Below are 57,671 nucleotides of genomic sequence, written 5' to 3'. Positions count from 1 at the left end.
GTACAACGCCCCCGGGCAGATCGTGCTCGCCGGCCCCCAGGAAGCCGTCGACAGGCTGCTGCGGGAAACCGCCGGCACCGCGGTCCGGGCCGTCCGGCTCAACGTGAGCGGCCCGTTCCACTCCCGCTACATGAAACCCGCCGCAGTCGAGTTCGAACGGTACGCGCGGGAATTCGACCTGGCGCCGCCGGAGATTCCGGTCATCGCGAACGTGACGGCCCGCCCGCACGTTCCCGGCGAGATCGCACACACCCTCGCCCGGCAGATCTGTGAGCCCGTCCAGTGGGAGCGCAGCATTCGTCTGCTGCTGGCAGCCGGTGCGGTTGATCTGGTCGAGCTGGGCCCTGGAACAACGCTTGCGGGAATGGTCGCCAGGATCCGCGGGAAACGGCTGCGCGCCGCCGCGTGAACCGGACCGCCCGAACGAGGAACTCCACCGTTCGGGAACTCCTACCGTTTGGGAGATCGATGTGTTGCAGGAACCGTCCCGGCTCCTCGCGGTGGTGGGTGTGGCCGGCCGCTTTCCCGGCGCGCCTGACGTCGACAGCTTCTGGCGGCTGCTCGTCGACCGCGGTGACGCGATCCGTCCGGTGCCGGCAGACCGTTGGGACCGCACCGCCCAGCTGGACCCGGAGAAGGTGATCCAGGACGTCGGCGGTTTCCTCGACGGCGTCGGCGACTTCGACGCGACGTTCTTCGGTATCTCGCCGCGGGAGGCCGTCGCGATCGACCCGCAGCACCGGCTGATGCTGGAGACGTCCTGGCGGGCGCTGGAGGACGCGGGGACCCGGGCCGCGAGCCTCGCCGGCACCCGCACCGGCGTGTACGTTGGCTCGTCCTGGCATGACTACGAGCTGCTGCGCAAGGACCGCGGCGCGGCCCCGACCCAGCACAGCGCGTTCGGGACGGCGATGGACATGGCCGCCACCCGAATCTCGTACTTCCTCGGGCTCACCGGGCCGTCGCTGGCGGTCGAGACGGGCTGCTCGTCGTCGCTGGTGGCGCTGCACCTGGCCGGCCAGGCACTGTTGGCCGGGGAGATCGACGCGGCGCTGGTCGGGGGCGTGAACCTGATCCTCTCCCCGGAGGGCTCGGTCGGCCTGACCCACTTCGGCGGCCTGTCGCCGACCGGGCGATGCCAGGCGTTCGCCGCCACCGCCGACGGTTTCGTCCGCGGCGAGGGCGTCGCGGCGGTATATGTGAAGACCCTCGCCCGGGCGCTCGCGGACGGCGATCGGATCCGCGGTGTCATCGCCCGCACCGCGGTGAACAACGACGGCGGCGGCGAGAGCCTGGTGACGCCGAACCCGGGCGGGCAGGAGGACCTGCTGCGCACCGTCTACGAGGACTCGGACATCCCCCTCGACCGGGTCGCCTACGTCGAGGCGCACGGCACCGGAACAGGCCGTGGCGACCCCGTCGAGGCGGGTGCCATCGGGCGGGTGCTCGGCGCGCGGCGCTCCCCGGGCGCCGGCCCGCTGCCGATCGGGTCGGTCAAGACCAACATCGGCCATCTCGAGCCGGCGGCCGGCATGGCCGGGCTGGTCAAGGCGCTGCTCGCGCTGGAGCACCGGGTCGTCCCGCCGAGCCTGTTCGCCGACGACCCGCACCCCGACATCCCCTTCGACGAGCTGAACCTGCGCCTCACCGGCGAGCCGGTCGGGCTTCCCGCGGACGCCCCCGTCTTTCTCGGCGTGAACTCGTTCGGCTGGGGCGGCACGAACGCCCACGTGGTGCTCACCGACCCGCCTGCCGCGTCCCGCATCCCGGCATCGCCTGCGGCGCAGCCGCTCGTGGAGCAGCCGCCCGCGTCCCAGCCGCCCGTGTTGCTGGCGCTGTCGGCGCAGACCGACGCGGCGCTCACCGCCCGGGCCCACGACGTCCGCGCCACGCTGGCACCCGCCCCGGCCGACGGCGGTGACGCGGTGCCGACGACGCCGACGCCGACGCCGACGCCGACGGAGCTCCCGGCGCTGGCGGGGACGCTGGCCTGGCGGCGCGACCAGTTCACGTCGCGGCTGGCGGTCCTCGCCACCACCGCGTCCGGCGCCGCCGCGGCCCTGGACCGGTTCACCGCCGGCGACACCTCCGACGGCCCGGACCTGATCGTCGGCAAGGCGCGGGCCGCGGGCCGGACCGCGTTCGTGTTCCCCGGGCAGGGCTCCCAGTGGGCGGCCATGGGCCGGGACCTGCTCGCCACCGACCCGACGTTCGCCGCGACCATCGACCGGTGCGCCGCGGCGCTGCGCCCCCACGTCGACTGGGACCTGCGGGAACTGCTCGCCGGAGCCGCCGGCGACGAATGGCTGGCCCGGGTCGACCAGGTCCAGCCGGCGCTGTGGGCGGTGTCGGTCGCCCTCGCCGAGGTCTGGCGCGCGGCCGGCGTCGAACCCGACGTCGTCATCGGTCACAGCCAGGGCGAGGTCGGCGCGGCCACCGTCGCCGGGATCCTCAGCTACGACGACGCCGCGCTGATCGTCGCCCGCCGCGCCGTGATCGTGCGGCGCGCCTCGGGCCGCGGCCACATGCTCGCCGTCGACCTGGACGTCGATGCGGCGCGGGCGGCTCTGGAGGGTTTCGAGGAGGTCGTCTCGCTCGCCGTCAACAACGGGCCGCGCTCGTGCGTCCTGTCCGGTGACGGCGAGTCCGTGCTCGCGCTGAAGGAGCTGCTGGAGGCCGACGGCACGTTCTGCCGCCTGGTCAACGTCGACTACGCCTCACACAGCCCGCAGATGGACGAGCTGCGCGAGGACCTGCTCGCCGCTCTCGCCCCGGTGCGCCCCCGCGCCGGCGACATCCCGCTGAAGTCGACGGTCCGGGGCACCCTGCTGACCGGCCGCGAGCTGGACGCCGTCTACTGGGCCGACAACCTGCGCCAGCCGGTGATGTTCGCCGACGCGCTGGCAGACCTGTTCGACGAGGGCGTCACCCACGTCGTCGAGATCAGCCCGCATCCGGTGCTCGCACCGGCCGTCGAGGAGCTGGCGGGCGCGCGGGAGGACCCGCCGCGGGTGGTGACGACGCTGCGCCGCGACGAGGGCACGGCCGCCGACCTCGCGCACGCGTTCGGCCGCGCCTACATCGCCGGCCTGGAGCCGTTCGGGCGCCTGCCGCGTGACGCGTGGGCAACCGTTCCCGGCTACCCGTGGCAGCGCCGCACGTACTGGGTCGAGGCCGGCCGCGGCGGGCCGCGCCGCGCCGGCGCGCTCGACGTTGCCCTCACCCCGTCCGTCACCGAGAGTGATGTCTGGACGGGTGTGCTGGAGCTGGCCCGCGACGACACCCCCTGGTTCGTCGACCACCGGGTGTTCGACGCGGTCGTCCTGCCCGGTGTGGGCATGTTGGCGCTCGCGCTGGCCACCGCCCGGGCCCGGACCGGCGCGGTGCCGGGCGCACTGACCGACGTCGAGTTCCGCAGCGATCTGACGTTCGGTGACGACCCGCTGCGCGTCAGCGTGCTGTGGCGGGACGACGTCAGCGGCGGCGGCAGCTTCGTCCTGTCGTCGCTGCCCGCGGGCGCCACCGACTGGACGACGCATGCCACCGCCCGGGTGCACCACGGCGCCGCCGCACCGGTCGGCGTTCCGTCCCACGGCGTCCCGTCCAACGGTGGTCCGGCGCTGGGTGATCCGGCGTCCCACGGCGACCCGCTGTTCCCCGGGCATCTGCTGGCCGGCGAAACCGGTGACCCGGAGGAGTTCTACGCGGCGTGCGCCGCCCGCGGCCTGAACTACGGCCCGTCGTTCCGCGGCCTGCGCCGGCTGTTCCAGGCCGGCCCCGCGACGGACGACGCGGACGGTACGGACGGCGCCGCCGGTGCCGAGGCGCTCGGTGAGGTCGTGCTGCCCGAACGGTGCCGGGCCGGCGCACGTCCCGACGAGCTGCATCCGGCGTTGTGGGACGCCGCGCTGCAGGTCGCCCTGGCCCTGACCGGAGGCGACGGAGCCGTGGTGCCGCGTTCGGTCGACCGGGTGCGGGTGGTGGGATCGCTCACCGAGCCACCGACCGCGGTGTGGTCGCACGCGGTGCGCCGCGACTCGACCACCCTGGACTTCCACGTCTTCGACGCCGACCGGCGCCTGCTGCTGACGATGGAAGGCCTGCGCATGGAGGCCCTCCCCGACGCCCCCGGCGAGGCGGGCGCGGGGGAGTGGCGTGACTACCGCCTTGAGTTCACCGAACAGCCCCCGGCCGCCGACGCGGCGGAGCTGACGGACACGGTCGGTGGGGGCGCGGGCAGTGCGGGTGGCGCGGGCAGTGCGGGTGGGAGGAGTGCGGGCGCGGCCGGAACCTGGGCGGTCGTCGCCGGCCCGGGCCTCGGTGACACGGCCCGGGAGCTGGCCGAGGCCCTCACCGCCCACGGCGTCACCCCGGCCCAGCACGACCTCGCGGACCCGGCGACGCCGTGGGGCGGTGCACCGACGCATGTCGTCGTGCTCGCCCCCGCGGCCGACGCCGGTCTCGCCGCGCAGCGCCGCGGGCTGCTCGAACTGGCCGCGCTCGTGTCCGTCGCCGTGGAGCAGCCGACCACCCCGCGGTTCGTGATCGTCACCACGGCCGCCCAGGCGCTCGACGGGTCCGCTGCCGCCGACGGGTCCGCTGCCGCCGACCCCGCCGCCCCTGACCCCGGCGCCGCGCTGTACTGGGGCTTCGGTCGGGTGCTCGGCCGCGAGCACCCGGAGCTGCGTCCCGTGCTGCTCGACGTCACGCATGGGGCACGCGGCCGGGTGGCCGACATCGTGACGGGGCTGTCGGCGCTGCTGTCGGCCCCGGACGAGGACACCGACCAGGTCGTGGTCCGCGACGGCCGTCGCCACGTCGGCCGGATCGTCGCCGCCACCGTCGCCGCAGCGGATGCCGGCGAGCCGGCGGCCGGGGTGACTCCTTGGCGGCGCGCCGAGCAGGCCGTGCGGCTGAGCCCGGATCGTCCCGGCAGCTGGGACGGGCTGACGCTGCGTCCGCTGGTCCGCCGCCCCCCGGGGCCCGGTGAGGTCGAGCTGGTCGTCACCGCGTCCGCGCTGAACTTCCTCGACGTGATGAAGACGATGGGCACCTACCCCGACCCGCGCGGCGCCGGGCTGCTCGGCACCGAATGCGCCGGCATCGTGACGGCCGTCGGCGACGGGGTCGCCGCTCCGGCGATCGGTGACCGGGTGGTCGCCTGCGCGATGCCGGCGCTGGCGTCGCACCTGACCGTGCGCGCCGACCACACCCGCCCGATCCCCGACTGGCTGTCCGACGTCGACGCCGCCGGGCTGCCGATGGTCACCGCGACGGCCTGGTACGGCCTGAACGACCTGGCCGGCCTCGCCCCGGGCGAGACGGTCCTGATCCACTCGGCGGCGGGCGGCCTCGGTCTGGCCGCCGTCGGGGTGGCCCGCCACCTGGGCGCCACCGTGATCGCGACGGCGGGCACCGCCGAGAAGCGCCGCCACCTGGCCGACCTCGGGATCGAGCATGTCTTCGACTCCCGTGACCTCGGCTGGGCCGAGCAGGCGCGGGCGGTGACCGGCGGGCGTGGTGTCGACGTGGTGCTCAACTCGCTGACCGGCGCCGCGATCGGGCTCGGCCTGGATCTGCTCGCCGAGGGCGGCCGGTTCGTCGAGGTCGGCAAGAAGGACATCTACGGTGGGCGCACCATCAGCCTCAGCGCCTTCCAGAAGGGCATCGGGCTGCACTCGGTCGACCTGAGCGCGCTGATGACCCGCCACCCGGTGCGCTTCGCGCGGCTGCTGAGCGACGTCTGGGACCGGGTCGAGGCCCGCGACCTGCCGCCGCTGCCAGTGATCACCCGTCCGTTCGCCGAGGTGGCGGAGGCGCTGCGGGACATGTCCCACGGCAACCACATCGGCAAGTACGTGGTGCGGATCGACCCGGCCGACCTGCCGCCCGCCGCGCCGGAGCCGATGCCGCAGGGCCGGTTCCGCGCCGACGCGACCTATCTGATCAGCGGTGGGCTCGGGGCGCTCGGCCTTTCCCTCGCCGAGTTCCTGGCCGACTCCGGTGCCCGCAGCCTGGTGCTGCTGGGCCGCCGCGCGCCGGACGCAGCCGCGACCGCCCGCCTCGACTCCCTGCGGGGCCGGGGCGTGCGGGTGGAGACCCGCCAGGTCGACGTCGCCGACGCCGCCGCGCTCACCGCGGCGCTCACCGAGCTGCGTGCCGCGCTCCCGCCGCTGCGCGGTGTCGTGCACGCCGCCGGCCTGCTCGACGACGCGACGATCCTGACCCTGCGGCCCGAGCAGGCCGAGCGGGTGCTGGCCCCGAAGGTCGACGGTGCCCGCAACCTCGACGCCGCGACCGACCCCGACCCGCTCGACTTCTTCGTGCTGTTCTCGTCGGCCGCGGCGCTGATCGGCAACGCCGGCCAGGCCGCCTACGCGGCCGGCAACGCCTACCTCGACGCGCTCGCCGTCGCCCGCCGCCGCCGCGGCCGGCCGGGGCTGAGCGTGCAGTGGGGTCCCTTCGCCGAGATCGGGCTGGCGGCGAGTGAGGACAACCGGGGTGCCCGCCTCGCCGACCGCGGGATGGGCAGCTTCACCGCCGAGGAGGCGTGGCAGGCACTCGCCGGCTACCTCGGCGCCGGTGGTCCGGATACCGCGGGCCAGGGTGCCGCGGGCCAGGACACCGCAGGCCAGGACATCGCGGGCCAGCAGACCGCGGGCCGGCGCATCGCAGGCCGGGGTGCCGACGGGCAGGTCGTCGCCTACCTGCGCCTCGACCTGCGGCAGTGGTTCGACTCCTACCCGGACACCGCCGCACTGGAGAGCTGGAGCGTGCTGCGCCGTGCCTCGCGCGACGGCACCCCGGTGGGTGAGCAGGGCAACGAGTTCCTCGCCCGGCTGCGCACCAGCGACGGCGACGACCGCCGTGAGCTGCTCGAGGGCAAGGTGCGCGAGCTGGCCAGCCGGGTGCTGCGCCTGGACCCGACCGCGATCGAGCGGGACCTGCCGTTCAAATCGCTCGGCCTCGACTCGCTGATGGGTCTGGAGTTCCGCAACCGCCTGGAGTCGGCGTTCGGCCTGAAGCTGTCGCCGACCCTGCTGTGGACGTACGGAACGATGCGCGCCCTGTCCGGCGCCCTGACGGAGCGACTGTTCGAGGCTGCGGCCCCCGCCGCCACCCAGGAGGACTGAGAACGCATGGCTCACGACGACAGTCCCACGCTCGTCCCGGCCGCTGCCCCGCCCGGCGCCCCGCCCGGCGCCCCGGCCCCCGCCCCGGCGTCCCGTACCGCGCTCGCGCGGGCGCTCGACACGATCCGCTCACTGCGGGCCCAGCTCGACGCGCAACGCGCCGACCAGCCGCTCGCCGTCGTCGGCGTCGGCCTGCGCCTGCCCGGTGGCATCGACGACCTCGACGGCTACTGGACGGCGCTCGCCGCCGGCCGTGACCTGGTCACCCCGCTCAGCCAGGAGCGGATGGGCCCGTTCGCCGACCAGTGGGCGGGCCTGCACCGCAAAGGCGGGTTCCTCGACGAGGTGATGGACTTCGACGCCGGCTTCTTCGGTATCGGCGGCCGCGAGGCACGGCGGCTCGACCCGCAGCACCGACTGCTGCTGGAGGTCGCCTGGGAGGCCCTCGAGGACGCCGCGCTGCCCCCGGAGCGCCTGACCGAGACCCGCACCGGATTCTTCGTCGGCATCACCAACCAGGACTACGACGACTGGCGGCCCGCCGACGTCGACGCGGTCTGGGGCATCGGCAACGCGATCTGCTACTCCGCCGGGCGGGTCGCGTTCACCCTGGGGCTGACCGGCCCGGCGATGGCAGTGGACACGTCCTGCTCGTCGTCGCTGGTCGCCGTCCATCTCGCGCGGCAGGCGCTGCTGCGGGGCGAGTGCGAGGTCGCGCTCGCCGCCGGCGTCAACCTCATCGTGTCTCCGGCGTCGACCAGGCTGATCTCCCAGTCGGGCCTGCTCGCCCCGGACGGGCTGTGCAAGCCGTTCGACGCCCGCGCGAACGGCTTCACCCGCTCCGAGGGCTGCGGGATCGTCGTGCTCAAGCGCCTCGCGGACGCCCGGCGGGACAACGACCGCATCCACGCGGTGATCGCCGGCTCGGCGCTCAACCAGGACGGCAGGTCCGCCAGCATCACCGCGCCCAACGTGCGGTCCCAGATCGACGTCATCGCCGCGGCGCTGGCCGACGCGGGCCTGACCGCAGCGGACATCGGGCACCTGGAGGCCCACGGCACCGGAACCGCCCTGGGCGACCCGATCGAGATGGACGCGATCGCGACCGTCCTCGGCCGCCCGCGCGGCGGGCGCCGGCTGACGGTCGGATCGGTGAAGTCGAACCTGGGGCACCTGGAGTCCGCGGCGGGTATGGCCGGCCTGCTCAAGGCGATCCTGTGCGTGCAGCGCCGGGCCGTGCCGCCGCTGGTGCACTTCCGGACCCTGAACCCGCGCCTCGACCTCGCCGATACCGGAATCGCCATCCCCACCGAGGTCGAGGCCTGGTCACCGGACGACGGCCGCTACGCCGGCGTCAGCTCCTTCGGCATGAGCGGTACCAACGCCCACGTCATCGTCGGCCCGGCGGACGTCGGTACCGCGGTGGACATCGGCACCGCGGCGGGCAACGGTGCGGCGGCGGGTGCCGGTGCCGTGGTGGGTGCCGGCGCCGCGGTGGGCAGCGGTGGTGCGGTGGGCACCGGTGGTGTGGAGGGTGTCGCGGCCGCTGGCGGGAGGGCGGTTCCGGTGGCCGGATTCGAGGTGGCGGCGCGAACCCCGGACGCGCTGCGGGTCCTCGCGGCGCGCTACCGGGACCGGCTGGCCACCCTCCCGGACGACGCCTACCCGGCGTTCGCCTACACGGCGACCGTGGGCCGGGCGCGCCATCCCGTCCGCGCCCGGGTGCTCGCCACCAGCCGGTCGCAGGCCCTCGCGGCCCTCGACGCGCTCGCCGCGGGCACTCCCGTGGAGCCCGGTGGAGGCGAGCTGACGGAACTGCCCCGTGCCGTCGTCGACCTGCCGCACTATCCATGGGAGCGGCGCCGCTACGCGATCGTCCCGGCCGGCAGCGCGGAGACCCCCGCAGCCACCCTTCGCCTCACCGCCGTCTGATCCGCAGCGCGAGTCCAAGGGCGATGAGCGAAGAGCCCGCGGCAGAATCCTGAGACGCGGATCCGGCGTGCCTGTATGGGCTTGGCGGAGCCGTGCTGATGGGGGGCGAACCGCGCCCCTCCTGCCATCCATCGAGGATCCCGCACTGCCGTGCGGCGGGGTCATTTCGCCTCTTTAGCGGCAAAAGGGGTGCTGATTCACCTGGCGACCCGCAAGAAAGAAGAATTTTGGTCGCTGGAACGACCGAAATCGTTCACTCTTGCGACTTGCAAAACCGGGCTGCCGGGCTACCGGGCTACCGGGCTAGCGAGCTGCCTGGCTACCGAGCACTCGGAGGTCCGGCTGGGTTCGTGGGTAGGAAGAGCGGACGCCCCCGCTCGTAGCCGCGCTCCGGAAGATCTGAGGATCCTGGTCGTTCTGACGACCCCGATCCTCAGGTCTTGCTCTCGGCAGGCGACCCGGCCCTATTTTCCCTGCATCCGTGGAGGCCAGCGCAGCGGCCTGGCGACCCTTGCTTGATGGCGATGTACCCGAGGAACACAGTTTCACTGATGGCTCCGCACTGAGGAGCAGAACGCCGGCGGTCCTCGCAGCGTCCAGTCTTCTGGGGCTGCGAGGACCGTGGTGTTTCCGGGCGCGGTGCGTCAGCCGGCGAGGCCGAGGTCGCCCAGGCCGCCGGGGACGTCGACCGGGGGGCCGGTGACCTCGGCGCCGAGCACCGCGGTCAGCTCGGCACGGGTCGCCACGTTCACCTTCGCGAAGATCGCCTTGGTGTGGTCGCGCACGGTGTGCTGGGAGATCCCGAGCCTGCGGGCGATCCGGTCGGTGCCGTGCCCGGCGACGAGCAGCTCGGCCAGCTGGCGTTCGCGCGCGGTGAGGCCGTAGAGGGCCAGCATCACCGGCAGCAGGTCGGCGCGGCTCGCGGGCTCCAGCACGACGGCGGTGCGTGACGTGCCGCCGCCCCCGTGCGCCGGTGCGGAGACCAGCACCTCGCCCTGCACCAGCAGCCAGCCGCCGCCGGGCAGCGACATCCGCAGCCGGGCCGGTCGGGGCGGGCCGCCCGCTACGGCGTTCGCCTGGGCCTGCACGGCCACCATCGTGACCGACACCGGCAGCTCGGGGGGCTCGGCCGGGCTGATCCGCCGCAGCCAGCGGTCCGCCTCCGCGGTGGAGGCCTCGAGGTGGCCCGCCGCGTCCAGTATCAGCGTGCCGGAGCCCGCCAGCGGGGTGCGTGGTGCCGCGGTGCGGGCCAGGCCGGACCGCAGGCCGTGGCCCAGATGGCGGGCGATCGAGGCGACGTAGCGGACCTCGGCGGCGGTGAAGTCGGGCTCGTCGTCGGCGCGCCGCAGACAGCCGATGCCCCAGGTGGCGCTGCCGTCCCGGGCGAGCAGCCGCAGCTCGTCGCGCAGCCCCAGCGGCTCGTGGACGGACCGGTGCCGGGTGGCGCGGTCCAGGTCGCCGCCGGTGGAGGCGGCGAGGGACACCGCGCAACGCCCGGATCGGTCGAGGTCGAGGAACCCGTTGACGCCGGTGCCCGCCAGCTCGTCGTGCAGGTCGTCGGCGCGCAGGCAGACCTTGGGACCGACCGCGTGCAGCCGGGTCGGCAGCAGCGTCTCGGGGTCGGTCGTCATCCACGAGCCGGCGTCGTACGGAACCACTCGGCGGACGCGCTCGGCGACCTCGGCGACGAGGTCTTCCGGGGTGATGCGCTGCTCGCACAGGTCCGCGATCCCCTCGCGAACGGCGCTGGCGCGGATTCCGAGGGCAGGTTTCGCCACGCCCGCGAGCTTACCCGACCTTGCCGATCGAAAAAATCCCCAAAGTTGGGGGGATGCGCGAGGCCCCTAGTTGCGGGATGGGCGTGCCGGCTGATCCCCGCAAGTATGACGGGTACTGAATGAGCCTTTCCCGTCGGCGACGTGGACTCTCGGCGACCTGGACTCTCGGCGATGTGGACTCTCGGCGACGTGGACTCGCGGTGTCCCGGACCGTGCCCGTGAGATGGAGAAGGCTCCATAGAGGAGGGGATTCCGCATGGCGATCACCGTTTACGGCGCGAGTGGATACACCGGACGGCTGGTGGCCGCCGAGCTTCGGCGCCGCGGATTTTCCGTCGTTCTGGCCGGCCGGGACGGTGACCGGCTGCGGGCGTTGGCGACGGAACTGGCCGACACCGAGCCGGGTGACTCCGTCGACGGCCGGAAGGTCGAGATAGCGACCCGCCAGGTCGGTGTGGAAGACCCGGCAGCCCTGGCGGACGCGTTCCGCGGCAGTGATGTCGTCGTCAACGTGGCGGGCCCGTTCGCGCTGGTGGGTGAACCGGTGGTCCGGGCCGCCATCGAGGCGGGTGTGCCCTATCTCGACACGACCGCCGAGCAGCTGTTCGTGAAGAAGGTCTTCGACGAGTTCTCCGACCCCGCGCAGAACGCCGGGGTGGCCGTCGTCCCGTCCGTCGGTTTCGACATCGTTCCCGGTGATCTGCTCGCGAACGTGGTCGGCTCCCGGGTCGAGCAGGCGACCGATCTCCTCGTCGCCTACGACGTGCACGACTGGGACATGAGCAGGGGAACCGTCCGGTCGGCCTTCGGTGCGCTGACCAGCGGCACCTTCGTCTACAGCGACGGCGGATGGCGGCCCGGCGACGGCACGACGCCGTACGAGGCGGTGACGTTCCCGGGGAACGTGGAGCCGACGCCGGTCATCAGCTGGGCGGGCCCGGAAGTCATCACCGTTCCCCGGCACGTGCCGACCGACCGGCTGTCGGTCGTCATCAACGCCAGCATCGTCACGCCGGAGTTCGCGCAGCTGCTCCAGCTGCCCGCCGAGACCGTCGCGACCATCATCGACAACCTTGCGGAGGGCCCGGACGACACCCGCCGCGCTGCGGCCAGGTTCACCATCGTCGCGGAGGCCACCGGCGCCGACGGGCGCCGTGCCCGCGGTGTCCTGCATGCCAGCGACATCTACGGGTCGACCGCGGTGATCGTGGCGGAGGCTGTCCGTCGGCTGCTCGCCCAGCCGCCCCGCGCCGGTGTGCTCAGCCCCGCCCAGGCGTTCGACGCCGCGAGCTTCCTCGACTTCCTCGTTCCGCATGGCTACTCCTGGGACGTCCAGACGCCGGCGGACGCGCCCGCCGCGCAGTAGGCGGCATCGGCCGCGGGTCCGGGTGTGGAAGAACGACCGCCGCCCGGATCCGCGGCCCCGAAGCCGAGCCTTTTCCGTCGTCGACTCGAACCCGCGGTGTCCCTGACCATGCGCCGTGAGATGGAAAAGGCTCATTGAGCCTTTTCCATCTCACGTCTGCCGGGTGCTGTCACTGCGGCTCGGACACGTCGACGGAAAAGGCTGGTCGGTCACAGTCGCTCGAAAGGAATTCGCAACCCATGACGGAAAAGCAGGAGTCCGGGGCGGCGGTGCGAGCCGTCGACGGGCCGGCGCGCGAGCCGGCCGCCGGGAGCTCCGCGCCCCCGAGGTCGGCGCCCTCACATTCGGTGCACCCGAATTCGACGTCCTCGAACCCGGCGTCCTCGAACCCGGCGTCGTTCGTCTGGACGTCCGTTCACACGATCGCGTTGACGCTGTTGTGCGTCGCGGCAATGCTCGAAACCCTCGACATCACGATCGTGAACGTCGCGCTGCCCAGCATTCAGGACGACCTCGGTTTCTCCCAGGGCGACCTGCCGTGGGTGGTGAACGCCTACACGGTGGCGTTCGGTGGTTTCCTGCTGCTCGGCGGCCGGACCGGTGACGTGTTCGGCCAGCGGAGGATATTCGTCGGGGGAATCGCCCTGTTCCTGGTCGCCTCGCTCGCCGCGGGTCTGTCGCAGGACGCGGGCAGCCTCGTCGCCACCCGGGCGCTGCAGGGCCTGGCCGGAGCGTTCAGCATCCCGATGACGCTGGCGATGATCGCGTCGATCTTCCCGGCTGGCCCGGCCCGCAACAAGGCGCTGGCGGTCTGGGGTACCGCCGCCGGCGTGAGCAGCGCCCTGGGCGTGGTGCTGGGTGGCGTGCTCGTCAACGGGCCCGGCTGGCGGTGGATCTTCCTGTTGAACGTCCCGATCTGCGCGCTCATCCTGGCCGGTGCCGGCCGGTACCTGCCCGCGGACCGCACGACCCGGACGCACCGCTTCGACGTCGTCGGCGCGCTGGTCTCCACCGGCGGCACCGCGCTGCTGATCTACGCGGTGCTGCAGGCCAGCGAGCACGAATGGGGGTCCGGGCGGACGATCGGCCTGCTCGCCGGCGCCGTCGTGCTCCTCGCCTACTTCGTCGTCCACGAGCTGTTCGTAGCGGCCGAGCCGCTGATGACGTTCTCGCTGTTCCGTAACCGTTCGGTGTCCGGCGCGAACGCGGTCCAGGCGCTCGTCGCGGTCGCGCTGTGGGCGATGCTGTTCTTCGTCACTCTGTACGCGCAGGAGGTACTGAACTACTCCCCGCTGAAGACCGGACTGGCCTACCTGCCGCTCGCCGTGACCCTGCTGGTCGCCGCGCCGGTCGGCCCACTGCTCGTGCCGAAGATCGGCATCCGCGCCGTCGTCGCCATCGGCTGCGCGATCGTCGCCGGCGGTCTGCTGTTGTTCACCGGGATCTCGCCGGACGGCGGTCTGGGCACGAACATCATCCTGCCGTCGGTGGTGGTCAGCCTCGGGTTCGCGATCCTTTTCGTCCCGATCAACATCGCCGCGGTGACGGGCGTGCCGGCGGAGAGCACGGGCATCGCCGCGGCGCTGCTCAACGTCAGCCGCTATGTCGGGGGATCGCTCGGCTTCGCGGTCATCGCGACGCTCGCCGAGAGCCGGACGGCCGACGCGGCCCGCGCCGGCGACGCGGCGGCGGCCGCGCTCACCGAGGGGTTCAAGCTCGGCTTCGTCATCACCGCGGTGACCATGGTCGTCGGGGTGCTGGCCGCGCTGCTGCTCTTCCGGGAGGACGGACGAGGCGAGAAGGTGGACCTCGCCGCGGTGCAGTCCGCCGCGATCGAGGGCGGCTGACCGCCCCCCGGGGCTGACCGTCCCGGGGCGGGCCGGGCCACGGACAGCCTCTCCAGATGGGGCAGGGCAGGTTCGTGGTCGGCCCGACCCGGGGGCGGGACCCGGGGCGGGAGCGAGAGCGTTCAGCCGGCGAGCCGGACGAGGCCCATGCGCCGGTCGCCGACCAGGATCGCCCGCTGTGTGTCCTGTAGCGAGCGGCACGGCTCGAGGCCCAGCTCGTCGCGCAGCCGGGTGCGGGCCGTCCGGTAGACGTCGAGTGCGTCGGCGACCCGCTCGGCCCGGTACAGCGCGACCATCAGATGGCGGTAGAACGGTTCGTGCAGCGGGTGTTCGGTGATGAGCGAGTACAGCCTGGGCACGAGCCGGCGGTGGCGGCCGAGCTCGAGCTCCGCCTCCAGGTTCGCCTCCAGGCAGCCCAGCCGCTGTTCGGCGAGCCAGGTGTCATACCAGACGATCATCGGGCTGGCGGGCGGCCGGCCGAGCAGCTGGCCCCGCCACAGCCCGAGCGCACGGTCGAAGCAGGCCACGGCCTCCGCGTACTTCTTCAGCCGCACGTGTTCGTGTCCGCGCGCGGCCAGGTCCAGGAAGTCGTGGGCGTCGAGGGTGTCGTCGCCCAGGTCCAGCAGGTAGCCCGGGGCGCGGGTCACGATCGGGCTGTCCGTCCGGTCCGGCCGGGCCAGGAACTTGCGCAGGTTCGACACCATCACGTGGATTCCGGCATTCGCGCTCCGCGGTGCGGCCGCACCCCAGATCTCGCTGATGAGCTGGTCGGCCGACACCACTTCGTTCGGGCGGACCAGGAGGGTGGCGAGCAGGGTCTCCATCTTGGGGGCGCTGATGAAGCAGGTGCCATCCTCCTTCGTCACCCGAAGAGGCCCGAGGATTTCGTATCTCATCGTTGTCCCATCGTGTCTCGTGGGGCGGTGTCTGCGGGCGCGACTCGGTGTCCGGGCCCGCATGACGGCTCGGCGGATGAAGTAGGACACTGGTCTTTCTGGGGAAATCTCCGGGTGTTCGGGTCCGGGGAGCCGGGGGAACCCGGGATCCGGGGCGCGTCGAACTGCGGCGCGTCGCTCCGTCAATAATCACCGGAGAATTGCTCCCGAGGTACCCCTGAAACCCCCCTAGATGACCCCTGTGCGGCTATTTCTGCGATAGTGTTACGCGAAAATGTCCGAACTCTTTCCAGCTCACGGTGATCGTTGAAGTAGCAGGTTCGCATCGACGACTTAAATGCTCTTGGGTGGTGACCGATGTCACGTGGTGTCGGTCGTCGTTGGATTGCGTATCGCGGAATATTCGCGGCCGCCGGCTAGTCGAGATCCTCGCGGGCGAACTGCATGAAAGTGGACCGCAGGTCGGCGCGGCCTTTCGCGCCGAGTTTGCGGTAAACCCGGGTCAGATGCTGCTCGACGGTACTCGCGGTGATGTGCAGGATTCTGGCGATCTCCCGGTTGGTACCGCCCAGCGCCGCCTGCACCGCGACCTGGTGCTCGGCCGCGGTGAGTGGGTCGACCTCCGCGCTGGGCGAGGAGATCCGCAGCCGCAGCAGTGCGACCGTCGCCCGCTGCATGTCGTCGGAACAGACCAGGCGGGCCAGCCGCAGGCACTCGGCGGCGAAGAGCCGATCGTGGTCGAGGGTCTCCTCGACCGCCCGGCAGAGCACGGCGAACGCCCACGGCCCGGGCGGGTGGTGCGCGGCGACCAGATGCGCGGCGACGGTGTGCGCCGCCGCGCCGTCGACCTGCAGCAGGCGGGCCGCCCGCTGGTACAGATGCGACCGTTCGCCCGGGGACATCTCGGCGAGCACTGCGGCCCGGGCGGCCGGGTGGCGGAACCGGCCGGTGCCCAGCGGACCGGCGCGCTCGAGCAGACCGGCGCGTTCCAGCAGGTCCAGGGCCCGCTCGACCGTCGGCTCGTCCGCGTCGACGAGCTGGCGTAGCGACGCGGACGAGCCGGACTCGGCGAGGATCGCCAGCCCGCGCGCGACCTGGAGCAGGTCGGGCCCGCCGCGGTGAAGGCAGGTCAGGTATGCCTGGCCGAATGCCGTACCGGCGACGGGTTCGGCTGGCTCCGCGGGTTCGGCGGGTTCTCCCGGTGCGACGGGTTCGGCCGGACCGGTGGGTTCGGCGAGTCCGGCGAGTCCGGCGGGTTGCCTGGCCACGGCGGCGGCGTCCTCGGTCAGGGCCCGCAGCAGCAGCGGGTTCCCACCGCTCACGTGGTGCCAGCGGGTGGTCGTGACCGTGCCGACGGGCAGTCGGAGCCGGGTGTCGAGCAGCTCGGCCACCCCCCGAGGCGACAGCGGGGAGACCTGGATCCGGTGGCAGTGGGGCTGGCGCAACAGATCGGTGTGCCAGGAGGCTCGCGAAGCATCCGTCCCGACATGTCCGATGTTCTCGCTGACGACGATCAGAACCCGCGACGCCCGCACCCGGCCGCCGAAGTACGCCAGGCAGCGCAACGACTCCACGTCGGCGAAATGCAGGTCGTCGACACCGATGACGACCGTGACCCGGCGCGCGAGCGTGTCGATCGCCGACCACAGGTCGTGCACGGCGCTGGTCGACAACTGGTCGGCGGGAGCCGTACCGGTGTCGGTGGGGGCTGCGGGGGCAGCCTCGGCGTCGGTGACCCGAGGCCAGGCGAGATCGTCCTCGGCGCCGAACTGTGGCGGTGTGCGGAACAACTGGCGCACGAGGGCCAGCGGTTCGTCGCGTTCCGCTGGGGTGGCGAGCGCGGTCAGAACCACCGCACCCGTCGCCGCCGCATCGTCGACCAGGGCGTTCAACAGCTCGGTCTTGCCGGTCGAAACCGCCCCGCTGAGCACCACGACGCTGCCGTTCCCGAGCCTGCCGCGGGCCAGCAGCCGGGTGAACACCGAGATCTCCGCGGCCCGTTCGACCAGGCCGTGGGGACGCCGCGCCGCCTTCCCACCTGTGGGTCCCGCTCCGGCCGCCAACGCGCTAGCGGGCCATCGCCCGTGAGGCGGACTCGGCGGGCCGGGGGACCGCGGCGAGCAGCTCCCGGGTGTACGGGTGCGCCGGCTGTGCGAAGACCTGCCGGAGCTCACCGGACTCGACGATCCTGCCGTCGCGCATCACCAGGAGCCGGTCGCCGACCTGGTGGATCACCGCCAGGTCATGGGAGATGAACAGCATCGCCACCCCGAGGTCACGTTGCAGGTCGGCGAGCAGGTCGAGGATCTGGGCCTGGATCGACACGTCCAGGGCGGACACCGGCTCGTCACAGACGAGCAGCGCCGGCTCCGGCGCCAGCGCCCGCGCGATCGCCACCCGCTGGCGCTGTCCGCCGGAGAGGTCCCGCGGCCGCCGTCCCAGCAGGTTCGCGCCGAGCCCCACCTGGTCGAGCAGGACGGCGACCCGGTCACGCCGTGCCCGCCGCCCGCCCCGGCGGCGGCTGCCCGCCACCGCCTCCCCGACGATCCGCTCGACGGTGTAACGGGGATCGAAGGAGCTCAGCGGATCCTGCTGGACGGCCTGTATACGGCGGCGGTGCGGCCGGCGGTCGCGCTCGAGCACCCCGTCCCCGTTCCACGGGACACCGGCGAAGCGGACCGTGCCGGCGTCCGGTGCGAGCAGGCCCAGCACGATGCGGGCCACCGTCGTCTTCCCCGACCCGGACTCGCCGACGACGCCGAGCGTCTCGCCGGCGCGCAGCTGGAACGACACGTCGTCGACGGCGTGCTGCCAGGCCCCGCCGGGCCCGCGGAACCGCCTGGAGAGACCGTCGACATCGAGAAGGACCTCGCCGCGGGCGACTTCGGTGGGCATGCCCGCGGCGGGCACGCTCCCGGTTGGCATGTGTGCGAGCGGTGGTGTTTCGGCGACGGCCAGGACGGCCGGGCCGACGGGTTCGGCCGATCCGAACGGGCCGGCCGATCCGAACGGGCCCGACGGGTGGGACGGGTGGGACGGACGGAACGGGTCAGATCGGCCCGATGGGTCGGGGGCCGGTGCGGGGTGCCAGCACAGGACGCTGTGCCCGGGGTCGGCCTCGGCCGGGGGCGGGAGCTCCGTCCGGCAGCGTTCGTCGGCGAGCCGGCAGCGGGCCGCGTACGGGCAGCCGTCCGGGCCGGCCCCCGGCTGGCGGGGCACCGGGACCGCCAGCCGGCTCCGCCTGGTGTGCAGCGTGGGGACGGCCGCGAGCAGCGCCTGGGTATAGGGATGCCGCGGGTCGCGCAGCACCTGTTCCGCTGGTCCGCCCTCGACGATCAGCCCCCCGTACATGACGGCGATCCGGTCGGCGATGCCGGCCACGACGGCGAGGTCGTGGCTGATCAGCAGGAGTGCCAGGCCTTCCTGCCGGAGCCGTCGCAGCAGATCGAGCACCTGGGCCTGCACGGTCACGTCCAGGGCGGTGGTCGGTTCGTCGGCGAGCAGCAGCCGCGGTCCGGCCGCGACCGCGGACGCGATCAGCGCCCGCTGCCGCAGCCCGCCGGAGAGCTGGTGGGGGTACTGGCGGGCGCGCCGGGCCGGATCCGGCACGCCGACGTCGGCCAGCGTGTCCCGGACCCGGCCGGCGACCTCGTCCCGAGCGGCGAGCCGGTGGACGCGCAGCGGCTCGGCGACCTCCGCGCCCACCGTTCGCAGCGGGTCCAGGGACACCAGCGCGTCCTGCAGCACCAGCCCGATGTGCCGTCCGCGCACCGCCCGCCAGCGTGCCTCGGTGAGCGCGGTCAGGTCGGTGCCGTCGAAGGAGAGGCGGCGGGCGCGCACCGTCGAACGCCCACCGGTCAGACCGATCAACGTGCGGGCGGTGACGCTCTTCCCGGACCCGGACTCGCCCACGATCGCCAGGCACTCGCCGCGGTCGAGGGCGAACGACACGTCGCGCACCGCGTGCACCCGCTCGCCACCCACCTGGAACGTCACGTCGAGCCCGTCGACGACGAGCAGCGGCCCGTCCACCCCGCCCACCGGCCCGCCGTCCACCCCGCCCACCGGCCCGGTCATCGGCCCGCCCGCCAGTCGACCCGTCCGGCGAAACGAGCCTGCGCGTACCGGCCGACGACCGTCACGGCGATCACGGTTCCGGTGATCGCCGCACCCGGGAACACCCCCGTCCACCAGGCGGTCTGGAGGAAGTCGCGACCCTCGGACAGCATCAGGCCCCACTCCGGGCTCGGCGGGCTCGACCCGAGGCCGAGGAAGCTCAACGCGGAGGCGTACATGAGCGCGGTACCGAACCCGACCGTGGCCAGGACCAGCACCGGGCCGAGCGCGTTGGGCAGGACATGGCGGGCGACCACCACACCGCGGCGCAGGCCGAGCCCGACCGCGGCCTCGACGTAGCCGGAGCGCAGCACCAGCATCGCCTCGGTGCGCACCAGCCGCCCGTACACCGGAATGAGGGCGATCGCGATCGCGATCACGGTGTTCGCCGTTCCGGCGCCGAGCACGGCGACCACCAGCAGCGCTAGCAGCACCGGGGGCAGCGCGAGCGTGACGTCCGTCAGCCAGGTGAGGATCCGCTTCATCCCGCGCCCGCCGAGCGCCGTGGCCAGGCCCAGCACCACACCACCGGCGACGGCGAGGCCGATCGCGGCGAGGCCGAGCAGCAGCGACGTGCGGGCCCCGTAGACGACGCGGGTGAACACGTCGCGGCCGAGCTGGTCGGTGCCGAACCAGTGGCCCGCCCCCGGCCCGGCCAGCGCGTGCACGGGGTCGATGTCGGTTGGCGCGGCGTCGGTCAGCAGCCCCGGCGCGGCCGCGACGAAGGCAGCCAGCGCCAGTACCGCGGCCGCGACGACAACACCCGGCCGGGGGACCGAGACGACACCCGGCCGGGGGACCGACCAGCCGCGTGGACCCGGACGCCGGGCGCCGCCCGTGAGCACGGTGTCGATGCCCGCCCCTGGGCTGCTGCCGGTCTCGGGGCTGCCGCCGGTCTCGGGGCTGCTGCCGGTCCCGGCGTCGATGTCCGTCCGGGTGTCGATGTTCGTCACAGAGCTGCCGCCGTCCGTAGCCGTGGGTCGAGCGCCAGCTGCACCAGGTCCACCAGGATGAACACGACGGCCACCACCGTCGCGGTCAGCAGGACCACGCCCAGCACGACCGGCATGTCCCGGCTGGCGACCGCCTGCAGCACCAGCGAACCGAGGCCGGGGCGACCGAAGACGGTCTCCACCAGCACCGCGCCGCCCAGCAGCGAACCCGTCACCCAGCCGGACAGTGTGAGCAGCGGGGCCGCCGCGTGCCGGACCGCGTGCCGCAGCCGCACCCCGATCCGGCTGCGGCCCCGGGCCCGGGCAGCGACGACGAACGGCTGTTCCAGCGCCGTCTCGATGCCCTCCCGCAGCACCTGTGCCAGCACCCCGGCGACGGGTAGCGCGAGGGTGACCGCCGGCAGCACCAGCGCCCTGAGGTCCTGCGCGCCCGCCACCGGGAAGAGGTTCAGGCGGAACGAGAACACTGTCAGCAGCACGATCCCCAGCCAGAACTGCGGGGTGGACAGCGCCACCAGCTCCAGCAGCGTGACCACGGCGCGCAGTGCCGAGCGGCGGCCCGCCGTGAGCACCGCGGAGACCACCGCGATGACCACGGCGAGGGTGACGCTCGCCGCGACGAGCTGCACCGTCGGCCACAGCTGCTCCCCGATGAGCGCGGTGACCGGCTGCTGGAGCTGGTAGGACCGGCCCAGGTCGCCCGTCACCAGATCACCGAGGTAGTGCAGATAGCGCACCGGTACCGGCTCGTCGAACCCGAAGTCGGCCCTGATCTGCTCCCGGACCTGCGGGGACGCCGTCGTGGCCGGCCCCAGCATGACCGCCACCGGGTCACCGGGCAGCAGCTGCAACGCGGCGAACGCGAGGGTCGCCGCGCCGAGGACGACCGCGCCCGCGCGGGCGAGCCGCCGCCCGACCGCGCGCAGCACGATCCACCCCCGTGGCCCTGGCCGAACGGGTTCGACGGCCTTCACTTTCGGTCGCGCCAGGCGTCGTAGAACTGCGGCCAGGCGTTCGTGTCGAAGGCGATCCCGTGGACGTGCCTGCCGGCCGCGAGGATGGACGACGGTGTGTAGACGGGCACGACCGCGCCGATCCTGACCACCCGCTGCTGGGTGCGCGCGTAGACGTCGTTCCGGACCTTCTCGTCGAAGGTGCCCGCACCGGTCGTCGTCCAGGTGTCCACCTCGGGGTCCTTCACGAACGCGGCGTTCTGGCCGCCGCCGGCCAGAGTGCTGGCCGAGTGGAAGAACAGCCGCAGCACGTCCGGCTCGAACCGGGCCCAGCTGAAGTCCAGGACGGCGTACTTGCCGGCGTACGCCTCCTTCAGGTACGTGCCCGCGTCGAGGGACGGGCGGGTGAGCTCGATGCCGATCTTCTTGAGGTCCTCCTGGAACGCCTGGCCGAGGACGTCCCGCTGTTCGCGGATGGTGGCCGGGATGATCGGCCAGGCGACGGTGAGCCGGTGGCCGTCACGGGTGCGGTAGCCGTCGGAATCACGGCCCGTCCAGCCGGCCTCGTCGAGCAGCTGGTTGGCCTTGGCCGGGTCGTAGGGCCAGCTGTTCTCCAGGCTCCTGTCGTAGGAGGGCGTGACCGCGGTGAGTGGGCTCCAGGAACGCTTGTACTGGCCGAAGTAGACGGTCTTCACGTCCTGGTCGATGTTCAGGCCACGCTGGAAGGCGACGCGCACCCGCTCGTCGGTGAACGGTGCCAGTGTGGTGTTCAGGTAGAGGCTGTACGGCGAGCCCGCGGCGTCGCGGCGCAGCACCTGCAGGCGCCCGTTCGCCTCGACCGCGGCCACGTTCGCCGGCGGCACCGCACCGGCGACGTCGATCTGGCCGCTGGTCAGCGAGCCGATCCGGGTGGAGTTCTCCTTGAGAACGCGGATCGTCAACGTGTCCAGGTAGGCGGCGCCGGTGTGCTTCGCGGTCGCCGGCGCCCAGTTGTACGCCGGGTTCTTCGTCAGGACGATGCTCTGGCCCTTGGTGTAGCTGGTGAAGGTGAACGGCCCCGTGCCGACCGCCACCGGGCCACCGCCGCACAGCTTGTCGGCGTCGGCGGCGAGCGTCTTCGGCGAGTAGAAGCCGAGATAGGCGGTGCTGGCCGCCTGCAGGAACGGCGCGAAGGGCTGGGCGAAGTTCACCCGGGCGGTGAACTGGTCGACGACGTCGGTGCCGGTGTAGCTGCCGAGCAGGCTCGCGGCGTACCGCGACTTCGTCGTGGGCGCCTTTATGTGGTCGAAGTTCGCCTTCACGGCGGCGGCGTCGAAGCGGGTGCCGTCGGTGAACGTGACGTCCTGGCGGAGCTTGAAGGTGTAGGTCTTCAGATCCGGCGAGGTCTCCCAGGAGCTCGCCAGCCACGGGTGGAACGTGCCGGACTCGTCCTCCGCGACGAGCGAGTCGAACACGTTGCGCTGGATGGCCGCGGTGATGTCCTGCGGGCTGACGTGGATGTCGAAGCAGGTCGGCTCGGTGTCGATCGCGTAGGTGACCGAACCGCCCGCGACCGGTTTCTCGGTGGCGCCGGTGCCTGCGCCGGCGGCGCCCGGAGCGGGGTCGTCGTCGGAACCGCAGGCGGTGAGCAGGAGTCCCGCGGCGAGCGTCGCCGCCACCGCGAGTCGTAGGGGCCGTGCCACTGGACGTCCGGGTCTGGGGAAGCGCATGGGTGAACTCCGGGGGTGTTGGGACGAGCTTCGTCAGGAAGGGGAGGAGGCCCCGACGCCGAGCCGGGCGAGGAGCTCGGCGCGCAGCTCGACGAACGCCGGGTCGGTCACGGTGCGTGGCCGCGGCAGCGTGACGTCCACGCTGTGCGAGATCACACCGTCCTCCATGACCAGCGCCCGGTCGGCGAGCAGCAACGCCTCCTCGACGTCGTGCGTGACCAGCAGGATCGCCGGGCGGTGCCGCTGCCACAGCTGCTCGACCAGGCCCTGCACGCGGATCCTGGTCAGGGCGTCGAGCGCTCCGAACGGCTCGTCGAGCAGCATCAGCTCGGGGTCGCGCACGAGCGCCCGGGCCAGCGACGCGCGCTGCGCCTCGCCGCCGGAGAGCGTCTTGGGCCAGGCGTCGGCACGATCGGCCAGCCCTACCTCCGTCAGCGCCGCGAGCGCGCGGGCTCGGTCCGGCCGGCCCGGCAGGCCGAGAACGACGTTGCGCCACACCCGCTTCCAGGGCAGCAGCCGCGGCGACTGGAAGGCCACCGCGCGCCGGGACGCGATCTGGACCTCGCCGCTGATCTCGTTGTCGAGGTCGGCGAGGATCCGCAGCAGGGTGCTCTTGCCGCAGCCGCTGCGGCCGAGCAGGCAGACGAACTGCCCGGCCGGGACGGACAGGCTGAGGTCGTCGATGACCGTGGTGTCGCCGAAGGAGCGGCGCAGGTTGCGGACGGTGACCGCGGGTGGGGCTTGCGTGCCCCCGCCGGCGGTGGTCAAGCTCCGCTGAAGGCCGGTCGCCATGACAGCAGCAGCCTTTCGAGTAGTCGGACGACGGCGTCGACGGCGAGCCCGAGAAGGGCGTAGACCACGAGGCAGACGACGATGATGTCGGTGCGCTGGAACTCCTGGGCCCGGTTCATCAGGTGCCCCAGGCCCCGGTTTGCGTTGATCTGCTCGGCGAAGATGAGCGCGAGCCACGCGATCGCGAGGGAGAACCGCAGGCCCACCAGGACGTTCGGCAGCGCCCCCGGCAGGATGACGTGCCGGATCAGCCCGGCCCGGCCGAGCCCCACCGTGCGCGCGGCCTCGACGAGGGTCGCGTCGACGTTCCGGATTCCGGCATAGGTGTTGAGGTACAGCGGGAACGCGACGCCGAAGGCGACGAGGGCGATCTTCGGCTGCTCCCCGATGCCGAACCAGATGATGAAAAGCGGGATGAGGCCCACGAAGGGCACAGTGCGGATCATCTGGACGGCGGCGTCGATGAGGTCCTCGCCGAGCCGGAAGAGCCCGGCCAGCAGTGCCAGCGTGATGCCGATGAATCCGCCCAGCAGCAGGCCGCTTCCGGCACGCCGCAGTGACACCAGAATGGCCCGGGGGAGCTCACCGCTGCCCATCAGGTCCGCGAATGTCGTGACCACGCTCCACGGCGAGGCGAGAAGCTCGGTGGACGCGCTTCCGGTCCACACCGCGATCTGCCACGCCGCCAGCAGGAACAATGGTCCCACCGGGCGCCGTGCCCAGCGGGGTAGTCCCCGCCGCCGGGCGCCGGCGGGAACGACGGTGGTCAGAACCGGCGCCACCTCGACCGATGTTCCGGATGTTTCTCGTGTTTCTCGCGTTTTTGGAGTTTCCGATGTTCCCGGTGAGTCGGTTTTCTCCGTGCTCCCGCCGGGTGTGCTGCTCTCGCCGCCCATGCCGGCGGGAAAGGTCTGGAGCGTCACGAATTCTCCCGTCGAGGGCGCGCGAGTCATCGCCGTGAAAAGCAGTCACGGTCGCCGGTGAGAACGGGGAGGGCGGCGGTGGCGGCGGTCGCCTTGGTGAGCCATTGCCATCTCCCGGTCCGCGGGCAGGGATGCCGCCGGACCGAGTCGACGACGGAAGGTGCCTAGCCGTCGGCCCGGTGCCGGGGACATGCGGCGGACTTGATCCGCTGCAGGTCGATGTGACTGCGGGTGACCAGTCGAACCGATCTGTACACGGGAGCAACCGAAACATGCCCGACAGGCTGGGTCAATGGGTCTGAATGTGTGATGGAAGTCACTTCTTCACTTTTTAGGTCGTCAAAGATGAATTACTGACAGTGCTGTACCGTGCTCGGTGGGACGCGGTCGAGATGAGGTTGATCCTGTCTGTCAGCAAAATGTCACCGGGCTGCCCGGTCCGCCCTGGTGGCCTGCCCGTCCCGGCCTGATCCCCTGACCCCGGAGCGTTGTGCGATGTTGCGCGTGTTCAGACTGCTCGGATCCCGGCTGCGGGTCGGCGTCGCGGCACTGGTGGCCGTCGTGGCCGTCGTGGCCGTCACCGCCTGCGGGTCGGACTCCGACGACGCCCCGGCGGCCACGACGGCCGACGGGCGGCCCGACCTCTCCCGCGTGACCCTGCGGGTCGCCGACCAGGTCGGCCAGCTCAAGGCACTGCTCGAGGCCTCGGGCGTCCTCGCGGACGTCCCATACAAGATCGAGTGGTCCGACTTCTCCGCCGCCGCCCCGCTGCTGCAGGCGCTGCGCGCCGGCGCGGCCGACATCGGTCAGGCCGGTGACGCGCCCATCCTCAACGCGCTCGGTGCCGGCGCGCCGCTGAAGGTCGTCGGGGCGGCCCGCACCTCCCCGAAGGGCGTCGCGATCCTCGTTCCCAAGGACTCGCCGATCCGTACCGTCGCCGATCTGCGTGGCAGGACGGTATCCCCGTCGACCGAGGGCAGCATCGGGCACTACCTGCTGCTCGGCGCGCTCAAGGAGGCCGGGCTGACCCCCGACGACCTGACGATCTCGTTCCTGGCCCCGCCGGCCGCGTCGGCCGCCTTCGACGCCCGGCAGATCGACGCCTGGGTGACCTGGGATCCTTACGTCGCGCTCGCCGAACGTAAGGGCGCCCGCATCGTCCGCGACGGCGAGGGGATCAACAGCGGCCTGGGCTTCGTCGTCGCCACCGAGGACGCGGTCGAGAACGCGGGCACCAAGGCGGCGATCGCCGACTTCCTGACCCGACAGCGCAACGCGTTCATCTGGTCGAACCAGCACCAGGGCGAGTTCTCGAAGATCTTCGCGTCGCTGACGAAACTGCCCGAGCCGGTGGCCCTCGACGTGCTCAAGCGCCGCCAGTGGAGCGCGCCCCCGATCGACGACCAGATCGTCAGCCAGTTCCAGAAGTCCGCCGACGTCTACGCCGAGGCCGGTGTGCTCGAGAAGAAGCTCGACGTGAAGCCCTTCTTCGTCCGCTCCCTGACCTCCTGACGAGGGTCGCGAACGGGGCCGCCCGCCGGGCCCACATGCGAGGTTGGTCATCGTGGCGAAGCGGTGCGACCTCTCGTGGCCTCACGGAGACTGCGTTTTTGACTGGGCGGATGGCGTGGCATCCTCTTCCGCGGCCTCAGCCGTCGTATCGCCGAGAAGCGGGCGCAACCACTGGGCCGCGGGATCGGAGTCGATGAGCAGAGCCTTGGTCAGCAACGTCATCGGAACCGCGAGCAGCGCCCCGAGCGGGCCGAGAACGAGCGTCCAGAAGACCACCGAGAAGAAGGTCAGCGTCGCGGACAGACTCACCACGTTCCCGACGACCTTCGGCTGGATGAACGACTGCACGACCATGTTGATCGATGAATAGACCGCCACGACCCAGAGCATGCGGGCGACCCCGCCCTCGAGCAGGCCGAGCAGCGCAGGTGGGAGCAGGCCCACCAGGAACCCGATGTTGGGGATGTAGTTGGTGATGAACGACAGCAGCCCCCACAACAGCGGCAGCGGAATCGCCAGCCAGTGCAGAGCAAGCACATCGAGCGCCGCGACGACCAGCCCGAAGAGCGAGGAAACGGCAAGATAGCGGCGCGTGTTGCGGGCGAACGCCCGCAATGCGTCCACCAGGAGCGGCCGCGACTCGGCGGCCATGTCGAGCCGGCGCGCAAACTGATCGCCGTCGATCGCCAGGAAGAAGACCAGAGCAACGAGGAACATCAGATTCGACCCCGCCGAGGTCAGCCCGGAAAGAATGTTCTGCAGCAGGCCGGACAGTTTGGACAGGTCGAGCCGGCCGACCGTCGTGCTGGCCTGCTCCGGCGTGACGCCGAGGTCCTCCAGCCGCCGGGCGGCCTGGTTGAGCAGCTTTTCGAACTGTGTGGCGTAGTCCGGCAGCAGGGTGACAAGTCGGGCGGCCGCCGTGACCAGGGCGACCACCAGGCCGGCCATGATCGTGTATATGGTCGTCATCGTCACGGCGACGCCGACCCACCCGGGTGCGCCGCGGCGGCGTAGGCACGTCTGCAGCGGATGGCATGTGACCACGAGGACCAACGCCAGGAATGCCGCGGCCAGAGTGTCCCGGAAGGCCCGCATCCCGGCTATGGCGACGGTCGACGAAGCCAGTCCCAACAGAATAGCCGTGGAACGCGTCAACGAGCCTTTTGGCGTATTGATTGACGACATCGGCACCGTGTTCCGACCCTTCTGTGCTCGCGCATGCCGAGAGGCGTCGACGCGATGCCGATGAGCTCTACCAGCCGGGGGCGACGGATGTCGCGATGCCGCTGACCAGGAAATGTACCCCACTCATCGAGGGAGGAAGAACGGCATATCCCGTCCGTGTCGACTCATTAGTCGCGGTACGGCGGTAGCGCCGAGGCACGACGCCGACCTCGTCGTGCGACCGTCGGCCGAGTACGACGTCGACGTGCTCGCAGTGTCCGCCGAGGCGCCGGACCAATCGAACCATCACGACGGTCGAGGTGCCTCCACCTGGGGTCCGCCAGCAGTTGACGTTCCGGGATCCGCCACGGGGCGGACCCGCTCGAACGAACGTTTCAATCCTGAGTCCACGACAGGCTGCTGGCCCCGAGGCCTGATCGCCCCGACGCCCTGAGCGCCGTGCTGGTGCGGGCCCGGGCCCGGTGCCATTCGGTGCTGGTCGCGGCCACGACGCCCGCGACCGTGGTGATCGCGTCGACGCCGGACACGGTGTGCCCGGCGCTGCCCGCGGGCTGACCTGCGCCACCTGGAGGCACGACCATGCTGGCTGTGACCCCGTTGGGCGCGGTGCTCAGGGTGATGTCGTCGAGGCTGGCGCTGACGACGGCGGCACGCCATTTCGGGTCCGCGCCGCTTTCCCGGGTGGCGATGAACTTCGTGCCCATGTAGCCGAGGTCGTAGCCGAGCGTGATCGCTGCCCAGAGCGCCGTGCCGTCGCTGATACCGCCGGCGAGAACCAGCGGTCCGTCATAGAACCGGCGAACGGCGCGGGCGAAGGCGAACGGGTTGGCCCAGCCGGTGTGACCGCCCGCCCCGGCGCTGAGCAGCACGAGACCGTCGGCGCCCGCGTCCACCGCCTTGTGCGCGTGCGCGAGCGAGGCGACGTCCGCGAGGACGCGACAGCCCGCGCGGTGAAGCGGGTCGATCACCGGAACCGGGTTTCCGACACTGGTGATGACCAGCTCGACGGAACGGCGCACAATCGTCTGGAGGTCGTCGTCGAGGCGTTTGTTCGCCCGGTGCACGATCAGGTTGGCGGCGACCGGGCCCGGTGTGGGAACGCTGGCGGCATCGTCTGCGGTTGTTCCCGCGGTACGAACAGTAGCCGCGATCTCGTCGAGCCACTCGTCGAGCTCGGCGTTCGAACTGCAGTTGCTGGTCGGGAACGCCCCGACGATTCCGGCGGAACAGGCGGCGGCCACGAGGGCCGGGGTCGACACCCTTGTCATCGGCGCGGCGATCAGCGGCAGCACCAGCCGGTCGGTCGGGAGCGGCCAGCCGATCGGGACCGCTTCGTTGTGTCTCATGGCGTCTCGCTCTCCCCTTTGTGTGCCGCATCGGATGTGTGCCGCATCGGACTGATCACGTTCGCTGCCTGCCTGCCTGCCTGCCTGCGGCGGCTTGACCGTGTGATGCAGACCGCACTATAACGGCCATAGACCTATAACGAGCATAGACGTCCGCACGAGGTCGGACGCCACGTGACCAACGGGGCCCGTGACGACAGATCGGGGAGTTGTGGGAGACACACGGAGTCGCCTGGGCACTGTCCGGCTGCCGGCTGTTCATCCGTTCCTGGGTGCCGACGTGCGGACGATGCTCGACGAACGGGTGCGGCGCCGGCGGGACCATCCGTTTCTGCTGTGGGAGCCGGCTCCTGGGGACGGGCCGCGGCGTACCTGGAGCTACGGCGAGTTCCACCGTGATGTGGAGGCCACCGCTGCCGGGCTCGCCGCCCGTGGAGTGACCGCGGGCGACACGTTGATCATCCATCTGGACAACAGCCCGGCCTTCCTGCACCTGTGGTTCGCGTGCGGGTGGCTTGGCGCGGTCGCCGTCGACGTCAACACCCGGTACGCCGAGGACGAGCTCGCCCATGCGATCGCACTCACCGGGGCCGTCGCGATCGTGACCGATCCGCGGCTGGGCGCCGTGGGCACCGCGGCCGCGGCAGGACTGAGGTGGGTGGCTCGGCTGGACCCGAAGACGGGGACCGTGCCCGACGGCAGGCCGCCCGGCGAGGGAAGGATCCGCGGATCTGATCAGCCAGCGCGATCCGGGCTCGGTCTCCCTGGTCTCGCTCGATCGATCGCGGCTTCGACGCCGGCGACCAGGAGTTCGATCATGATCCGCAGCTGGACGTCGAGGTCGTAGGTGCCCATGAGCACGGCGTCAGGGCCGAGTTCGGGCCGGAGGAGCTCGGGCCGGACCCGGTAGGTCAGGCCCGATCCGCCGGCCACCGGTTCCATGGACCGCGCGGTGCGAACCGCGGCCTCGGCACGGGCATAGCCGAGGACCTGCAGGAGGAGGACCTTCGCGAAGGTTGCGGCATCCTCGTCGGTCAACCCGGCCTGACGCATGATCGCGAGCGCCTCGGCCGACCACTGGGTGACCGCACGCGACGTCGCAGCAGGCAGCAGATCCAGTACATGCGGGTGCGCGAGCAGTTGTTCGCGCGCGGCCGTGATGAACAGCCGTAGCCTCCGGTCCCAGGTCTGATCAGGGTCGGTATCCAGCATCATGTTCGAAAGGACGCGTTCGACGACCTGGTCGAGCAGCGCGGCTTTCGATCCGACATGCCAGTAGATGGTCGGCGCGCTCACACCCAGCTGTTCGCCGAGCCGGCGGATCGTGAAGCCGGCGACCCCGTCGGCGTCGATCAGGGCGAGCGCCGCCGTCACCACCGCGTCCGCGTCCAGCCCGACCGGCAGGTGCGACGCCGCCAGACGCCGTGCGGCAGCGGCTCGGCGGTCGGACACAACGTGACTGTAACGGTCCATGTCCTGACCACGGTGGCGACCATGGTGGAAGATCCAGCGATGTTCCGGCCCGGTCGGCCCGTCGGTGGGCCGTGCGGGTCAGCCCATGGCGCGGGAGGTGCCGAACATCGTGTCGAGGGTGACGGGCTCCAGCTGGCGCTGTTCGATCAGTTGTTGGACCTGGTCGAACAGGCCGGTGATGGTGGGATGGTTCGCGTGGCCGAGCATGATCGTTCCAGGCTGGAGATAGCGCCGGGCCTCGTTCATCAGCTGCTCCGGGGTCAGCACGGCGGAGTCGCCGAAGGAGCCGTTCCAGATCATGATGTTCGTGTAGCCGAGCTCGGCGACGACGCCGTCCACGTGACTGTTGTGGGATCCGTAGGGCGGTCGGAACCAGGGCCGGCTGGTGATGCCGAAGGTCCGCTGGATCCAGTCCTCGTTCCGCTCGACGTCCGCCCGGATGTCCGCGTCCGCCCGGCCACGGGCGAGCAGGTTGCGGTGCGTCCAGGTGTGGTTGCCGATCTGTACCTGGCCGGCCTCGATGAGGGGCCGCAGGGCGGCGGCATGCCGGCTCCAGATCGCCTCGTAGCAGCCGTTCGGCTGAAAGGTGATCGGGATCCCGCTGCGTTGCGCGAAGGCGACGTAGGCGGCGACCACCTCGGGTGCGTAACCGTCGTCGATGGTCAGGGCGATCCGTCGCGTCTGGCCCGGTGCCTGGAAGACGACTTTCGGGGGGCCGGGGTGCGGCGGTGGGATCGGTGGCAGCGCCGGGCCTGAGGACGTGCTCACCGAGCCCACGGCGGCGCCCTGGTCAGCGGGCCCGCTGGCGCCGGCGGCCAGCGGCGCCGGATGCTGCGCCGGCTGACCGGTCGGCCTGGTCGGACCGCCGGTCGGCGGTGTCCGTTGCTGCGGCGGCTGCCCGGGTGAGACGGATCCGGACGAACATCCGACGAGGAACTGGGCCGCGCCGATGCTCAGCAGCGACAGCAGCGTTCTGCGCTCCACGTCGCGACATTAGCAACGATCACCGCCAGTCCACTCGTTAGCCGACCAAGTCGGCATCAAGGGGGGATTTCGAGTCGGGGCCGGCCGATCTGTCGGCGACGGACCGGGGGGTGGACGGGTCCGGGTGGTCTGGCTGGCCTGCGTGGCCGGGGGCGGATGGGGCCCGGCGCGGTGCGGCGGCGGCGGCCGTTGGCGTCGCGACCCCGCCGTGCCCCGGCACTCCGCGGCGCAGGCCGGCCACGTCCTTGGCATCTCGCGGCCTTCTGAAACGTGACGCCGGTCACGGTTCGTTTGGCGATCTGCCTGTGGGTTACGGGGAAATGCGGAAAGTCAGCGATCGGGACCGTATCTGGTGACGCTGGGTGCTTGCCTCCGGGTCAAGATCCGGTCTAATGTTGTGCTCGTTCCGGTCGGAAACACGAATCCGCCGGAGCGCGAACACCGGGCCGACGCCGAGTTCTGCCCACGGTTCCGGTGCATATCCTCTCTCATTTTCGCGGGGCAGAAACGGAGAACCCTGCCGGGGTTCTTCCGGGCGGGTGCGAAGAAGCATCTCCGCCGCGAGCCAGGCTTTTTGGCCAGTGTGCTCGCGTGCCCATTTCGGGCTTCCGTAGGTGTCGTGGGAAAGTATTTTTCTTGTCGATCCGACGCACAGTCAAGAGCAGCCTGCGTAACCGTCTCGCCGCCGTCACCATGGTGGGAGCCGTCACCACCGGTGTCGGGATTATGGCTGCCTCTCCGGCGAGCGCCGCCTCCGACTCGTCCATCGCCCTGGCCGCCAAGAGCGCGGGCCTGTCCGGCTGTCGTGGCGTGCCGACGTCCACCTGGGTCGCCATCGCGCTGGCCGAGTCCGGTGGCAACCCGAGTGCCCGGCTCGCCACCAGCATCGAGGACTCCCGTGGCCTCTGGCAGATCAACACCTGGGCGCACCCCTGGACCAAGGGCATCAACCTGTACGACACCCACGCCAACGCGGCCGCGGCCAAGAAGGTCTGCTCGTCGCAGGGTCCGACCGCCTGGTCGACCTACACCAACGGCGCCTACCTGAAGTACCTCGGCCGCGGCCACGCCGCCGGCTGACCCGGCTGAGCTGAAGCCGGACCGCGCCCGAACGCCGACGTACGGCTGACACGGCGCGGAGCTCGGACGCACGGAGGGCCTCCCCCTGTCGGGAGGCCCTCCGTCGTTTCCCGGGCCCGCCGCGGACCGGCCGCGCCGGCCGGCGAGCGTGGCCGGCGGTCGGCGCGGCCGGTGGCCGGCCGCGCAGGACCGCGACGAGCTGTTGGTGCGCGGTCCGGTTGGCGGCGGTCCAGATCGCGCTGAACGCGTCGCTGCGGACGAAGTCGAGCGTGATCTCGTAGGTCGCCTTTTCGACGCCGGCGGAAATCGGCCCGGAGAGGATGTCGGCGAGCGGGCCCGGAATGTCGTTCTGGGCGTCTCGGGAAAGACGTTTACTGACGGCCTGCGCCACCTGTGTCACCACCGCCTCCTGAAGCGTGGGATTGCCGGCCAGTGGCGCGACGGTACCGAGGTAGCGGTCGGTGTCGAGGATCTCGCCGCGCAGCCAGCGGGCACTTACGGATGCCACGCAGAGGAGGCAGCCGAGGGTGCAGAGCGCGATGGTGGCGATCTGTCGGCGACGCCCCGGGCGGTTCCGCGGCTCGTCGGTCCGCGGCTCGTCAGTCCGCAACGGTCGCGGGGCGTTCGATCGAGACCGCGGGCAGCTTTCCGGCGAGCGGCGCCGGCAGCCACCAGGCCCACCTGCCGCTGCGCGCCACCCTCGGCGTGCTGCGCCAGGTCGACGAGGAGGCGCCCACCGCCCCCATACCGGGCCTGGCCGGAATCAACGATCTGATCGTCTCGGCCACCCGGGCGGGCCTGGATGTGCGAGTCGACGAGAGCGGAACCGGGCCGCCGCTGCCCGCCGCGGTGGACCTCGCCGCCTACCGCATCGTGCAGGAGTCGCTGACGAACGCCGCCCGGCACAGCGGCGCCCGGCACGTGACCATCCGGATCCACCGCGACGACCGGCAACTGACGATCGGCATCGAGGACGACGGCCGGGGCCCGGCTCCCGCCGGCAACGCGGGCGGTACGGGCATCGCCGGCATGACGGAACGGGCCCGTGCGCTGGACGGCCTGCTGAGCGCGCGGCCTGGGCCTGCGGGCGGCTTCGTCGTGCGTGCCCAGCTACTGTTCACAGTCCCCGGCAAGCCGATGGATGAGTGGGGTGCCGATGATCAGGATCCTGCTGGCGGATGACCAGCGACTCGTCCGGGCCGGAATGGTCAGCCCCGGCCGGCCCGCGGACTGATGTAGGACATGATGTTCTACACTCGGCGCATGGACCGGGTTGGCGTGCGGGAGCTCAATCAGAACACCAGTCAGGTCATCGACCGTGTTCGGCGCGGTGAGACGATCGAGGTGACGGACCGTGGTCGTCCCGTGGCGCGGCTGGTGCCCATCGGTCGTGGCACGGCGGCGCTCGACCGCCTGGTGACCGAGGGCCGCGCGATACCGCCGGTGACAGGTGGTCCTGTGCCCATGCCGCCACTTCTCGGTAACCCCTCCGTAAGCGCGACCGACGAGCTGATCGCCATGCGCGACGAGGAGCGCTGGTGATCTATCTGGACTCGGCGGCGGTCGTGAAGCTTGTCGTGGCCGAGCCCGAAAGTGCGGCACTCGTCGACTGGCTCAACGCCCGCGACGACGTGGCGCGGTTCACCTCCGCGTTGGCGGAGGTGGAGGTCGCGCGCGCGATCAGACGTGCGGCGCCGGAGGCATCGGGGCGCGTGCCGCGAGTGCTGGACCGGATGTACCGCCTGGAAATCGATGGCCGCGTGCGGAACGTCGCGGCTGCTTTCGATGACCCACTGCTGCGGTCCCTTGACGCCATCCACCTTGCCACCGCGCTTCGACTGGTGGACGCGAACGACACCCAGCTCGAGGCGTTCGTGACCTACGACAAGCGCCTGCTCGAGGCCGCGCGTCGAGCCGATCTCCCGACCGCGTCGCCGGGCCCGCCCTCCGCCTCGGCTGGCTGACCGGCCGGCCCGCGCCATGCCAGGTGGCGGAAACAGGTCAGGTGCCGGAATCAGGAACAGGTGTGCCGGAATAGGGCAGCCGCATGCCGATGGTGTGCGCGTCGCGCGCGGCGGCCCGGTCGAGCTGTCGGGCTTCGTCGGCATGCCCGGCGCGGCCTAGCGCCTGGGCGAGCCGCCGCCGGGTACGGATCACGAACGGCACCCCGCCGGTCCTGTCGGCAAGCACCAGCGACGACCGCAGGTCGGCGATGGCCTCGTCCACCCGGCCCAGCGCCAGGGCGAGGCCGCCCCGGTACAGGGTGGCGGGGCCCATGCAGGTCAGACCGAGCACAAAGGTCACCAGCGTCTCGCCGTACCCCGCGATGCGGTCCGCGAGGCCGGTCGCCCACTCGGCCATGTCCGGGACGGCGTCGACCAGCTGCGCCACGATCTCGGCGAGAAGCACGACGTAGACCGGTTCCATGGCACCAGGCGCGACGTCGGCCAGGTCCGGCCGGACGAGCCGGCGGACCTCACGGGCCGCGGCCTCGGGGCGTCCGGTGTCCACGAGCGCGAGGGCGCGGATCAGCGCCCACTCGGCGATCACCTGTTCCTCCATGTCGTCCACCTGCGGGAGGAAGTCGCCCAAGGTGGCGCGGTCCCAGGCGGTGATGCCGTGGATGGTGTTGGCGGACTGGGTGAGCGCGTTGATCGCCCCGGGCGTCACGCCCGGCAGCGGCCCGCCCAGAATCGCCGCGACCTCGGCGGCCTGGTCGTACCGCCCCGCGTAGAGGTGGTGCATCGCCTGCCAGCAGCGGTCCAGCAGGTCGAAGTCAGGGTCGCGCACCTGGCGCAGCCGCCGGTTGAAGGCGGCCGACTCGCCCTCGGCGGCTTCGACCTCGCCCAGCTCCCACAGGACGGCCCGACGCAGGTGCCGGGCCACCAGCTCGCCGCTCGGCGGGCCCTCGACTGTCGCCAGCAGCGTGTCGGCGATCGCCAGCCGCAGGCCGGTGTGCGCCGGTGTCCAGGCCGCGAGCGCCCGGGCGATCAGCAGACCGGCGGGTTCCTCGGCCGCCCCGGGGCGGGTCGTGCGCTGCTCGGCGAGCACCTCGGCGGCCCGCCCGATCAGCCGGCTCGCCGCCGCCGGCTCGCCATAGCACGCCCGGACGGCCGCCGAGGTGAGCAACCGGAGGCGGAGATCCCCCTCGGCCGCGGGCAGTGCCGCCGCCGCGGCGTCCAGATCGGCGATCAGGCCCGGCACGGGGACGTGGAACAGGGAGCTGTAGCCGCCGACCGCGTCGCCGGCGCGGGTCAGCGTCGCGAGTCCCGCGCGGACGGTGTCGCCATGCGCGGTGGCGATTCCGGCGGCCTCGGTGAGCACCTGCTGTGCCTGCGCGAAGGCGGCGGACCGCCGTAGCGCCTCACCGCGGATCACCATCAGGTCAACCCGCAGGTCAGGACGGTCCCCGGGGACGAGGTCGAGACCGTGGCCGGCGAGGCTCGCCGCGTCCTCGAACGCGAACTGCGCGAGCGCGGCCCTTGCCGCGGCTGCCTGCGCCTGGGCGGCGCGCAGGTCGGGATGCCCGGCCGCGGCGACGCGAAGATGGTGCGCGAGCACCGCGGCAGGCACCGACGCGCCCTGGTGGGCGACCAGGGCGTCGGCGACGAGGCCGGCGAGCCGGGCCCGCTCGGCGGTGCCCATCCCGACCAGCACGGCCTCCCGGACGATGTCGTGGGTGAACCTCAGCCGTCCCGGAGCGGGCACGTCGGCCAGCCCGGCGGCGACGGCGATGTCCACCGCGTCGAGCGCGCCGGCCTGGGACAGCCCGGCGGCGGCCGTCACCACCGGCAGCGCCGCCTCGCGGCCGACCACCGCGGCGGCGGCGAGCAGGCGGGTCAGGCCGGCGGGCATCGCGGCCAGCCTCGCGAGCACGGTGTCGCGCACCCCGGTCGGCAGCGTGCCGGCCGCTGCGGCCTGGTCAACAGCCGTGGCCAGGCCGTCCGCCGTGGCCTGGCCGGCGGTGGTGGCCCGGCCGGCGGAGGTGGTCGCCGCCAGCCGGGCGAGCTCGACGACGAAGAAGGGATTGCCGGCGGTGCGGCGGCGGACCGCCTCGGCCTGCACCGGGGTGGGCGCCATCCCGCTCACGGCGCCGAACAGGCGGCCGACGTCCGTCGGTGGGAGCCCGGCCAGCTCCACCCTGGTCAGGGCGGGGTGACGGGCGAGCACGCCGAGCAGCCGGCGCAGGGGCTCGCCGTCCTGGCCGCCCCCGGCGGGGTCACCGGGGGCGGCCGTCCCGCCGTGCCCCGGACGGAAGCTGCAGACCAGCAGCACAGGGACGTCCGTCAGCTCGCCGGCGAGGATCTCCAGCATCGCGATCGAAGCCGGGTCGGCCCAGTGAAGATCCTCGAGCAGCGCCAGCACCGGACCGGCGGAGGCGAGCTCGGCCAGATGGCGGCCGATCGCCAGCGCCACCTCGAACCGGACCGGACCGTCACCGTCCCGGACCGCCCCGAACGCGCCCACCACCTCCGCGGGCAGGCCTCGCAGCAGCTGCCGCCATGGCCAGTAGGCCGGGGCGCCGGAGACCTGCGTGCAGCGGCCCCAACGGGTCTGCGCCGGTACCCGCCGGGCGAGTTCCTCCAGCAGCCTGGTCTTGCCGATGCCTGCCTCGCCGGACAGCAGGGCCACGCCGGTCGCCTGCTCGGTGGCGGTCCGCTCCCACGCCTGTTCGAGAACGGCGAGCTCCCGGTCTCGGCCAAGCAACGGCAGCCGCCCGCCGGCGGCCCCGGCGGCCCCGGCGGTGGCAGGCGTGGCGAGCGTGGGGGCGGTCAGGGCAGGGGTGGCGAGGACGCCGGTGCGGGGGACGCCAACGTGGGGGACGCCGGGCCGCCCCAGCCCGGCGTCGTGGCGCAGGATCGCGGTCTCCAGCTCCCGGAGCTCCGGCCCCGGTTCGAGGCCCAGATCATCCGCCAGGGTCTGCCGTGCCTGACGAATAACGGTGAGCGCGTCGGCCTGCCGGCCACCGCGGTACAGCGCGGTGGCGAGCTGGGCGTGAAGCCGCTCCTGCAGCGGGTGCTGGCTCGTCAGGACGCGCAGCTCACCGATCACCGCATCGTGTTCGCCCAGGTCGAGCCGGACGGAGAGGAGGTCCGCCCGGACGGCCATCCGGTCCTCCGCCAGCTTCACCCGCGCCGCTTCGGCTGCCGGGTGGTCCGCCAGGTCGGCGAACGGCTCACCCCGCCAGAGGGCGAGCGCGCGCTCCAGATGAGCGCGGGCACCGACCGGGTCCCCGTCGTCGAGCGCCCGCCTGGCGAGTGCCCGTAACTCGTCGAGGCGCCCGGTGTCGAGATCGGCGGGGGAGACCGCGAGGGCGTAGCCGGAGCCTCGGGTGACGAGCAGCCGGTACGGCGGGCTGGCCCCCGGCTCCAGGACCCGGCGCAGCACGGACAGATGCGCCTGCAGTGTGGACCGCGCGGCTGGTGGCGGTTCGCCCTGCCACAGCTCGTCGGCCAGTGCGTCCGCGGTGACGGTGACGCCGGGCCGCAGCAACAGGAGGGTGATCAGCTCCCGGCGCCGCCGCGGGCCGAGCTCCAGCGGGGAGCCGTCGCCGTCGCCGTCGCCGGCGGTGGCCGTGGCCGTGGTGGCGGTGGTCGGCCCGAGTACGCCGAACCGCACGGGAGAGGAGCTGCTCAACGCTGCGATCGACCCCCGAATCGTCGCCGGCGACTGGGCCCAGCCGGACGCAAGGCGCACGCAAGGCTTTCACCGCCGAACGGCCAGCGTAGTCGGCAACAGTCGTCCGTGGCGATGGGCGCGGCACGCGGCCGCCCCGATCCCAGATCCCGGTCATGAAGGAGGAGCAATGTCCACTGTGGAGTCACAGCCGCTCGACGGCGCGCCGCGGGCACCGCGCTCGGCGCGGCAACCGCAGGCCCCCGTGCCGGCGACGTCGGATGACACGACGCTGCGCCGGGTCCTGCTCGGCGCCGGCGGTGTCCTGTTCGCGCTGGGAAACCTGCTGCACCCGCTCGAGCACAACGAGGCGGCCGAGCAGGCGGCCACCTGGTCCGCCGCCCACCTGCTCTTCGGAATCGGCGGCGTGCTGATCGCTGCCGGGCTGCCGCTGCTGGCGGGCCGCCTCGGGCCTGGCCGACTGGCCCGGGCCGCCTACGTGCTGGTCTGGATCGGGTTCGTGACGATGCCCGCGAACGCCTACATCGAGCTGTTCGTCGCACCGAACATCGACCACCACACCCTGCATGAGATCGAGTCCGACATGACGCTGGTGGCCCTGCCGGTCGCGTTCGCGTTCATCATCGGAGTTCCGCTGCTCGGCATCGTCGGGTGGCGGGCCGGCGGGCTGTCCAGGCCGGTGGCCGCGGGTCTCGTCCTCGCCGGTGTGACGCTCCTGTTCGGGCAGGGCCTGCCCGTGAAGGAAGGCTACTGGATCATCCCGGCCACCGTCGTCGCCGGACTGGCGCTGGCGGCGACCACCCTGCCGTGGAACGACAGCAGGCAGCCGCGACGAGGCGGGAGCTGAACGAGTGCGCCCGTTCCACACCACCTCCGGCACCGCCGGGGGTGGCCCGCGGACGGTCCCACCGGGCAGGCCGGCGCCCGTCCCGCTCGCCACCGCGGCGACGACCGGCGGCTCCTACGGCCTGCTCCGGGTCCGGCTGCTGCCCGCCGACGAAGCACCGTACCTGATCCACCACGGCGAGGACCGGTCGTTCGTCGTCCTGGACGGACGGATGCGGGTGGAGGCCGCTTCACGCCACTTCACCGCCGCCACCGGAGACCTCGTCTTCGTCCCCCGTGACCGGCCGCACCGGTGCCTCGCCCTGGACGGGCCGGCCGACGTGCTCATGCTGTTCACGCCGGGTGGGGCCGAAGGGCTCTACCTCGCGCTCTGGCCGCCGGGGCACGACGCCGACCTCATCGCGCCGCTGTCGGCCGAGTACAACGTCGACGTGCTCGTCCAGTCCGGCGAGGCACCGGACGAACCAGGCTCAGGTTGAGCCCGGCCGCGGTCACCGCGCGGTGGTGGCGTCACGGTGTGCCGGGGCAGATCGGGCTCTGGGGGGCGACCTCGAAGCCGCTTCCCGCCTGGTTGACGACGACGAACGTGTAACAGGCCGGTGGCCGGCCGAATCCGGCGGTCAGGTCCACCGGCGCGGAGAGCAGGCCGCCGCCGTCGTAGGCGTCGAACGACCGCAACGCCGTCAGCAGGCCCTCCCTGGTGGGGCATGCGCCAGCCGCTTCGAGGCCCTGCACCAGGAGATCCGTGGTGATGTAGGCGTCGAGGGCGTTCTTCGTGTCGGGCGACTGGCCGGGCGCGTACCGCGCCATCGCGTCGAGGTACGGCTGGTGGACGGGAGACGACACCTCCAGCGGTACCACGGACGTGTAGTAGGCGGCCCCGCTGATCTGCGTGCCGTAGGCGTCCACCAGTCCCTGGTCGAGCCCCGCGGCGGAGACGGCGGCCCGCAGAGGGATGCCGGCCTGCCGGGCCGCGGCGTAGATCTCGGCGAAGGCTCCGCCGGGCAGCGCACTGACGAGGACGTCCGCTCCGGTGGCGGCGATCTGCTGGGCGAGCCGGGCCGGGGAGCTGGCGCCCTGGGTGTAGTCCAGGGTCGCGACGACCGGCACGCCTCCGGCCGCCAGTGATTCGGTGATCCGTGCGCCGCCCTGGACCGACGCCTCGAACAGGCCCGCGATGACCACCACGGCCGAATCGCCGCCGACGGCGTGGGCGTACCGGGCCAGGGTGTCGCGCGTCCGGGTGTCCGGGGGAGCGATGTTCGCGTAACTGATCATGTTGGGATGCTGCGACCAGGCGGCCTCCTGGGCCACACCGGCCACCGGCACGCCCTGGTCGTCGAGGTACTGGGCCGACTCACCGACCACGCTGGAGCCTTCCAGCAGGGCGAGCACACCGGCGCCCTCGACGAGGTCGCGGGCGCCGGAGATGTTTAGCGCACCGTTCGACTCGTCGTCCCGCCAGCTGTAGACGATCTTCCGGCCGTGAACACCGCCCCGTTCGTTCACCTCGCCGAGGCGGGCCTCGATGCCGCTGCGCATCCCCTGCCAGATCTCCGCGGCCGGGCCGGTGTCGGACAGCAACAGCCCGAGCCTGATCTCGGTCGCACTGACGCCCGGCGATGTGCACGCCGGGCGGCCGAGGCCGGACCCGCCGGTGTCGGAGGCCGCGCACGCCCCCGCCAAGGCCAGTGCGGCCAGCGCCGCCAGCGCAGGCGGCCGGGGTAAACGATCGCGCCGAATGATGCCCAACATCGATCTCCCACGCCGGATCCGGGTCCGGTGTGATCCCGCCAGACCGGATATCAATTGAGCAAGCATGGAGGCGACGGGACCGCAGTGCTCCTGGGATCTTGTCCAGATAACGCGGAGGAACTCTGTGACCGATACCAAAAGCTCCAGGATCTACTTCGGTGGAGTGCCGGTGGACCGGCATCTGTCGGTGCGGATCCGCGAGCTGGCCGCGTCCGTCGTCACGGAGCTGTCCACGCAGCTTTCCGCCTACGCGTCGCTGCCGGAGGAGGAGCTGCGCGGTGACATCACCCAGACGACCCGGACCTGCATCCGGCTGTTCACGCACATGCTCCGCACCGGCGAACCACCCGCCCACGGACAGCTGAGGGAGTTACGGGAATCCGCCGGCCAGCGTGCCGACGAGGGCGTTCCGCTGGAAGCACTGATCGACGCCTACCACCTTGGTGCCGAGGTGTGCGTGGACCGGGTCATCGCCACGGTCGAGCCCGGCGATCTCCCCGCGATCCTGACCGTCCAGCGCCTGCTCCTGCGATACCTCCGGACAATCATTTCCGAGGTCTCCGCGGGCTACCTCGAAGCCAGGCTGACGGCCATCCACGAGGAACAGGACGCGCGGCGAGCGATGCTCTCCGCGCTGCTCGCCGCCTCGCCGGCGGAGATAGCCGCCCGGCGGGCGGCGGTCAGGCTGCCGGCGTGCTACGCGGTGATCAGCCTGGAGATCGCCCCGCATCCCGACGAGCTCAACCCCGCGGTCGACGCGCTTGTCGCCGCGCGCCGCAAGCTGCGCCGGATCCGGACGGAACTGGAAGGCGGCGCACCGGCCGTCGTGCTCCACGGGCTGTCGCCCGACGGAGGGCTCGTCCTGGTGCCCCTCGACGACGCGGTCGGCGCGCGGCCCACGGAGAACCTGGCCGAGCGCAGCTGGGGTGCGCTGTCGTCGCTCGTCGGCCAGCTCGGCCGCGCCGCCCGCGCGGAGATCACCGGCGGTGTCGTGCCGGCCCGGCCGGACGCCGTCGCGCCCGCCGCCCGGCTGGCCACCGAGATCTGCCAGATCGCCCGGGCGTCCGGCCGTCCCGCCGGGATCTACCAGCTGGGCGACGTCGCCTTCGACTACCAGCTCACCAGGCCGGGGCCCGCGCGTGACTATCTGGCGTCACGGCTGCAGCCGCTGGCGAACCGGCCGGACCTGCTGGAAACCCTGCGGGTCTTCCTCGCCTGCGGGCTTGACCGCCGCCGGGCCGCGGGACGTCTGCACGTCCATCCGAACACCGTCGACTACCGGGTGCGGAAGGCGTCCGCGCTGACCGGTCTCGATCCCACCAGCAGCGACGACCTGCCGATGATCCACGCGGCCTTCACCGCCCACGCCGCCGACGTGGGTGGGCTCGGCTGAGCGCCTTTCCCATCGTCGGCTCGGATCCACGGCAACCTCTGGCCGTGGCCGGCGAGATGGCAAAGGCTCTGATATTCCGGGTCAACGGTGCGCGGCTGAACGAGGACACCTTTGTTATGGACTCCAAATCTTCGGCCGCAGATCTGGGAAAGTGCACGGTCGTGCCCGGCCCCGCGCGTCCATAGGCTGGCGGCCAGTCCCGAACCGCCGGGCAGCGGACTCGTCGACAGCCGGCCGGGAAACCACGCTCCTTCATTCCCGCGGTTCCGTCGCGCTTCCCCGAAGTCGGAGGATTACATGGTCGTGGCTGGAAATGAAGGCGTCGACCCGTGGTGGCCGGAATTCGGCGCCCCCGCGGATCTCGCGGTGATCGAAGAGGTACCGCTCGCGGAGCGGGGTCTGCCGGCCAGCACCCATGCCCTGCTGCGGCACGCCGCACAGACCTGGCCGAGCCGCCCGGCCGTCTCGCTGCTGCCGTCGGGAGAAAAATGGGATCGGCCCGTCGTCTGGACGTTCGCTGATCTGTGCGGCCGCGTCAACCAGGTCGCCAACGTCCTGACCCGGCTGGGGGTGGGCCGTCGGGATGCCGTGGCGATCCTCGCGCCCAACAACGGGCTCGTCCTGGCGGCTTTGCTCGCCGCACAGACCGTCGGGATCGCCGCGCCGCTCAACCCCGGCCTGGCCCACGACCAGATCGTGGGTCTTCTCCGCCTGTCCGGGGCTCGGGTGCTGGTCACCGCGGGGCCGGAACTCGACCCGGAGGTGTGGGCGACCGCGGTGCGGCTCGCGGCTGGCGCCGGGCTGCGAGCGGTGCTGGCGGTGCGCCCGGACGGCGCCACCGGAATCCCGCCGGCCCTCGACGGACCCGTCCCGGCCCTCGACGGACCCGTCGCGGGAACCGGCGCCGCGGCCCGTGTGGCCTACCTCGACGAGCTCATGGCCGCCGAGCCGGCGGACACGCTCACCGCGCCGGACCGGCCGCGGCCGGGCGACATCGCCAGCTACTTCCACACCGGTGGGACGACCGGGTCGCCCAAGCTCGCCGCGCACACCCACGCCAACGAGGTCGTCAACGCCTGGCAGATCGCGGTGGGCGTCCGGCTCGCCGACGACGTCGCGGCGCTCGCCGGGCTACCGCTGTTCCACGTCAACGCCGTCGTCCTCACCTGCCTGGCGCCGCTGTACCGCGGCCAGCACGTCGTCTGGGCCGGCCCGCTCGGCTACCGCGACCCGTCCCTCTACCGGGTGTTCTGGAAGATCGTCGAGCGATATCGGGTCGCGGCGATGTCCGCTGTGCCGACGGTCTACTCGGTCCTCGCCGCCTGCCCGGTCGACGCCGACATCTCCACCCTGGTCCTGCCCGTCGTGGGCGCGGCACCCCTGCCCGAGGAGATCCGCCGCGGGTTCGCCGACCGCACCGGGGGGCTGCAGCTGTGCGAGGGCTACGGGCTGACCGAGGCCACCTGCGCCTCCGCCCGGAACCTGCCCGGCCATCTCCGTCCCGGCACGGTCGGCCAGCGCCTGCCCTACCAGCGCATCAGGGCGGTGCGCATCGAGGCGGACGGCACCTGGACCGACCTGCCGGCAGGTGAGACCGGTGCCCTCGTCATCGCCGGGCCCAACGTGTTCCCGGGCTACCTCCGCCCGGGCTCCGACGAACCCGGTTCCGATCCGGTTCCGGATCCGGAACCGGAACCGGCCGGCAGGATCGCCGACGGCTGGCTCGACACCGGCGACCTGGGCAGTGTCGGCCCCGACGGCTTCGTCCGCCTCGTCGGCCGGGCCAAGGACCTGATCATCCGAGGTGGGCACAACATCGACCCGACGTCGATCGAGGACGTCCTGCTGCGCCACCCGGATGTCACCGCCGCGGCGGCGGTCGGCCGGCCCGACGCGCACTCCGGCGAGGTGCCCGTCGCCTATGTCGCCGTGCGGGCGGGCGCGACCGTGGCTGCCCAGGACCTGCTGGAATGGGCAGCGGCGAGAATCCCCGAGCGGGCCGCCGTGCCGAAGGTCGTCCACCTGGTCGACAGCATCCCGATGACGCTCGTCGGCAAGACGTTCAAGGTGCCGCTGCGCGAGGACGCGGCCCGCCGCGCCGCCGGTGCCGCCCTGGAGGAAGCCGGCCTCGCCGAGGCAGCGGCGACCCTCACCGTCCACACCGAAGGCGGCGGGCCCGTCCTCACGGTCACCGAACCCGCCGACGAGAGGTCAGCAGCCCGCGTCTCCGCCGAGCTCGGCCGCTTCGCCACCGCATGGCGCTTCCGCCCAGCCACCCGCGCGGTCGGCCCCACCACCGTCACCGGTGGATGATTTCTGCTGGCCTGGCGAGCAGCACCGCGCAACAGTCCGGCTGCACCACCGAACAGCGGGACCGCCTCGTGCGGCGGTATCTCGCGGTGCTCGACCGGCCGGACTGGTGCGACACCGTTCGTGCCGGCATGGGCCAGCGGAGCGACGACTTCGGCGCCTGGTTCGCCAGCGTGGCACTGCGGCTGGGGCTGCAGGTTTCACCGACCCGACCAGTGGGTGACAGCGGGTGAACTCAGCTTGCCGTGAGGCGCGATCGCAAGATAGTTCGCTGTGCGAATTTTTGGGTGGTTGGGTGTTAGTCTGGCGGGATGGGCGAGCAGGGTGATGGCCAGATCGGGGTCGTGGCCGCGCTCGTGCGGTCGGCTTTCCTGGTGAATGCCGTGTATGCCGAGTCGAGTCGCGAGCATGGACTCACCGCGCAGCAGGGCCAACTGCTCTGCGTGCTGATGGCGCAGCCGTGCGGCATGGGTGAGCTGGGTGCGATTCTGGGGCTGGCCAAGTCGAGTGTCACCGGCCTGGTGGACCGTACCGAGCGCAACGGTCTGGTCCGGCGCCAACCTGACTCGCGCGACTCCAGGGCCGTCTGTGTCGCCCTGACGGCGCAGGGCCGTGAGCTCGCGGCCAGGTTCTATGCCGAGACCTGCCGCCGGATCGAGAAGCTGCCGGCGGGGCTCGGCCCGGCCGACCGTGCCGTTCTCGCGAGCCTGCTCGGCCGCGTCATCGTGGACAACCAGGTTCCGGTGGTCTTCGTGGAGCTGGATGAAGGGGCGTCCGCCGCCGGGTCGGGATGAGCGGGGGCCGCCGGGCGCGCGCCACGGGCTGAGTGTTGCGGTTCGTACCACGAACTATTATAGTTCGTGGTACGAAGTTCGCTGGGTGGGGACGGAACGCTCCATTGCGCGATCGGTGTCTCGCCGGTCGGCCCGCTCCAGCATCGCCGGAATCGACCCGCGCCCGGGAATCAGGGTGAGATCCTCAGCCCAGGTTGCCGGCATTTTCGCCGTGCCTGCGCCAGGAGCGGCGATATCAATCCGAAGGGCAAGAAATGTCTATACCAGAGGTTGTGTTCGGCTTCGGCGCGCACAGCGGCGTCGACGACGCGCCAGCGCTGCTACAGGCCGCCCAACAGGCCGATCGCGACGGCCTCGACCTCTTCTCCCTGTCGGACCATCCGTATCTCGGCGTCCGCCTGGACGCCTACGCCGCCATCGGCTTCATCCTCGGGAACACGCATCGCATCGCCGGGTTCGCCAACGTCAGCAACCTGCCGAGCCGGCCCGCCCCGCTGCTCGCGCGAGCGGTGACCTCACTGTCGGCGCTCTCCGGTGGCCGGGTCGTGTTGGGCCTCGGCGCGGGTGGCCGGTGGGATCGGATCGCCGACCTCGGCGTGCCGCGGCTGTCCGCCAGCCAGGCGGTCGACGCCTTCGAAGAGGCGATCGTCCTGGTCAGGAAGCTTTCCGGTGGCGGGCCACCGGTCACGCACCGGGGCCGCTACTACCAGGTGAACGACATCGAGCCGGCGCCGGTGGCGGCGCCGCCGGTGTGGACGGGATCGGTCGGCCCGAGATCCCTGGCCGCCACCGGCCGCGTTGCCGACGGCTGGATCCCCGGCCACGCGGCCGACTGGCGCAGCGAGCGATACCGCCAGTCACGTCCGGTCATCGACGAGGCCGCCGCCGCCGTGGGCCGCGACCCGCGTGACATCCGCACCGTCTACAACCTCCCCGGACGCATCACCGACCAGCCGCTGCCCGCCACCCGTGACGGTGACGGCCGGTGGATCGGCGGCTCGGTGGGCCAGTGGGTCGAGGAACTGACCGCGGCGGTGCAGGAGCATGACGCCGCCGGTTTCATAATCTTCTCCCCGGACGGCGGAGCCCAGGACGCCACCGGCATCGGCCGCTGGGCCAATGAGATTGTTCCGGCCGTGCGGGCTGCGACCGTCCAGGACGGCCGCATCCGACCGGACCGGTAGGCCGACCCTCGGCGTGCTGCTCAGCCCCGCGACCTGACCTGGCACCACCGGGGCCCCCGCCGCCGTCCCCGGAATTCAGGCAACGGGTGGACCGGATGGCGAACAGGTGAATATAGATCGAAGTCGGTGTCGGGGAATCGGCGACAAAATGCATCGGGAAGTACTGTGGCGTGGACAGCAGCTCGGGCAAGAAATGAAAGGACAGCAATGAGGCGCGTCTTCACGTCATTTCGGCTGGTTGCCCTGTTCGTGGCCGCTTTTGTCGGCATGGTGCTCGCTCCCGGAGCGGCATTGGCAGCCGGTCCGGCGTCGTTCTCCGTCGTCGCGGACGACTGCCTGTTCGGCTATACAAAGGGCGAACTCACCTGGCGCACCCTTGGCACGCCCGGAGTGCCGGTCGTGGACGTCGCGGGATCGGTTTACGACATGCGCAACAACGTGTGCCTGCCCATCCGCGACGACGGGCTGCGTACCACCGCGTTCTTCACCGCCTACAGCGGCACCGTGGCGGTGGATCGGGCGGCACGGCGGGTGGACAACGGGGAGCGTGCGTTCGCGTTCACGCTCCAGCCCGGTCCCGTCGTTGGCACCATCGACCATGTGACCATCCGGGTCTGCCGGACTGTTGTCCCCGGCGCGGTGGCTCCGTCCACCAGCTACTGCGGCGCGCCGCAGACCTTCTACGCCCCGACCCGGTAGTTACGGCGCGGTGCGGGCGGGCGGGTTCGTCACCCGCCCGCCGGTGGCCTGTATGTCCCGTGACCGGAGCTTCACGGCCAGCGCTGTAACCAGGTCAGGAGGGGCAGTCGAGGCCGAACTCGGTCATGACGGCGGCGGGCACGCCTTCGCCGCAGCCAACCTCGGCGGAGCCGTAGCTGACGAGCCGCCAGGCATCGCCGGTTCGGTGCAGCACCGCCTGGGCACCACCGGCCGACGGGGAGTAGGCGCCCGCGTAGGCCCAGGTGGAGTCGATCGAAGAGATCCTGATGTTCTGAACGACTACATCCCTGGCAACCGTCGGCTCACTCTTCACGGCGGCGGTGATCGCGTCGACCGGCGACGGGGATGGCGTGCGGTGCACCGGCGATGCGGTGACGACGGGCGTCGGGGACGCCGTGGCAGGCTGAGCCGGGGATGTGGAGGTGGCGGGTGCCGGAGACCCGGCGACACCGGTGCTGACCGGCGCGGACACGGTTTCATCCTGGTCACTGCCATTGCATCCGCCCAGGCCGACGGTCAGGCTGACGACCGCCGCGACCACCACCGCGGGCCTTGTCAGCGCCGCCATGCGTTTACGCGTCACCTGAACCCCCTCGAAAAGCACGGTCGGCGGAGGTTAACAACCGATGATCGACCACGGGGGAAAGAGTCGGATGTCGGTCACCGCCACGCCGACGAGCGCGAGCCCGTGGTCGGGCTGATGGAGACCGCCTGAGGCCTTGGATGGGGGCGACCACGGACAGTCCGTGGTCGCCCCGGGCACTACGAGATCTTCGCGATGGCGCCGCAGGAGAGAGCCGGCGCGCTCCACTTGCCGTCCTTGAGGTGGGCGAGCGTGCCGCAGGGTGACGCGGCGACATGGTTCAGCGGCCAGCGGGTCTCCGGTACCGCCCCGGCGACGTAGTTGGTGTAGTCGCCGTTGAGGGTCTTCAGCAGCGCGTCGACGGTCAGGTCACGCCCGACCTTCTGCAGGGCCGTGACGAGCATGTCGGCCGCCCAGTAGCCGGCCATCGCGGGCAGGCTGTCCGGCAGGTCAGGGGCGTAGGCCTTGAAGTCCGCCATCATCTGCTTGATGCCGGGGACGTCCGTGGACAGACCGGGCTGCCACTGCATGACCGCGTAGGTGTCCGCGAGCTCCTTTGCCCCGGCCAGGCGCGGGTCGTAGAAGGGGGTGAGCAGGATTCCGTCGTACCCTGCCGCGCGGAGGGCACCGAGCAGCTTCACGGCGTCACCGACCGGCGTGACCATGAACACCGCCGCCGGCGGCGCGCCCTGGTCGGCGGTCATGACCGCCTGGACGATCGGCGTCGGGTCGGAAAGGCCGGAGACGGGGATCGGTGTCTTCTCGTAGACGACGTTGAATCCGGCGGCCTGGAATCCCTGGGACACGGTGATGTTGCCCTGGCGGGCGGCGTCGTTGTCGATGCCGATCATCGCGATGCTCTTCGGGGATCCCGCCGGGATGAGGGCGTTCACCATCGCGGGCGGCCCGGTGTTCACCGAGGCCCGCTGCTCGGCGGTGGGCGTCTGGCACCCGACGATGCTGAAGCCGATGGCGTTTCCGCAGAAGCCGCTTTCGGTTCCCCAGCCGAAGAAGGGCGTGACGTCCTTGCAGAACGTGTCAATGTAGCTGGAGGTCGTGGTGAGCACCGGAGCCGCGGCGAAGACCTCATCCCGCGACACGAGGGCGGTGGCCTGGGCGGAGTTGCGCGCCGGATCCGAGCCGTCGTCGCGCACGCCGACGTAGTCGATCGTGCGGCCGGCTATTCCGCCCTCGGCGTTGGCGCGGGCGAACCGCGCCTTCGCGCCCGCGTCGGCGTCACCGAACGCGATGCCGCTGGGGCTTGTCACCGTCGCCAGTCCACCGATCTTGATGGACGTGTCGGTGACACCGCGAGTGGGGTTCGAGGCCTTGCCCTGACAGTCCAGCGAGGCCGCGTCGACGGTGACGTCGGTCTGGTTCCAGCCGTGGTCCGCGCCGAGCTTGAGCAGGGCCGGGTCCACGGCGGCGGTGTCGTTGGTGCTGTCCCCGCCGCCGCATCCGGCGATTCCGACAACGCCCGCCACAGTCAGGATCAGCACCGATTTCCTGAATAACCTTCGCACCTGGTTTCCTCTCTTCTGTGAAACCGGACATCGTGTGTCAGGGCCCTGCCCGTCGAGGGCTAAGGTGCCCGCGGCACCGGTTTTCCCGGCGCGAGCCGTAATGGTCAGGGGATGACCACCGAACGTAGGACGTCTCCGGTGTGCATCCGGGAGAACGCCGATTCGACGCCGTCCAGCGAGATCTCCTCGGTGACGAAGGCGTCGAGGCCGAGCCGGCCCTGAAGATAGAGATCGATCAGCATGGGAAAGTCGCGGGACGGCAGGCAGTCGCCGTACCAGGACGACTTCAGTGCGCCGCCGCGACCGAACACGTCGAGCAGTGGCAGTTCGAGAGTCATGTCCGGCGTGGGGACGCCGACCAGGACGACGGTGCCCGCCAGGTCGCGGGCGTAGAAGGCCTGCCGGTAGGTTTCCGGGCGGCCGACGGCGTCGATCACGACATCGGCACCGAAGCCGTCGGTGATCTCCCGGATGGCGGCGACCGGATCGACTTCCTTCGCGTTGACGGTGTGGGTCGCGCCGAAGCCCTTCGCCCACTCGAGCTTGCGGGGATCGGTGTCCACCGCGATGATCTTCGCCGCGCCGGCGAGATGGGCGCCGGCAACCGCGCCGTCTCCGACACCGCCACAGCCGATCACCGCGACGCTGTCACCGCGGGTGACCCCGCCGGTGTTGACCGCCGCCCCGATACCGGCCATCACCCCACAGCCGAGGAGCCCGGCCACGGCCGGGCGTGCGGCGGGGGAGACCTTCGTGCACTGGCCGGCGTGTACCAGGGTCTTCTCGGCGAAGGCGCCGATGCCCAGGGCGGGTGACAGCGCCGTCCCGTCGGGCAGCGTCATGGGAACGGAGGCGTTGTGGGTGGCGAAGCAGTACCAGGGCCGGCCTCGCAGACAGGCACGGCAGGTGCCGCAGACCGCCCGCCAGTTGAGCACCACGAAGTCGCCGGGGGCCACGTCCGTCACGCCGGCGCCGACCGACTCGACCACTCCGGCGGCCTCGTGCCCCAGGAGAAAGGGAAAGTCGTCGTTGATGCCACCGTCGCGGTAGTGCAGATCGGTGTGACAGACCCCGCAGGCCTGGATTCTGACGACCGCCTCGCCCGGGCCGGGATCGGGCACCAGAATGGTGGTCAGTTCTACCGGCCCACCTTTTCCGCGGGCGATCACACCACGGACTTCCTGCATCATCGGTCTCCTCGGAACCCTCAGGGTCTTTTCCTTCTCGCGGCGCGGGAGCGTCAGTGGCGCCGCCGGCGCGAGTCGACGATGGAAACGGCACCCGACAGATCCGCCCCGTGCCGCCCTGCCGCCCTGTGAGACCCGCTGACGGCCGGTCCAGGAACATCTGCGCATCGCGTTGAATCACCACCTCGGGCCGGCGGATAACGGAAATGTGGAACGGGAGAAATCGGGAAGCACAGTCGTGGGTGCGCGGGAACGAGAGCGCTCGGGGTGGGTGGCCGTGGCGGGGCGAGGCCCGCGCCACGGCGAGCCTCGCGGCGTGCCACGCGCTGCCCGCGCGTCGCCGTCGCTGTACCGGTCGCCGCCCCGGCCGCCGTTCCGCATGTCGCCGTCACTGCCCCCGTCGCGGTCGAGATCGCCCCTGACGTGCTGTGCCGGCAGGGCAGTCACTCATCACCAGCTTCCAGAGGGGACAATGACACATATGATGGATCGATGTTTCTTCTGGGGCAACGTCCAATCCGGAGATCGATCGATCGCTGTGCGTAGTGGTTTTCGGATCCGGTCGTCTGGAGGATGGTGGGATGACCGGTGCCGCCCGGGCGGCTCGGTGGCGCTCCGCGTCTCGGGGCCCGGAGGGGCGCGTGGCAACGGGCGGGCGCGGCCGGGGTACAGAGTGCAAGAACACTTCTTGACCCGCGGGGCCGCCCAGGGCGGGTAGGACAGTCCGGACGGTCAGGGCACAGCGCCGTGGTCAGGCAGCAGGGAGTGGCAGGCATGGGTCGCAGAGGGTGGGCCGGAGTACCGCCGGCCGACGACGCCCAGGCGCGCGAACGCATCATCGACGCCGCGATCCAGAGCGTGGCGCTACGCGGGGCGGCGGGAACCACCCTGTCCAACGTCGCCACCGACCTCGGTGTCATCCGCAAGACCGTCTACCGCTACTTCACGAGCACCGAGGAACTCTTCGCCGCCGTGTCAGACGCCGCGGCGGAACGCTTCGTGGCACAGTTCGAGGCGACTTTTCCCACGGACGTCGACGACATCGCCGATTTCGTCGTCGAGGCGATGGCGTTCATCATCGAGCGCTTTCCGGACGAGCCGCTGCTCATGCTGCTGCTCGCCGGCGGCTATCCCACCACGTTCAGTCGGCGGATGATGGCACCCGCCCAGATCGCCCGCGTGCGCACGATCCTGGTCAACCGGCGCGTGAACTGGGCGGAACTCGGCTACGACGACGAGATGCTCGATCAGCTCGTCGAGCACATGCTTCGGATCATGCAGTCACTGATCCTGGTCCCGCCCGACCCGCCCCGGATGGGTCAGGAGCTGCGCGACTACCTCCGTCGCTGGGTGGGTCCCGTCCTGTTCCCAGCTTCGCAGCGGGTCCCGCGTCCCGTCGGATAGCCGCCCGGGGCGCGCAGCCATTGCTGCTGAGCAAGAAGCGAGGATTTCGGCTGCGACAACAACCAAAATCTTCGCTTCTTGCGGATCGCCAGGTGACTCTGTGCCTCGTTTGCCGTGGTTGGCGTGAATTGCTTGCGCGGTGCGGCGCGGCGCGGCGCGCCGGCGCGGGATCCCCGGTGGGCCGCCATATGGCGGATGCGCGCGGTCGGGTGGCCTAGAATGCCACCCGGAATCCGATGTTGCCGGCTGAGCTGTCGGGGGTGTTCGAGCTGCGCGCGGCGACGCGATACCGGTTGCAGTAGGACGAGTGACACATGTGCGAGCCGCCGCGCATGACCTTGGCGAGGCCACTGGGCGGCCCGGTCGGATCCGAACGCGGGCCGGTGGTGTGAAAGTCGGCGCTGAACCAGTCCCCGCACCATTCCCAGACATTGCCGACGACGTTGTAGAGCCCATGGCCGTTGGGGCGGTATGCCTTGGCCGGGGCGGTGCCCAGATAGCCGCCCGCCCCCGTGTTCACCGTTGGGAAGACGCCCTGCCAGATGTTGCACTGGTGCCGGCCCTTCGGCATCAGCTCATCACCCCACGGGTAACGGCGCTGCTCCAGGCCGCCGCGTGCGGCGTACTCCCACTCGGCCTCGGAGGGCAGGCGGGTGCCCGCCCAGGCGCAGTAGGCCTGCGCGTCGTTCCACGAGACATGCACGACGGGATGGTTCTGGCGGGACGCGATGGACGAGCCGGGCCCTTCGGGGTGTTTCCAGAACGCCCCGGCCACCGCATGCCACCAGGGCACCTCGTGGACGACCGGTGAGCTCGTGGCGACCTCTTCGGAAAGGAAGCCCTCGAAGACGAAGGAGAAATCGTGACGCTCCGCGTCGGTGGCGTACCCGGTCGCCTTGACGAACGTGGCGAACTGGGTGTTGGTCACCGTCGTCGCCTCGATCGCGAAGGGGCTCAGGTCGATCTCCCGGACCGGCCCTTCGCCGTCCGCGGGGTAGCCCTCCTCGTCCTCGGTACCCATGAGGAAACGCCCACCGGGAAGCCTGATCATCCGCGTCGTGCGGGCGCCGGCTGCTCGGATGGGCGCCGCCACGCCTCCGGCGGTGCCGGGATCGCGGCCGGGGGTGCAGCAGGAAGCAGACATGGGTTTCTCTTCGTTTTCTCGTCGTCGGACCGGTCGCGGTGGCCCGTCCCGTGGGGTCGGGCCGGGCCACCGCCATCAGTGAGCCCTGCGCGGGCCGTCAGGCCGCGCGGTCGGCGGTGAGCTGGGCGGCGAGGGCGGGGATGCCGAGAGCCTGCTCCTGCGCCGGCGTCGCGTTGTAAAGGAGATTCACCAGCTGGCCCGGGTCGTTCACCAGGTCGTAGTACTCACGGAACAGCACCTGCCCCGTCCCGGCCTGCTGGCCGCTGGCATTGGCGTGCAGGTCGTAGTACTCGACGTACTGCCTGGTGGTGCTGACATAGGAGGCCCAGGTGGGTACACCACCGGCAGCGGTGCCCTTCTTCCAGAACTCGGTCAGGATGTGGTCGCGGCTGGAGGAGGAGAGCAGCGAGAAGCCGTTCTGCGGGGTGTTCGGCGTGATTCCCGCGGCGTCGAGGATCGTCGGGGCGATGTCGATGTGCCCGACGATGCGGTTGTCGACCGTTCCGGAACCCAGGCCGCCGCCCGGCCAGGACACGTAGAACGGCAGCTCGTGGGCCGGCGTGTAGGGAACCGACTTGGCGACCCGGCCGTGGTCGCCCCACAGGTACCCGTTGTCGGGGACGTAGAAGACCAGCGTGTTCTCCAGCTGCCCGAGGGCCACCAGCTTGTCCCGGAAGGCCTGCACCGCGTCGTCCACGGACAGCAGCGTGCGCAGCTGCCGCTCCCGCACCGCCTGGCCGTCGGCGAGGGTGCTGGTCGAGTTCTGCACGTAGGGCGGCTTGTCGCTCTTGTCGGTCTCGTGCACCGCCGGCCGGCCGTTCCACTCCGGCACGACCGTGTCGGCGTACTGGGCGGCCGGTGTGTTGGGCCCGTGCGGGGCGTACGGAGCAACGTAGGCGAACCACGGCCGCGTGTCGGTCGCGGCCTTGTCGAGGAAGCTCAGCGTCCGGTTCCTGAGGACGTTGGTGGTATAGCCATTGATCGTCTGGACCGTGCCGTTGACGTTGTAGGTGCCGTCGACGTAGCTCGGCTTCAGCAGCGCCCATTCCTCGAAATGCGGCGGGCTGGCGTTGATGTCCCAGCCGTTGAGGTACTTGCCGAACAGCCCGGTGCGGTAGCCGGCCTGGGTCAGGTAGCGCTGGACGGTGGTGTTCTGGCCCAGGTTTCCGGGGTTCGCGTTGACCCGCACCCCGTGGTTGTGGGCGTAACGACCAGAGAAGATCGACGAGCGTGAGGGCGCGCACAGCGGGGTCGTGCAGTGGGCGTTGGTGAACCGGACACCCTGCTCGGCAATCCAGTCGTAGGTCTTCTGCGTCGCCCACTGCGTCGCCTTGGGCTGGTCATCCGTGACGATGACCAGGATGTTCGGCCGGGTGGCCGCCGACGCCGGCGAGACGAGCCCCGGGATCGTCGACAGGCCGGCTGTCGCCGCCGCGGTCGCCGCCGCCAACGACCCGGCGAGAAAACCTCGACGGCTGGTCGATCCCGGCTCGCGTCCGGAGCTCTCCGGATTTCCCTCGTTCATTTTCGCGTCCCTTCCTGGGATGCTCGGGCCCGTCGGCCGCTCCAACGGGCGATTTCGCGCCCGCGCCGACTAGCGGAGGTCGATCCGGCGCAGGTCGTAGGCGGCGACGGTCCGGCCGAGCTGGGCGCCGATCTCGTCGGTGTGGCGGAAATGGACGCCTTCCCAGACCCGGGCGTCGATGTTGTCCTGGGTCGCCTGCCGCCACGAGCTGTAGGTCCGGGTGACGCCGGGTGCGGTGGCGCTGGTGACGGCGATCGGCCGCGCCGGGCCCGAGCCGGTGAACGCCTCCAGCACCCGCTGCGCGGCACCGGCATAGGTGGCGTGGCCACTCGGGTACTCGGGGTGTGCCGGGGTCGCGATGAGCGGCGTCCAGTTCGGGTCCGCGACGGTCGTCGGGTCGCCGTCGGTGTCGGCGAAGCGGATGGCGGTGACGGGGCGCCAGCGGGTGTAGACGTACTTCGCCTCGTAACCGGCGATCTGGGCGTCGATGGTCACCTGGTGGAAGGTGGCGACCAGATGCGTCTGCCAGGCCAGCGGCCGCGTGCCCTCCTGCTCGACGAGCCCGCGCAGGATCGCGGTGTAGCCGGCGAGGGACGACTGGGCCCAGAACTTCGCGACGTCGGTCTGCTCGGCGGTGCGCACCGTGCTGTCGACGGACCCGACGGCCCGGACCTCGGCGAGGTCACGCTGGTAGGCCGGCGAACCGAGCGGGTCCGGCGGCCCGGGACGGAACCGGTTCGCCGGGCCGAGCAGGAACGTCCGCCCCTTGCCCTGCCCGGATCCGACGGCGGGAGCGTAGGCCGGCGGCGTCGGCCGCCAGATGCCCGGCGCCTCCGCCGGCGGGGTGTAGGGGGCGTTCACCGAGGCGACGTCCAGCCCGTCACCGGCCCGCTCGGCGAGCAGGGCCCGGGCGGCGCGGCGCCCCGCGGAGATCCCGGCGGTTTCGTCCTTCCCGTCGGGGACCTCCGCCAGCGTGGCGGTCAGCGCCGCGTCCAGCTCGGCGGTACGGGCGGGAACCTGTGCGGCGAGCCCGTCGTGGATGGCGGTCGCGAAAGCCGCCGCCGCGAAGTCCGCGTCATTCCGGCCGGGGCCGCCGTGCCCGCCGGAGCCACCGGGGCCACCGGGGCGGCTGGCGATGGCCCGGTCGGCGGCCAGCCAGCTCACGGCCCAGATCCGGCTGTTGGTGACCTGGGCTGGCAGGGCCGCCGCGGCGACCGTCTGCGCGGTGATGTCGTACCAGTCGAGCACGACATCCGCGCCTGGCCCGGTGCTGCTGGTGGAGCCGGTGGGTGCCGGTGCGGCGACGGCTCCGGTCGTGGTGGTGCTGGCGAGCGTGGCGGCGGCCAGCGTGGCGGTGAGGAGGAGGGCCCGCGCGAGCGGGCGGGTACGGGCGCGCGACAAAGGCACGGTCGTCTCCGTGAAGGCAGGAACGAATGCGTCTTCGGGCAGCCGGCATCGAAGGCCGGAGCTGATGGGGAACGGCGAGGTGCGTCAGAGGCCGTGACAGGCCGCGCTCGTCACCCGTCCGAAGTCGACGTACGGCCGACCCACGAGGAGACACGAGCGCATGCTCGGACTCTCCCATGATCCGTGCCCGCTCGACAGCAATTTCCCACTTTTTCGGTCGACATTTTGGTGAATTGCTGTCGCGTGCCGCGCGTGTGGATCGCTGTCAGCCCCGCCTGTGCGCCGACGCCTGCGGTTGAAGCGTTGGCGTGCTCTCGCGGGCGTCTTTCGGGCCCGGTTGAAGCGGGTCGCCGTCAAGCTGCCTCGAACCATGCCAAGCTCGCCCTGGCCCGCAACCGCGCGGGGTTGAGTGGTTCGGTCGACAGGGAGTCCGCGGCCGAATCCCGGGCCTCGGGTCGCCGCTGCTGCGGCGCAAGAGAGTTGGGGATCCTGACCGCCGGACGGCCTGTCGCGTGGTGGCGCCAGTCAAGATCGACAAGTGGGTGGGCGGGGAGGTTCCCGCTCCGAGAACGCGGCCGGATACCCGAGAGCCCGGTGGCCCGGGTTGACGAGTCGCAAGAGTGAAGGATTTTGGTCGTCGGAACGACCGAAACCCTTACTTCTTGCGGGTCGCCAGGTGCATCTTCGCCCTTTTTGTCGCTCTTGAGGTGAAATGCTATTGCTGTGCAGCGGTGCGGGATCCTCGATGAGGGTGGCCGTGCGGGTGGGGTTCGCCTTCCATCGGCGCGGCTCCGCCAAGCCCAGGCCGGTGGCCCGGATCCGCCGCGTCTCGGGATTCCGCTACAGGCTCGGGGCGACCAAAACCCTCGGGGCTTGCGGACTCGCAAATGCGCAGCCGGCGAGGTGGGCTGCGCCGGGGGGGGGGCTTGGCGGGCGGGCCCGAGGCAGACCCGCCGCGCCGCGCCCGCTGCGCCGCACCCGCCGTGCCCCGCTGCGGCGTGCGGCTCAGTGCGAGGGCGTGAGGCTTTTCGCTGTGTCGGCCGGGGTGGGCTGCCTGGGGGGCGCCGGGGTGGTGTGGCTTTCCGGGGCGAGCCGGAGGTTGACCGCGGCGCCGACGTCGAGCCCCAGCGCGCGGAACTCGTTGCGGGTCAGTGTCACGACGACGTCCTGGCTCGGCTGGCCGGTGGTGGCGACGTCGACGCGGATCTCGAAGCCGATCCGGTTGATGCGGGCGATCTGCCCGCCGATGTCGCCCGCGGCCGGATCCCCGGTGTGCAACTGCAGGTCGTGTGGCCGGACGAGCCTGTCCCCGAGCTGGGTGACCGGGCCGAGGAAGCTCATGACGAAGTCGTTCGCCGGCCGGTCGTACAGGTCGTCCGGGGACCCGATCTGCTCGATCCGCCCCTCGTTGATGACCACGATCTCGTCGGCGACCTCGAGGGCCTCCTCCTGGTCGTGGGTGACGAACACGGTGCTGACGTGCACCTCGTCGTGCAGGCGGCGCAGCCAGTCGCGCAGCTCCCGGCGGACCTTGGCGTCGAGCGCGCCGAACGGCTCGTCGAGCAGCAGCACCGTCGGCTCGATGGCCAGCGCGCGGGCCAGGGCCATCCGCTGCCGCTGCCCACCGGAAAGCTGCGAGGGCAGCCGCTCGGCGAACTGCTCCAGGTGGACGAGGGCGAGCAGCTCGTCCACCCGCGAGCGGATCTCGGCCTTCGGCCGTTTGCGGATCTCCAGGCCGAAGGCCACGTTGCGCCGCACCGACAGGTGCTTGAACGCGGCGTAGTGCTGGAAGACGAAACCGACGTTGCGTTTCTGCGGCGGCAGGTTCGTCGCGTCGACGCCCTCGATCACGACCCGTCCGGTGTCGGCCTGCTCCAAGCCGCCGATGATGCGCAGCAGCGTGGACTTGCCGCCGCCGGACGGGCCGAGCAGTGCCGTGAGCTGGCCGGTCGGAATGCTCACGGAAACGTCGTCGAGCGCCACGAAGTCGCCGAAGCGCTTGTTGACATTGGTGATCTCGATGCTCACCGCTTTTCCTTCGGATCCTTCGGACGAATGAGGGACACGACGACGATGCAGGCCACCGCGACGAGTGCCAGCAGGAAGGCGGTGGCGTAGGCGCCGCCCCGGTCGAAGTTCAGGTATTTCTCCTCGACGACGAGGGTGGCGGTGCGGGTGTCGCCGGAGACATTGCCGGAGACGACCTTGACCGCGCCGAACTCGCCGAGGGCACGGGCCAGGCTCAGCACGACGCCGTAGACCACGCCCCATTTGATGGCGG

Annotated in this window: 43 protein-coding genes (2 of these 43 cut by a window edge); 20 read left to right on the top strand and 23 right to left on the bottom strand. The window is 71.7% G+C overall.

Features of this window, described 5'->3' with window-relative positions; translation table 11 throughout:
• The 3 genes from fabD to AWX74_RS23555 all read left to right on the top strand — a co-directional run.
• Positions 1 to 409, top strand: partial view of an ACP S-malonyltransferase gene (gene fabD / locus AWX74_RS23565; RefSeq protein ID WP_091280971.1) — the 3' end only. Its footprint begins 452 nt before the window's first position; 409 of the gene's 861 nt are visible here — the last part of the coding sequence; its start codon lies off the left edge, out of view; it ends in the stop codon at positions 407 to 409.
• Between the two features lie 61 nt (positions 410 to 470).
• A complete protein-coding gene (locus AWX74_RS23560) occupies positions 471 to 7,133 on the top strand; it encodes a type I polyketide synthase (RefSeq protein WP_091280968.1) in 6,663 nt (2,220 codons plus the stop codon).
• Positions 7,134 to 7,139: 6 nt separating this feature from the next.
• Positions 7,140 to 9,065 carry a beta-ketoacyl synthase N-terminal-like domain-containing protein gene (locus AWX74_RS23555; protein WP_091280965.1) on the top strand — a complete coding sequence of 642 codons (1,926 nt, stop codon included), beginning with the start codon at positions 7,140 to 7,142 and terminating at the stop codon, positions 9,063 to 9,065.
• 644 nt (positions 9,066 to 9,709) lie between these two features.
• Here AWX74_RS23555 and AWX74_RS23550 read toward each other — a convergent pair.
• Complete coding sequence (locus AWX74_RS23550; RefSeq protein ID WP_054569475.1) at positions 9,710 to 10,843, bottom strand: helix-turn-helix transcriptional regulator; 1,134 nt, start codon at positions 10,841 to 10,843, stop codon at positions 9,710 to 9,712.
• 256 nt (positions 10,844 to 11,099) lie between these two features.
• Between AWX74_RS23550 and AWX74_RS23545 the strand changes: the two genes are divergently transcribed.
• Together AWX74_RS23545 and AWX74_RS23540 are read left to right on the top strand one after the other, a co-directional pair.
• Entirely contained in the window at positions 11,100 to 12,209 is a 1,110-nt protein-coding gene (locus tag AWX74_RS23545) for a saccharopine dehydrogenase family protein (RefSeq protein WP_091280961.1), read from the top strand.
• 239 nt (positions 12,210 to 12,448) lie between these two features.
• Positions 12,449 to 14,056, top strand: a complete 1,608-nt coding sequence (locus AWX74_RS23540; RefSeq protein WP_091280958.1) for an MFS transporter — start codon at positions 12,449 to 12,451, stop codon at positions 14,054 to 14,056.
• A 122-nt stretch (positions 14,057 to 14,178) separates the two neighbouring features.
• Here the strand turns inward: AWX74_RS23540 and AWX74_RS23535 are convergent, their stop codons facing one another.
• The 8 genes from AWX74_RS23535 to AWX74_RS23500 form a co-directional block, all read right to left on the bottom strand.
• Positions 14,179 to 14,952: an AfsR/SARP family transcriptional regulator gene (locus AWX74_RS23535; RefSeq protein ID WP_076827010.1), complete on the bottom strand. Its 774-nt coding sequence runs from the start codon at positions 14,950 to 14,952 to the stop codon at positions 14,179 to 14,181.
• Positions 14,953 to 15,368: 416 nt separating this feature from the next.
• Positions 15,369 to 17,126, bottom strand: a complete 1,758-nt coding sequence (locus tag AWX74_RS42870) for a helix-turn-helix transcriptional regulator (protein WP_091280955.1) — start codon at positions 17,124 to 17,126, stop codon at positions 15,369 to 15,371.
• A complete protein-coding gene (locus AWX74_RS23525; protein WP_091280952.1) occupies positions 17,020 to 19,029 on the bottom strand; it encodes a dipeptide ABC transporter ATP-binding protein in 2,010 nt (669 codons plus the stop codon). Before AWX74_RS23525 ends, AWX74_RS42870 begins: the two co-directional genes overlap by 107 nt.
• Positions 19,026 to 20,021: an ABC transporter permease gene (locus tag AWX74_RS23520; RefSeq protein ID WP_091280949.1), complete on the bottom strand. Its 996-nt coding sequence runs from the start codon at positions 20,019 to 20,021 to the stop codon at positions 19,026 to 19,028. Before AWX74_RS23520 ends, AWX74_RS23525 begins: the two co-directional genes overlap by 4 nt.
• Positions 20,018 to 20,950 carry an ABC transporter permease gene (locus AWX74_RS23515; RefSeq protein WP_091281035.1) on the bottom strand — a complete coding sequence of 311 codons (933 nt, stop codon included), beginning with the start codon at positions 20,948 to 20,950 and terminating at the stop codon, positions 20,018 to 20,020. Before AWX74_RS23515 ends, AWX74_RS23520 begins: the two co-directional genes overlap by 4 nt.
• A gap of 41 nt (positions 20,951 to 20,991) precedes the next feature.
• Positions 20,992 to 22,683 carry an ABC transporter substrate-binding protein gene (locus AWX74_RS23510; RefSeq protein ID WP_091280946.1) on the bottom strand — a complete coding sequence of 564 codons (1,692 nt, stop codon included), beginning with the start codon at positions 22,681 to 22,683 and terminating at the stop codon, positions 20,992 to 20,994.
• Positions 22,684 to 22,716: 33 nt separating this feature from the next.
• Positions 22,717 to 23,475, bottom strand: coding sequence for an ABC transporter ATP-binding protein (locus tag AWX74_RS23505; protein ID WP_091280943.1), 759 nt, complete (start codon positions 23,473 to 23,475; stop codon positions 22,717 to 22,719).
• The gene (locus AWX74_RS23500; protein WP_091280940.1) at positions 23,448 to 24,257 is read right to left on the bottom strand and encodes an ABC transporter permease subunit; all 810 of its coding nucleotides are present in this window, start codon (positions 24,255 to 24,257) and stop codon (positions 23,448 to 23,450) included. The genes AWX74_RS23505 and AWX74_RS23500 overlap by 28 nt, the downstream gene beginning before the upstream one ends.
• A 636-nt stretch (positions 24,258 to 24,893) precedes the next feature.
• Between AWX74_RS23500 and AWX74_RS23495 the strand changes: the two genes are divergently transcribed.
• Positions 24,894 to 25,910, top strand: coding sequence for an ABC transporter substrate-binding protein (locus AWX74_RS23495; protein WP_091280937.1), 1,017 nt, complete (start codon positions 24,894 to 24,896; stop codon positions 25,908 to 25,910).
• Positions 25,911 to 25,991: 81 nt separating this feature from the next.
• Here AWX74_RS23495 and AWX74_RS23490 read toward each other — a convergent pair whose 3' ends face one another.
• Together AWX74_RS23490 and AWX74_RS23480 are read right to left on the bottom strand one after the other, a co-directional pair.
• A complete protein-coding gene (locus AWX74_RS23490; protein WP_091280934.1) occupies positions 25,992 to 27,095 on the bottom strand; it encodes an AI-2E family transporter in 1,104 nt (367 codons plus the stop codon).
• A gap of 374 nt (positions 27,096 to 27,469) precedes the next feature.
• Entirely contained in the window at positions 27,470 to 28,441 is a 972-nt protein-coding gene (locus AWX74_RS23480) for an NAD(P)H-dependent flavin oxidoreductase (protein ID WP_091280929.1), read from the bottom strand.
• Positions 28,442 to 28,652: 211 nt separating this feature from the next.
• Between AWX74_RS23480 and AWX74_RS23475 the strand changes: the two genes are divergently transcribed.
• Positions 28,653 to 29,288 (top strand): AMP-binding protein, encoded by a 636-nt coding sequence (locus AWX74_RS23475; RefSeq protein ID WP_242666376.1) that lies wholly within the window; start codon positions 28,653 to 28,655, stop codon positions 29,286 to 29,288.
• On the opposite strand, the gene AWX74_RS23470 is transcribed toward AWX74_RS23475, so the two are convergent.
• The gene (locus AWX74_RS23470; RefSeq protein ID WP_091280926.1) at positions 29,177 to 29,914 is read right to left on the bottom strand and encodes a TetR family transcriptional regulator; all 738 of its coding nucleotides are present in this window, start codon (positions 29,912 to 29,914) and stop codon (positions 29,177 to 29,179) included. The genes AWX74_RS23475 and AWX74_RS23470 overlap by 112 nt on opposite strands.
• A 78-nt stretch (positions 29,915 to 29,992) precedes the next feature.
• Positions 29,993 to 30,898 carry a polysaccharide deacetylase family protein gene (locus AWX74_RS23465; protein ID WP_091280923.1) on the bottom strand — a complete coding sequence of 302 codons (906 nt, stop codon included), beginning with the start codon at positions 30,896 to 30,898 and terminating at the stop codon, positions 29,993 to 29,995.
• Positions 30,899 to 31,534: 636 nt separating this feature from the next.
• Between AWX74_RS23465 and AWX74_RS23460 the strand changes: the two genes are divergently transcribed.
• The 4 genes from AWX74_RS23460 to AWX74_RS23445 all read left to right on the top strand — a co-directional run bounded on the left by AWX74_RS23460 (position 31,535) and on the right by AWX74_RS23445 (position 33,942).
• Entirely contained in the window at positions 31,535 to 31,978 is a 444-nt protein-coding gene (locus tag AWX74_RS23460) for a transglycosylase SLT domain-containing protein (RefSeq protein WP_091280920.1), read from the top strand.
• Positions 31,979 to 32,479: 501 nt separating this feature from the next.
• Positions 32,480 to 33,160 (top strand): sensor histidine kinase, encoded by a 681-nt coding sequence (locus AWX74_RS23455; RefSeq protein WP_091280917.1) that lies wholly within the window; start codon positions 32,480 to 32,482, stop codon positions 33,158 to 33,160.
• Positions 33,161 to 33,220: 60 nt separating this feature from the next.
• Positions 33,221 to 33,520, top strand: a complete 300-nt coding sequence (locus AWX74_RS23450; protein WP_242666375.1) for a type II toxin-antitoxin system Phd/YefM family antitoxin — start codon at positions 33,221 to 33,223, stop codon at positions 33,518 to 33,520.
• Positions 33,517 to 33,942 carry a type II toxin-antitoxin system VapC family toxin gene (locus tag AWX74_RS23445; protein WP_091280914.1) on the top strand — a complete coding sequence of 142 codons (426 nt, stop codon included), beginning with the start codon at positions 33,517 to 33,519 and terminating at the stop codon, positions 33,940 to 33,942. Before AWX74_RS23450 ends, AWX74_RS23445 begins: the two co-directional genes overlap by 4 nt.
• 37 nt (positions 33,943 to 33,979) lie before the next feature.
• Here the strand turns inward: AWX74_RS23445 and AWX74_RS23440 are convergent, their stop codons facing one another.
• On the bottom strand, positions 33,980 to 37,597 hold the full coding sequence (locus tag AWX74_RS23440) for an ATP-binding protein (protein ID WP_193209840.1): 3,618 nt from the start codon (positions 37,595 to 37,597) through the stop codon (positions 33,980 to 33,982).
• Positions 37,598 to 37,784: 187 nt separating this feature from the next.
• On the opposite strand from AWX74_RS23440, the gene AWX74_RS23435 reads away from it, so the two are divergent.
• Positions 37,785 to 38,462 (top strand): hypothetical protein, encoded by a 678-nt coding sequence (locus AWX74_RS23435; protein WP_091280908.1) that lies wholly within the window; start codon positions 37,785 to 37,787, stop codon positions 38,460 to 38,462.
• Between the two features lie 4 nt (positions 38,463 to 38,466).
• Positions 38,467 to 38,940 (top strand): cupin domain-containing protein, encoded by a 474-nt coding sequence (locus AWX74_RS23430; RefSeq protein WP_091280906.1) that lies wholly within the window; start codon positions 38,467 to 38,469, stop codon positions 38,938 to 38,940.
• Positions 38,941 to 38,971: 31 nt separating this feature from the next.
• Here AWX74_RS23430 and AWX74_RS23425 read toward each other — a convergent pair whose 3' ends face one another.
• Positions 38,972 to 40,216, bottom strand: coding sequence for an ABC transporter substrate-binding protein (locus AWX74_RS23425; protein ID WP_091280903.1), 1,245 nt, complete (start codon positions 40,214 to 40,216; stop codon positions 38,972 to 38,974).
• Between the two features lie 124 nt (positions 40,217 to 40,340).
• Here AWX74_RS23425 and AWX74_RS23420 point away from each other — a divergent pair, with 124 nt between their 5' ends.
• From AWX74_RS23420 to AWX74_RS23395, 6 genes are all read left to right on the top strand, one after another.
• On the top strand, positions 40,341 to 41,609 hold the full coding sequence (locus tag AWX74_RS23420; protein ID WP_114476412.1) for a PucR family transcriptional regulator: 1,269 nt from the start codon (positions 40,341 to 40,343) through the stop codon (positions 41,607 to 41,609).
• 303 nt (positions 41,610 to 41,912) lie between these two features.
• Entirely contained in the window at positions 41,913 to 43,922 is a 2,010-nt protein-coding gene (locus AWX74_RS23415) for an acyl-CoA synthetase (RefSeq protein WP_207550397.1), read from the top strand.
• On the top strand, positions 43,919 to 44,152 hold the full coding sequence (locus AWX74_RS23410) for a hypothetical protein (protein WP_091280893.1): 234 nt from the start codon (positions 43,919 to 43,921) through the stop codon (positions 44,150 to 44,152). Before AWX74_RS23415 ends, AWX74_RS23410 begins: the two co-directional genes overlap by 4 nt.
• 111 nt (positions 44,153 to 44,263) lie before the next feature.
• Positions 44,264 to 44,713, top strand: coding sequence for a MarR family winged helix-turn-helix transcriptional regulator (locus AWX74_RS23405; protein WP_242666374.1), 450 nt, complete (start codon positions 44,264 to 44,266; stop codon positions 44,711 to 44,713).
• 254 nt (positions 44,714 to 44,967) lie between these two features.
• Positions 44,968 to 45,897 carry an LLM class flavin-dependent oxidoreductase gene (locus AWX74_RS23400; RefSeq protein ID WP_091280891.1) on the top strand — a complete coding sequence of 310 codons (930 nt, stop codon included), beginning with the start codon at positions 44,968 to 44,970 and terminating at the stop codon, positions 45,895 to 45,897.
• 207 nt (positions 45,898 to 46,104) lie between these two features.
• On the top strand, positions 46,105 to 46,596 hold the full coding sequence (locus AWX74_RS23395; RefSeq protein WP_091280888.1) for a hypothetical protein: 492 nt from the start codon (positions 46,105 to 46,107) through the stop codon (positions 46,594 to 46,596).
• A gap of 94 nt (positions 46,597 to 46,690) precedes the next feature.
• Here the strand turns inward: AWX74_RS23395 and AWX74_RS23390 are convergent, their stop codons facing one another.
• From AWX74_RS23390 to AWX74_RS23380, 3 genes are all read right to left on the bottom strand, one after another.
• Positions 46,691 to 47,185 (bottom strand): RodZ family helix-turn-helix domain-containing protein, encoded by a 495-nt coding sequence (locus AWX74_RS23390; RefSeq protein WP_091280884.1) that lies wholly within the window; start codon positions 47,183 to 47,185, stop codon positions 46,691 to 46,693.
• A 194-nt stretch (positions 47,186 to 47,379) separates the two neighbouring features.
• Positions 47,380 to 48,699 (bottom strand): ABC transporter substrate-binding protein, encoded by a 1,320-nt coding sequence (locus tag AWX74_RS23385; RefSeq protein ID WP_091280882.1) that lies wholly within the window; start codon positions 48,697 to 48,699, stop codon positions 47,380 to 47,382.
• A gap of 128 nt (positions 48,700 to 48,827) precedes the next feature.
• Positions 48,828 to 49,910 (bottom strand): S-(hydroxymethyl)mycothiol dehydrogenase, encoded by a 1,083-nt coding sequence (locus AWX74_RS23380; protein WP_479724499.1) that lies wholly within the window; start codon positions 49,908 to 49,910, stop codon positions 48,828 to 48,830.
• Between the two features lie 774 nt (positions 49,911 to 50,684).
• Between AWX74_RS23380 and AWX74_RS23375 the strand changes: the two genes are divergently transcribed.
• A complete protein-coding gene (locus tag AWX74_RS23375; protein ID WP_091280877.1) occupies positions 50,685 to 51,314 on the top strand; it encodes a TetR/AcrR family transcriptional regulator in 630 nt (209 codons plus the stop codon).
• 214 nt (positions 51,315 to 51,528) lie between these two features.
• On the opposite strand, the gene AWX74_RS23370 is transcribed toward AWX74_RS23375, so the two are convergent.
• The 5 genes from AWX74_RS23370 to AWX74_RS23350 all read right to left on the bottom strand — a co-directional run.
• Positions 51,529 to 52,458 carry a formylglycine-generating enzyme family protein gene (locus AWX74_RS23370; RefSeq protein WP_091280874.1) on the bottom strand — a complete coding sequence of 310 codons (930 nt, stop codon included), beginning with the start codon at positions 52,456 to 52,458 and terminating at the stop codon, positions 51,529 to 51,531.
• Positions 52,459 to 52,555: 97 nt separating this feature from the next.
• Positions 52,556 to 53,983, bottom strand: a complete 1,428-nt coding sequence (locus tag AWX74_RS23365) for a sulfatase family protein (RefSeq protein ID WP_091280870.1) — start codon at positions 53,981 to 53,983, stop codon at positions 52,556 to 52,558.
• A gap of 69 nt (positions 53,984 to 54,052) precedes the next feature.
• A complete protein-coding gene (locus tag AWX74_RS23360; RefSeq protein WP_091280867.1) occupies positions 54,053 to 55,390 on the bottom strand; it encodes a vanadium-dependent haloperoxidase in 1,338 nt (445 codons plus the stop codon).
• 1,005 nt (positions 55,391 to 56,395) lie between these two features.
• Positions 56,396 to 57,418, bottom strand: coding sequence for a sulfate/molybdate ABC transporter ATP-binding protein (locus AWX74_RS23355; protein WP_091280865.1), 1,023 nt, complete (start codon positions 57,416 to 57,418; stop codon positions 56,396 to 56,398).
• Positions 57,415 to 57,671, bottom strand: the 3' portion of a protein-coding gene (locus AWX74_RS23350; RefSeq protein WP_207550396.1) for a sulfate ABC transporter permease. It continues 637 nt past the right edge of the window; 257 of the gene's 894 nt are visible here — the last part of the coding sequence; the start codon falls outside the window, past its right edge — the gene reads right to left on this strand; its stop codon occupies positions 57,415 to 57,417. The genes AWX74_RS23355 and AWX74_RS23350 overlap by 4 nt, the downstream gene beginning before the upstream one ends.

Origin of the sequence: Parafrankia irregularis, assembly GCF_001536285.1 — a bacterium.
Taxonomy (GTDB): domain Bacteria; phylum Actinomycetota; class Actinomycetes; order Frankiales; family Frankiaceae; genus Parafrankia; species Parafrankia irregularis.
This window is presented reverse-complemented; position numbering and strand designations above follow the sequence as displayed.

Excerpts from the sequence above, each read along its gene's own strand:
- AWX74_RS23450 (WP_242666375.1), top strand. The coding sequence starts at position 33,221 with ATGATGTTCTACACTCGGCGCATGGACCGGGTTGGCGTGCGGGAGCTC.
- AWX74_RS23490 (WP_091280934.1), bottom strand. The coding sequence starts at position 27,095 with ATGTCGTCAATCAATACGCCAAAAGGCTCGTTGACGCGTTCCACGGCT.
- AWX74_RS23400 (WP_091280891.1), top strand. The coding sequence starts at position 44,968 with ATGTCTATACCAGAGGTTGTGTTCGGCTTCGGCGCGCACAGCGGCGTC.
- AWX74_RS23435 (WP_091280908.1), top strand. The coding sequence starts at position 37,785 with ATGTCCACTGTGGAGTCACAGCCGCTCGACGGCGCGCCGCGGGCACCG.
- AWX74_RS23535 (WP_076827010.1), bottom strand. The coding sequence starts at position 14,952 with ATGAGATACGAAATCCTCGGGCCTCTTCGGGTGACGAAGGAGGATGGC.
- AWX74_RS23505 (WP_091280943.1), bottom strand. The coding sequence starts at position 23,475 with ATGGCGACCGGCCTTCAGCGGAGCTTGACCACCGCCGGCGGGGGCACG.
- AWX74_RS23540 (WP_091280958.1), top strand. The coding sequence starts at position 12,449 with ATGACGGAAAAGCAGGAGTCCGGGGCGGCGGTGCGAGCCGTCGACGGG.
- AWX74_RS23480 (WP_091280929.1), bottom strand. The coding sequence starts at position 28,441 with ATGAGACACAACGAAGCGGTCCCGATCGGCTGGCCGCTCCCGACCGAC.
- AWX74_RS23365 (WP_091280870.1), bottom strand. The coding sequence starts at position 53,983 with ATGAACGAGGGAAATCCGGAGAGCTCCGGACGCGAGCCGGGATCGACC.
- AWX74_RS23425 (WP_091280903.1), bottom strand. The coding sequence starts at position 40,216 with ATGTTGGGCATCATTCGGCGCGATCGTTTACCCCGGCCGCCTGCGCTG.
- AWX74_RS23545 (WP_091280961.1), top strand. The coding sequence starts at position 11,100 with ATGGCGATCACCGTTTACGGCGCGAGTGGATACACCGGACGGCTGGTG.
- AWX74_RS23555 (WP_091280965.1), top strand. The coding sequence starts at position 7,140 with ATGGCTCACGACGACAGTCCCACGCTCGTCCCGGCCGCTGCCCCGCCC.
- AWX74_RS23455 (WP_091280917.1), top strand. The coding sequence starts at position 32,480 with ATGCCACGCAGAGGAGGCAGCCGAGGGTGCAGAGCGCGATGGTGGCGA.
- AWX74_RS23375 (WP_091280877.1), top strand. The coding sequence starts at position 50,685 with ATGGGTCGCAGAGGGTGGGCCGGAGTACCGCCGGCCGACGACGCCCAG.
- AWX74_RS23495 (WP_091280937.1), top strand. The coding sequence starts at position 24,894 with ATGTTGCGCGTGTTCAGACTGCTCGGATCCCGGCTGCGGGTCGGCGTC.
- AWX74_RS23395 (WP_091280888.1), top strand. The coding sequence starts at position 46,105 with ATGAGGCGCGTCTTCACGTCATTTCGGCTGGTTGCCCTGTTCGTGGCC.
- AWX74_RS23370 (WP_091280874.1), bottom strand. The coding sequence starts at position 52,458 with ATGTCTGCTTCCTGCTGCACCCCCGGCCGCGATCCCGGCACCGCCGGA.
- AWX74_RS23380 (WP_479724499.1), bottom strand. The coding sequence starts at position 49,910 with ATGCAGGAAGTCCGTGGTGTGATCGCCCGCGGAAAAGGTGGGCCGGTA.
- AWX74_RS23410 (WP_091280893.1), top strand. The coding sequence starts at position 43,919 with ATGATTTCTGCTGGCCTGGCGAGCAGCACCGCGCAACAGTCCGGCTGC.
- AWX74_RS23510 (WP_091280946.1), bottom strand. The coding sequence starts at position 22,683 with ATGCGCTTCCCCAGACCCGGACGTCCAGTGGCACGGCCCCTACGACTC.
- AWX74_RS23525 (WP_091280952.1), bottom strand. The coding sequence starts at position 19,029 with ATGACCGGGCCGGTGGGCGGGGTGGACGGCGGGCCGGTGGGCGGGGTG.
- AWX74_RS23390 (WP_091280884.1), bottom strand. The coding sequence starts at position 47,185 with ATGGCGGCGCTGACAAGGCCCGCGGTGGTGGTCGCGGCGGTCGTCAGC.
- AWX74_RS23470 (WP_091280926.1), bottom strand. The coding sequence starts at position 29,914 with ATGGACCGTTACAGTCACGTTGTGTCCGACCGCCGAGCCGCTGCCGCA.